52 protein-coding genes (1 of these 52 only partly in view) are annotated in these 57,182 nt (G+C 50.5%); 9 read left to right on the forward strand and 43 right to left on the reverse strand.

Going from position 1 to position 57,182, the window contains the following annotated elements; genetic code table 11:
• Positions 1–135 precede the first annotated feature (135 nt).
• The 8 genes from rny to A8O25_RS05515 form a co-directional block, all read right to left on the reverse strand.
• Positions 136–1,728 (reverse strand): ribonuclease Y, encoded by a 1,593-nt coding sequence (gene rny / locus A8O25_RS05480; protein ID WP_066831886.1) that lies wholly within the window; start codon positions 1,726–1,728, stop codon positions 136–138.
• A 56-nt stretch (positions 1,729–1,784) separates the two neighbouring features.
• Positions 1,785–2,075, reverse strand: coding sequence for a cell division protein ZapA (locus A8O25_RS05485; protein ID WP_066831888.1), 291 nt, complete (start codon positions 2,073–2,075; stop codon positions 1,785–1,787).
• 170 nt (positions 2,076–2,245) lie between these two features.
• On the reverse strand, positions 2,246–2,542 hold the full coding sequence (locus A8O25_RS05490) for a hypothetical protein (protein WP_066831890.1): 297 nt from the start codon (positions 2,540–2,542) through the stop codon (positions 2,246–2,248).
• Between the two features lies 1 nt (position 2,543).
• Positions 2,544–4,418 carry a phenylalanine--tRNA ligase subunit beta gene (gene pheT, locus A8O25_RS05495; protein ID WP_082893470.1) on the reverse strand — a complete coding sequence of 625 codons (1,875 nt, stop codon included), beginning with the start codon at positions 4,416–4,418 and terminating at the stop codon, positions 2,544–2,546.
• Between the two features lie 336 nt (positions 4,419–4,754).
• Entirely contained in the window at positions 4,755–7,421 is a 2,667-nt protein-coding gene (locus A8O25_RS05500; protein WP_082893471.1) for a TonB-dependent receptor, read from the reverse strand.
• 431 nt (positions 7,422–7,852) lie between these two features.
• On the reverse strand, positions 7,853–8,587 hold the full coding sequence (locus tag A8O25_RS05505) for a head GIN domain-containing protein (protein WP_066831900.1): 735 nt from the start codon (positions 8,585–8,587) through the stop codon (positions 7,853–7,855).
• 26 nt (positions 8,588–8,613) lie between these two features.
• Entirely contained in the window at positions 8,614–9,663 is a 1,050-nt protein-coding gene (locus A8O25_RS05510; RefSeq protein ID WP_082893472.1) for a FecR family protein, read from the reverse strand.
• Between the two features lie 92 nt (positions 9,664–9,755).
• A complete protein-coding gene (locus A8O25_RS05515) occupies positions 9,756–10,331 on the reverse strand; it encodes an RNA polymerase sigma-70 factor (RefSeq protein ID WP_066831904.1) in 576 nt (191 codons plus the stop codon).
• A gap of 149 nt (positions 10,332–10,480) precedes the next feature.
• On the opposite strand from A8O25_RS05515, the gene A8O25_RS05520 reads away from it, so the two are divergent.
• The gene (locus A8O25_RS05520) at positions 10,481–11,794 is read left to right on the forward strand and encodes an MFS transporter (protein WP_066831906.1); all 1,314 of its coding nucleotides are present in this window, start codon (positions 10,481–10,483) and stop codon (positions 11,792–11,794) included.
• A 283-nt stretch (positions 11,795–12,077) separates the two neighbouring features.
• Here A8O25_RS05520 and A8O25_RS05525 read toward each other — a convergent pair whose 3' ends face one another.
• The gene (locus A8O25_RS05525) at positions 12,078–13,733 is read right to left on the reverse strand and encodes an amidohydrolase (RefSeq protein WP_066831910.1); all 1,656 of its coding nucleotides are present in this window, start codon (positions 13,731–13,733) and stop codon (positions 12,078–12,080) included.
• Positions 13,726–14,496, reverse strand: a complete 771-nt coding sequence (locus tag A8O25_RS05530) for an AMP nucleosidase (protein ID WP_066831912.1) — start codon at positions 14,494–14,496, stop codon at positions 13,726–13,728. The genes A8O25_RS05525 and A8O25_RS05530 overlap by 8 nt, the downstream gene beginning before the upstream one ends.
• Before the next feature lie 76 nt (positions 14,497–14,572).
• Between A8O25_RS05530 and A8O25_RS05535 the strand changes: the two genes are divergently transcribed.
• A complete protein-coding gene (locus A8O25_RS05535; RefSeq protein WP_066831915.1) occupies positions 14,573–15,040 on the forward strand; it encodes a type I restriction enzyme HsdR N-terminal domain-containing protein in 468 nt (155 codons plus the stop codon).
• 947 nt (positions 15,041–15,987) lie between these two features.
• Here the strand turns inward: A8O25_RS05535 and ald are convergent.
• Together ald and A8O25_RS05545 are read right to left on the reverse strand one after the other, a co-directional pair.
• Positions 15,988–17,103, reverse strand: a complete 1,116-nt coding sequence (ald, locus tag A8O25_RS05540) for an alanine dehydrogenase (protein WP_066831917.1) — start codon at positions 17,101–17,103, stop codon at positions 15,988–15,990.
• 219 nt (positions 17,104–17,322) lie between these two features.
• On the reverse strand, positions 17,323–18,108 hold the full coding sequence (locus tag A8O25_RS05545) for a DUF1573 domain-containing protein (protein ID WP_066831919.1): 786 nt from the start codon (positions 18,106–18,108) through the stop codon (positions 17,323–17,325).
• A 187-nt stretch (positions 18,109–18,295) separates the two neighbouring features.
• Here A8O25_RS05545 and A8O25_RS05550 point away from each other — a divergent pair, with 187 nt between their 5' ends.
• A complete protein-coding gene (locus A8O25_RS05550) occupies positions 18,296–20,707 on the forward strand; it encodes an alpha-ketoacid dehydrogenase subunit alpha/beta (protein ID WP_066831921.1) in 2,412 nt (803 codons plus the stop codon).
• 85 nt (positions 20,708–20,792) lie between these two features.
• Here the strand turns inward: A8O25_RS05550 and A8O25_RS05555 are convergent, their stop codons facing one another.
• Complete coding sequence (locus tag A8O25_RS05555; RefSeq protein ID WP_066831923.1) at positions 20,793–21,386, reverse strand: hypothetical protein; 594 nt, start codon at positions 21,384–21,386, stop codon at positions 20,793–20,795.
• Positions 21,387–21,432: 46 nt separating this feature from the next.
• On the opposite strand from A8O25_RS05555, the gene A8O25_RS05560 reads away from it, so the two are divergent.
• Positions 21,433–22,425, forward strand: coding sequence for an acyl-CoA synthetase family protein (locus A8O25_RS05560; protein WP_066831925.1), 993 nt, complete (start codon positions 21,433–21,435; stop codon positions 22,423–22,425).
• Between the two features lie 95 nt (positions 22,426–22,520).
• On the opposite strand, the gene A8O25_RS05565 is transcribed toward A8O25_RS05560, so the two are convergent.
• The 11 genes from A8O25_RS05565 to parS all read right to left on the reverse strand — a co-directional run bounded on the left by A8O25_RS05565 (position 22,521) and on the right by parS (position 34,058).
• Positions 22,521–23,675, reverse strand: a complete 1,155-nt coding sequence (locus A8O25_RS05565) for a sigma-54-dependent transcriptional regulator (protein ID WP_066831927.1) — start codon at positions 23,673–23,675, stop codon at positions 22,521–22,523.
• A 134-nt stretch (positions 23,676–23,809) separates the two neighbouring features.
• A complete protein-coding gene (locus A8O25_RS05570) occupies positions 23,810–24,559 on the reverse strand; it encodes a copper homeostasis protein CutC (protein WP_066831929.1) in 750 nt (249 codons plus the stop codon).
• A gap of 26 nt (positions 24,560–24,585) precedes the next feature.
• Positions 24,586–25,563, reverse strand: a complete 978-nt coding sequence (locus A8O25_RS05575) for an isoaspartyl peptidase/L-asparaginase family protein (RefSeq protein WP_066831931.1) — start codon at positions 25,561–25,563, stop codon at positions 24,586–24,588.
• A gap of 117 nt (positions 25,564–25,680) precedes the next feature.
• A complete protein-coding gene (locus tag A8O25_RS05580) occupies positions 25,681–26,502 on the reverse strand; it encodes a PhzF family phenazine biosynthesis protein (protein WP_066831933.1) in 822 nt (273 codons plus the stop codon).
• A gap of 79 nt (positions 26,503–26,581) precedes the next feature.
• A complete protein-coding gene (locus tag A8O25_RS05585) occupies positions 26,582–27,412 on the reverse strand; it encodes a glutaminyl-peptide cyclotransferase (protein ID WP_082893474.1) in 831 nt (276 codons plus the stop codon).
• Between the two features lie 774 nt (positions 27,413–28,186).
• Positions 28,187–29,425 (reverse strand): alpha/beta fold hydrolase, encoded by a 1,239-nt coding sequence (locus tag A8O25_RS05590; protein WP_066831935.1) that lies wholly within the window; start codon positions 29,423–29,425, stop codon positions 28,187–28,189.
• 301 nt (positions 29,426–29,726) lie between these two features.
• Positions 29,727–31,376 carry a S41 family peptidase gene (locus A8O25_RS05595; RefSeq protein WP_161947702.1) on the reverse strand — a complete coding sequence of 550 codons (1,650 nt, stop codon included), beginning with the start codon at positions 31,374–31,376 and terminating at the stop codon, positions 29,727–29,729.
• A gap of 149 nt (positions 31,377–31,525) precedes the next feature.
• Positions 31,526–32,080, reverse strand: a complete 555-nt coding sequence (locus tag A8O25_RS05600; protein ID WP_153042604.1) for a Riean_0653 family protein — start codon at positions 32,078–32,080, stop codon at positions 31,526–31,528.
• Positions 32,081–32,172: 92 nt separating this feature from the next.
• On the reverse strand, positions 32,173–32,568 hold the full coding sequence (locus tag A8O25_RS05605; RefSeq protein ID WP_066831942.1) for a hypothetical protein: 396 nt from the start codon (positions 32,566–32,568) through the stop codon (positions 32,173–32,175).
• Positions 32,569–33,171: 603 nt separating this feature from the next.
• Positions 33,172–33,633, reverse strand: a complete 462-nt coding sequence (locus A8O25_RS05610; RefSeq protein ID WP_066831944.1) for an RES family NAD+ phosphorylase — start codon at positions 33,631–33,633, stop codon at positions 33,172–33,174.
• Positions 33,630–34,058, reverse strand: coding sequence for a type II RES/Xre toxin-antitoxin system antitoxin (gene parS, locus A8O25_RS05615; protein WP_066831946.1), 429 nt, complete (start codon positions 34,056–34,058; stop codon positions 33,630–33,632). Before parS ends, A8O25_RS05610 begins: the two co-directional genes overlap by 4 nt.
• A gap of 191 nt (positions 34,059–34,249) precedes the next feature.
• Here parS and A8O25_RS05620 point away from each other — a divergent pair, with 191 nt between their 5' ends.
• Positions 34,250–35,515: a dicarboxylate/amino acid:cation symporter gene (locus A8O25_RS05620; RefSeq protein WP_066831948.1), complete on the forward strand. Its 1,266-nt coding sequence runs from the start codon at positions 34,250–34,252 to the stop codon at positions 35,513–35,515.
• Positions 35,516–35,580: 65 nt separating this feature from the next.
• Here the strand turns inward: A8O25_RS05620 and A8O25_RS05625 are convergent, their stop codons facing one another.
• Positions 35,581–35,946 (reverse strand): winged helix-turn-helix transcriptional regulator, encoded by a 366-nt coding sequence (locus A8O25_RS05625; protein ID WP_066831950.1) that lies wholly within the window; start codon positions 35,944–35,946, stop codon positions 35,581–35,583.
• A gap of 111 nt (positions 35,947–36,057) precedes the next feature.
• Here A8O25_RS05625 and A8O25_RS05630 point away from each other — a divergent pair, with 111 nt between their 5' ends.
• Positions 36,058–36,690, forward strand: coding sequence for an NAD(P)H-dependent oxidoreductase (locus A8O25_RS05630; RefSeq protein WP_066831952.1), 633 nt, complete (start codon positions 36,058–36,060; stop codon positions 36,688–36,690).
• Between the two features lie 197 nt (positions 36,691–36,887).
• Positions 36,888–37,838 (forward strand): aldo/keto reductase, encoded by a 951-nt coding sequence (locus A8O25_RS05635; protein ID WP_066831954.1) that lies wholly within the window; start codon positions 36,888–36,890, stop codon positions 37,836–37,838.
• A gap of 1,506 nt (positions 37,839–39,344) precedes the next feature.
• Here the strand turns inward: A8O25_RS05635 and A8O25_RS23735 are convergent.
• From A8O25_RS23735 to A8O25_RS05670, 8 genes are all read right to left on the reverse strand, one after another.
• Positions 39,345–39,740 carry an FAD-dependent monooxygenase gene (locus tag A8O25_RS23735; protein ID WP_241498942.1) on the reverse strand — a complete coding sequence of 132 codons (396 nt, stop codon included), beginning with the start codon at positions 39,738–39,740 and terminating at the stop codon, positions 39,345–39,347.
• A 36-nt stretch (positions 39,741–39,776) separates the two neighbouring features.
• Positions 39,777–40,481: an FAD-dependent monooxygenase gene (locus tag A8O25_RS23740; RefSeq protein WP_241498943.1), complete on the reverse strand. Its 705-nt coding sequence runs from the start codon at positions 40,479–40,481 to the stop codon at positions 39,777–39,779.
• Positions 40,482–40,606: 125 nt separating this feature from the next.
• Entirely contained in the window at positions 40,607–41,698 is a 1,092-nt protein-coding gene (locus A8O25_RS05645; RefSeq protein ID WP_066831956.1) for a 3-oxoacyl-ACP synthase III family protein, read from the reverse strand.
• Positions 41,699–42,204: 506 nt separating this feature from the next.
• Complete coding sequence (locus A8O25_RS05650; RefSeq protein ID WP_066831957.1) at positions 42,205–43,035, reverse strand: PepSY domain-containing protein; 831 nt, start codon at positions 43,033–43,035, stop codon at positions 42,205–42,207.
• The gene (locus A8O25_RS05655; RefSeq protein ID WP_066831959.1) at positions 43,032–43,502 is read right to left on the reverse strand and encodes a PepSY domain-containing protein; all 471 of its coding nucleotides are present in this window, start codon (positions 43,500–43,502) and stop codon (positions 43,032–43,034) included. The genes A8O25_RS05650 and A8O25_RS05655 overlap by 4 nt, the downstream gene beginning before the upstream one ends.
• Before the next feature lie 464 nt (positions 43,503–43,966).
• Positions 43,967–44,311: an MmcQ/YjbR family DNA-binding protein gene (locus A8O25_RS05660; RefSeq protein WP_066831961.1), complete on the reverse strand. Its 345-nt coding sequence runs from the start codon at positions 44,309–44,311 to the stop codon at positions 43,967–43,969.
• Between the two features lie 372 nt (positions 44,312–44,683).
• On the reverse strand, positions 44,684–45,073 hold the full coding sequence (gene gloA2 / locus A8O25_RS05665) for an SMU1112c/YaeR family gloxylase I-like metalloprotein (RefSeq protein WP_206598657.1): 390 nt from the start codon (positions 45,071–45,073) through the stop codon (positions 44,684–44,686).
• Between the two features lie 15 nt (positions 45,074–45,088).
• On the reverse strand, positions 45,089–45,919 hold the full coding sequence (locus tag A8O25_RS05670) for an ion transporter (RefSeq protein WP_066831963.1): 831 nt from the start codon (positions 45,917–45,919) through the stop codon (positions 45,089–45,091).
• 346 nt (positions 45,920–46,265) lie between these two features.
• Between A8O25_RS05670 and A8O25_RS24070 the strand changes: the two genes are divergently transcribed.
• Entirely contained in the window at positions 46,266–46,871 is a 606-nt protein-coding gene (locus tag A8O25_RS24070) for a glycoside hydrolase family 10-like protein (protein ID WP_066831965.1), read from the forward strand.
• Complete coding sequence (locus A8O25_RS05680) at positions 46,868–48,316, forward strand: family 10 glycosylhydrolase (protein WP_066831967.1); 1,449 nt, start codon at positions 46,868–46,870, stop codon at positions 48,314–48,316. The genes A8O25_RS24070 and A8O25_RS05680 overlap by 4 nt, the downstream gene beginning before the upstream one ends.
• 70 nt (positions 48,317–48,386) lie before the next feature.
• Here the strand turns inward: A8O25_RS05680 and A8O25_RS05685 are convergent, their stop codons facing one another.
• The 10 genes from A8O25_RS05685 to A8O25_RS05730 form a co-directional block, all read right to left on the reverse strand.
• Positions 48,387–49,229, reverse strand: a complete 843-nt coding sequence (locus A8O25_RS05685; protein WP_066831969.1) for a Cof-type HAD-IIB family hydrolase — start codon at positions 49,227–49,229, stop codon at positions 48,387–48,389.
• A 523-nt stretch (positions 49,230–49,752) separates the two neighbouring features.
• Positions 49,753–50,382 carry a class I SAM-dependent methyltransferase gene (locus tag A8O25_RS05690; RefSeq protein WP_066831973.1) on the reverse strand — a complete coding sequence of 210 codons (630 nt, stop codon included), beginning with the start codon at positions 50,380–50,382 and terminating at the stop codon, positions 49,753–49,755.
• A gap of 105 nt (positions 50,383–50,487) precedes the next feature.
• On the reverse strand, positions 50,488–51,216 hold the full coding sequence (locus A8O25_RS05695; protein ID WP_066831975.1) for a hypothetical protein: 729 nt from the start codon (positions 51,214–51,216) through the stop codon (positions 50,488–50,490).
• A 180-nt stretch (positions 51,217–51,396) separates the two neighbouring features.
• Entirely contained in the window at positions 51,397–51,744 is a 348-nt protein-coding gene (locus A8O25_RS05700; RefSeq protein WP_066831977.1) for a nuclear transport factor 2 family protein, read from the reverse strand.
• Between the two features lie 170 nt (positions 51,745–51,914).
• Positions 51,915–52,352, reverse strand: coding sequence for a VOC family protein (locus A8O25_RS05705; protein WP_066831979.1), 438 nt, complete (start codon positions 52,350–52,352; stop codon positions 51,915–51,917).
• Between the two features lie 308 nt (positions 52,353–52,660).
• On the reverse strand, positions 52,661–53,212 hold the full coding sequence (locus A8O25_RS05710) for a dihydrofolate reductase family protein (protein WP_066831983.1): 552 nt from the start codon (positions 53,210–53,212) through the stop codon (positions 52,661–52,663).
• A 936-nt stretch (positions 53,213–54,148) separates the two neighbouring features.
• Entirely contained in the window at positions 54,149–55,954 is a 1,806-nt protein-coding gene (locus A8O25_RS05715; RefSeq protein ID WP_066831985.1) for a chloride channel protein, read from the reverse strand.
• A gap of 215 nt (positions 55,955–56,169) precedes the next feature.
• Positions 56,170–56,484 carry a peptide-methionine (R)-S-oxide reductase gene (locus A8O25_RS05720; RefSeq protein ID WP_066831987.1) on the reverse strand — a complete coding sequence of 105 codons (315 nt, stop codon included), beginning with the start codon at positions 56,482–56,484 and terminating at the stop codon, positions 56,170–56,172.
• Positions 56,477–56,953: an ATP-binding protein gene (locus tag A8O25_RS05725; RefSeq protein WP_066831990.1), complete on the reverse strand. Its 477-nt coding sequence runs from the start codon at positions 56,951–56,953 to the stop codon at positions 56,477–56,479. Before A8O25_RS05725 ends, A8O25_RS05720 begins: the two co-directional genes overlap by 8 nt.
• 30 nt (positions 56,954–56,983) lie before the next feature.
• Positions 56,984–57,182: the 3' portion of a methionine-R-sulfoxide reductase gene (locus tag A8O25_RS05730; protein ID WP_066831992.1), read on the reverse strand. Its footprint extends 188 nt past the window's final position; 199 of the gene's 387 nt are visible here — the last part of the coding sequence; its start codon lies beyond the right edge, outside the window; it ends in the stop codon at positions 56,984–56,986.

Consider the following 57,182-nt stretch of genomic DNA (forward strand, 5'->3'; position numbering starts at 1 on the left):
TCCTTCCATTAAAAAAAAAAACGCCTCCCGTTTTTCAACAGAAGGCGTTTTTTGGCCTGTTTTCCAGAAATCAGCCCCAAAACGCAGCAAGTGGGGCTCCCCTCTCCGTGGGAGAGGGGCTGGGGGTGAGGTCTCCTACTTCGCGTAAGAAACAGAGCGCATTTCCCTGATCACGGTAATCTTGATTTGACCCGGGTACTGCATCTCTTTCTCAATCTTCTGCGAAATGTCAAAAGACAGCTGAGCGGCCCGCTCATCAGTTACATTATCTGCGTCTACCATGACACGCAGTTCGCGGCCGGCCTGAATGGCGTAGCACTGGTTCACGCCGTCAAACGAGTGGGCGGTTTCTTCCAGTTCTTTCAGACGCTTGATGTACGACTCCATAATTTCGCGGCGGGCACCAGGGCGCGAGCCGGAGATGGCGTCACAGGACTGAATGATAGGCGAAATCATGGCCGTCATTTCAATCTCATCATGGTGCGCGCCAATGGCGTTGCACACGTCTGGGTGCTCTTTGTACTTCTGGGCCAGCTGCATACCAATGATGGCGTGCGGCAGTTCCGGCTCCTCAGTAGTTACTTTTCCAATGTCATGGAGCAAACCAGCGCGTTTGGCGTGTTTTACGTTCAAGCCCAATTCTGCGGCCATGGTGGCGCAGAGGTTGGCTACTTCTCTGGAGTGCTGCAGCAGGTTCTGGCCGTAAGATGACCTAAAGCGCATGCGGCCCACCATCTTAATCAGTTCCGGGTGCAGGCCGTGAATGCCCAGGTCAATGGCGGTACGCTCGCCAATCTCCACAATCTCCTCCTCAATGCTTTTACGGGTCTTGGCCACCACTTCCTCAATGCGGGCCGGGTGAATACGGCCATCGGCTACCAGGCGGTGTAAAGAAAGGCGCGCAATCTCGCGGCGTACCGGGTCAAATCCTGAGATGATAATCGCCTCTGGCGTGTCATCTACAATGATCTCTACACCCGTAGCGGCTTCTAGGGCTCTGATGTTACGTCCTTCCCGACCGATGATTTTGCCTTTGATATCATCAGACTCAATATTGAAGATAGAGACGCAGTTCTCAATGGCATGCTCGGCGGCGGTACGCTGAATAGTCTCAATCACTACCTTTTTGGCTTCTTTGGTAGCGGTGAGCTTAGCCTCGGCCACAATGTCTTTGATGTAAGAAGAGGCGCGGGTAGAGGCTTCAGATTTCAGGTTCTCCACCAGCTGCTCGCGGGCTTCATCGGCAGAAAGGTTGGCGATGCGCTCCAGGCGGCTCAGGATTTCGTGGTGGTCCTGCTCCACTTTGGCCAGCTTGTCTTTGTACTGGGCCTCCAGGTCTTCTTTGCGCTTGTTAAAGCCCTCTAGCTGCTGGTTCAGTTTGTTCTGGAGAACGTCTGTGTCCTGCTCTTTTTTCTTGAGGTCTTCCAGCTGCTTGTTAATCTGCTGCTCACGCTGCTTAACCTTGGCCTCGTTCTGGATGATGATGTTCTTCTTGTGGTTGGCCTGCTCCTCGTGCTCGGCTTTCAGCTTCAGGAAATGCTCCTTGGCTTCCAGCATCTTGTCTTTCTTCTGGGTCTCGGCTTTGGCTTCCGCTTCGCGGATAATGAGTCTGGCGCGTTCTTTGGCCTGTTCTTCCTGCTCTTTAAAGAGCTTCATGAGCAGCACGCGGCCGGCGTAGAAGCCTACGCCTACGCCTATGACGGCTGCTAGAATGATATAAATAGTCATGACTACAACATTAAAGGGTTATGTTATAGCAATGACACTGTGCCAATGGGGGCGGCTTAGCCGAGCTGCAGAGAAGAGAGCAGTTGGTTTAAGGACGAGAGTTTCTGTTCCAACGTGTGTTGGGTTTCCAGCGCGGCGTCCTCCGTCTTTATCTTGTCGGCGGCGGTTTCCAGGGCAATCATGGCCAACAGGTCTTGCTTGTCATGAATCCCGAACTGCTCTCTGAACATCTTCAGGCGCTCGTTCAGGTATTTGCCGGCCAGCCGTAGCCGTTCTTCCTCGTCCTCGTTTACCCGCATCGGATATTCGCGGTCGGCTATCTTGATTCGTATAGATAACTCACTCATGTCCAGATGCTCTTAAATGCTGCCGTGGCGCGTTTGTTTGTTAGAAGGTGCAAAGTGCGTAAAAGTAAAGCTAGCCGCATTCTGTTCCTTTAGGTTCTCTCAACTGTATTGTAGCGCGCCGGGGCGCGGCAAGGTGAAATTATCTATAACGCAACCAGGCAAGCCGTTTTCTATTCTCTCAAATAAGCGATGCACTTGTCAATTTCGCGCAGGTACTCGTTTATTTTCAGCTTCAGCTCCGTTGAACTGGCAGTGTCTACTGCTATGGTTTGTACAATTTTAGTAATATTATCTTGATTCTGAAAATTTTTTATCTCCTCTTCGCGTTCCTGAATCACCTGTTGCAACCGCTCAATTTCCTGGTGCGCGGCCCGCAGCCGTTCCTGCCCCGCCTGGTACTGCTGTACCAACTGGTGCACTTTGCCCTCAATACTCTGTATCTGCTGTAGGTAGCTTGGGTTGGCCATCTTACTTCCTGATTACGGCTCCTAACTGGTGCTCAAACTGTTGCATGAGACGGCTCATGGTTGCGTCAATCACTTTATCGGTGAGGGTCTGGTTCTTGTCCTGCAAGGTGAAGCTGATGGCGATGGCTTTTTTGCCGGCCTCAATCTTATCGCCTTCATACACGTCAAACACGTTCACGTCTTGCAAGATTTTCCGCTCTACGCGCTGGGCCACCTGCTTGATTTGGTCAAAGGTCACGGCCTTGTCCAGCACCAAACTCAGGTCACGGCGCACCTCCGGAAACTTAGACAGCTCCTCAAACACCAGTTTGGCTTTGTAGTTGCGCAGCAGGTAATCCCAGTTCAGTTCAGCGTACCAGACTTGCTCTTTCACGTCAATCTGTTTGCACACGTTGTCTTTCAGCAACCCGATATGACCTAATACCACATCGCCTTTCTGATACGTGACGCCGCCGGCTAAATAAGCATGCTCGGTTGGTTTGGTGGTATAGTTCAGCTGACGGCAAAGCGTTAACACCTGCTGCACCTGCCCCGCCAAATCATGGAACGTGGCTTTGGCCGAGGGCTGCTGCCAGTTTTCAGCCGCTTTGTTTCCAGTCTGGAACAGCGCCAGATAGTTATTCTCTTTGTATTTCTCGCCGTCTTTGCGGTACACTTTGCCAATCTCAAACACCTTGAGGTCGCGCTGGCGGCGGTTGATGTTGTGGCGCAGCACTTCCAACCCTGAATACACCAAGGTCAGGCGCATGGCGTCTAAATCTTCTGAATTATAGTTCAGAATGGGCACCAGCTCGGCGGGTGTATTGCCCTCGGTGTCTTGGTAGTAGTTGGAATTGGTGAGCGAGTTGGTAATGATTTCCAGGAAACCATTGGCGGCCAAGGCGTCAGCCACGTGCTTGGTAATCACCTCGGGGTCTGGGTTCGGGAACTGCGCCAGGTAGCTGGCCGCCAAATTCTCGCTCAGCGTGATGTTGTTGTAACCGTAGATGCGCAATACTTCCTCCACCACATCGGCTTCACGGGTCACATCTACTTTGAACGGCGGAATTGTTAATAACAGCTCTTCAGCGGTTTCCTCGGCTATTTCAATGCCTAAGTCCATCAGGATTTCCTTGATTCTAGCTTCGCCGATGTGCTGACCAATCAGTTGGTGCACCTTCGCGTAGCTCACTTTTATTTGCGTAGGCTGCACCGGCGTTGGGTACACATCTACAATCTCCGAAGAGATTTCGCCACCGGCCACTTCTTGAATCAACAAAGCCGCCCGTTTCAAGGCCGTAATCACCATATTAGGGTCCGTGCCGCGCTCAAACCGGAACGATGAATCAGTTTTAATCCCATGTATTTGACTAGTCTTTCTAATGCCAGCAGGGGAGAAGTAAGCGCTCTCTAAGAAGATGTTCTTTGTCTCAGCAGTCACACCCGAGTTCAACCCACCGAACACACCCGCCAGTACCATCGGTTCCTCGGCGTTGCTGATGGTCAGGTCTTCGGTGCGAAGCGTGCGCTCCACGCTATCTAACGTGGTGAACTTGGTTTCTTCAGCCGCATTTTTTACGATGATTTTTCCGCCTTTAATGGTAGCGGCGTCAAAGGCGTGCAGCGGCTGGCCCAGTTCATGCAGCACGTAGTTGGTCACGTCTACCACATTATTAATAGGCGACAGGCCAATAGCTCTTAACCGCTGCTGCAACCACTTAGGCGACTCCTGTACGGTTACGCCAGAAATGGTCACGCCCGCGTAACGGGGACAAGCCTCTAGATTCTCAATCTCCACCGAAATGGGCAGGCTGGTATTGGCCACGTTGAAACCGCTCAGGTCTGGCAGTTGGTACGGGGTTTTGAGCAATGCCTGCAAGTCACGGGCCACGCCCAGATGGGAGGCCGCTGCCTCCTAAACGCGAAATGGAGAAATTACTTTTTTGTTTTTGGCCTGATTTTCTGAAAATTTTAATAAATATTATTTTTTGTTCCTTGTAAATTTAATATACTGTCAAGGTATTTGAGTTATCCTATTTAGGTTTCTTTCGGCACCCTAAGCAGTTTAAGTAAATAGGCTCTTTCTTTGAAACATTCAGGTTTCTTTCGCTAGATTAACTTATTAATCAACTTAAATAATAAAATACATCTTCGTTCTTTCATAATGCTATTATAGAAAGGATAGGGATAAATTATTCTGATCTTTTGCCTCAAATGATCTGGAATTTGTAAACTAAAATTGAATTCTATAGCCTAAGTAGGGATAGATACCTAATTGGTAATAAATCTTGGCTTTGTTTTCCTCTAGATCCCAGCTGTAATACAATTCATTTCTGGTATTAAGAAAGTTATCTGCTGCAGCAAATATCCAATGGGTGGTTTTGCGGGTATTTAATTGATAAGAAAACCGGAGGTCGGCTCTAAAGTAACTTTTCAGTTGAGGAATGAAAGCATTGGCAACATCATAATGGATCTTATCTGTTGGTTCATTACGTGTTCGCTCTTCATCAATGGGTATAAATCTTCTACCGCCTGAGTAGTTGAGCCTGACATCTAGTGAAAGCAGGTGCCTTTGGTCATTGTCTAATGCCATCTCTTTGCCAAAGAGAATATTAGAGACGTAACCCACACTGAATGCGGTGGGTCTTTTCACCTGGTCTGCACCGGTAAACCAAGACTGCATGAGAGACAAATTGGCGAGAGCGTAGAACCCATTCTTTAAAAAGCGTTCGGCGGTGAGTTCCACGCCATAATTTTGGCCGGTTCCTTTGCTTACTACACTGTCTACCGTGACAAAGCTATAGTCAGTGCCCAAGTTGAGCATGGAAAAAGCTTCATCTCCCTCGCGTTCACTTACAGGCACGCGGTAATGCTGTTGATAATAGGCTTCAGCTTTAACTCGCCAATTTGAGCTGATATTGTAATTATAACCGGCCACTAGCTGCCTGCTCCGGGTAAAATCAAGCTTATTGTAAGGCTGGCTAAATTCTGCCTTTTCAGGGGAGAAGAACCTGTATTCATAATAAACCAGGGGCTGTGTCTGGCTGTGTAACCCGGCTGAGAGATAAATGCGTTGGGCATCTGTCAGATAATATTCAGCGGAAAAACGGGGCTCAACAGCTACTCTGTTTCCTATTGAAAAACGCTGGCTGTACAGGCCCGCCTGAATTTCAAGCCTGGGAGTGACGGAGTATTTACTCAGCAGGTAGTACTGAAACAAGTCTGCCCCTCCGTTCGCATCTAAAGGTATTTCATATACATCACGTAGGTCCTGGTAAATAATCTCCTGATTATTATAGTAGTACTGCTGCCAGGTAACTCCGCTTTTAAACAGTAATCTGTTATTAAATTTATGGGTAACATTTAAGCGGGTAACAAACTGCTGTTCATAATTCCTCAGGTAGTAAGAGAGTTTTTTTGTTTGGTTTCTAAAAGTAGCCTTACTGGTTGCCTCTACCTGACTTCCGGAGGTGGATACAATAAACTGAGAAACGGTTTTTTTAGTAATTGGGTAGGTATGGCTTAAGCCAAAAGCATACATTCTGTTTTTAAGGGTAGGTTCTACCCTGTATCTGACCTTCCCCCACGTGGTAGTATCTGTGTCAACGTCAAACACAGTGATATTGCTGGTGCCTCCAATGCCCCAAATTGAGAATTGACCTGCTTTGGGAGTGGGCAATTCAACTTTAAAAGCCCCATCCTGGTATTGAGGCACTCCTTGGTAGCCAATGTCCAGCCCTATTTTTTCTAAGGGTCTAAACGTGAAAAGCCGCATACTTCCAAGAAACGAACCACCCCACTTTTTTACCAGCGGACCTTCTGTGACCACCTCAAGCCCATTTAGTCCTAACTGAAGGGTATTCTCTAACTTCTTACTATTGCCGGTCCGCATTTTGACATCCATCACGGCCCCGATTCTGTTTCCGTATTCGGCCGGAAAAGCCCCGGTTAAAAAGTCGGTATTAGCCAACAGGTTGTTGTTGAGCAGGCTGAAAGCCCCGCCGCTGTTTGGGGTGAAGGTAAAGTGATTAGGGTTAGGGATTTCAACACCTTCCAGTCTCCACAGAACACCTAAAGGGGAATTGCCCCTTACAATTAGATCGTTTCGTTGATCAGAGGCGCTGACCACGCCGGCATAATTGGCAGCCATTCTGCTGGGGTCTTGCCGTGAGCCGGCAAACCTGTTGATTTCTTCAGTCCGTAAGGTGTGCACTGATGAGGAGATGAGCGGGTTTTGGGGCAAGGATTTATCCCGTTCGCCCACAATCAATACTTCGGCTTCTTGTACAAAACTCTCCTGGAGTAAGATAGTAGTTACCGTTTCCTTGCCGGAAACTAGTAGAATATTGCCCATCTCCTTCTCTTCATAGCCTAAATAGGAAACCTTGATGGAGTGTCGGCCTATGGGCAGTTGTTTGAAGTCAAAAGAGCCGTCTGCCCCAGTCTGTACCGCTCTGGCAGGGTCTGCTGAGGTAACCACCACTGTGGCTCCAACCAGAGGAGTATTCAAGGCCCCATCTAATACATAGCCTCTGAATGTCTGCGAAAATGGTTTGGCAAGCGGTGTGCCGGCAGAAACAGTTTCAGCTTTAAGTACAACCTGATCTCCTATCATAACATAAGATAAGCCAGCGCACGCACATAGCGCGTTTATTGCTTTTTCTAATGGAAGAGACGTGGCTTTACATGTAATGGGGGTGGCAAGGGGTAACTGGGTGGTGCTGTAGGAAAAGTTAATGGAATATCTTTCCTCCAAATCCTGCAGTACATTTTTAAGAGGTTGCGCTTTGTAACTAAATGAATAATTCTTCTCTAATGTATTCTGTGCCTGCACTTGTACACCCAAAAATATGAGGAACAAGACACAAAGAAGAGCATTTAGAGACTTGGGCAAAGCCATTTAGTTGGGACGTGATACTTTTCTTGCGATTTAATTCTAAATGCTAAATTCCAGATTTATACTGCTATTAACAAAATATTAATGCGAAATATAATTATTCTAGCCTGTTGCGGGAGTGGCGCCGGTGAGTCAAACCTGGTATAAAAAGTAACGCTCCCTCAGAACCTGTTCAACCTACAGCAGATATGAATTAAGTGAATACTTCAGATAGATGGAACGCCTTTACCGTTTTTGACCTGTTTTCAAAAAAATAAGTCAAAAACGCTTTGAAAGCTTGTTTTAAAGCAAAATTTGATTCCTATGCTGTATCCTACTTGACTAGGCTTTAGGAGGTCTATTTTCTAAAGAGCTCATTTTACATTCAAAGCAGAGTAGGAAGTCAAAATGCACAGTGCCTACCGTGTTGGGCAGGCACTGTGCATTTTGACTTCCTAATTTTGATTGATGAGCTTGCCTGAACCAGAGGTGTAAATTACTATGGAAGGAGGAAGGCCCCTATAGTAGAGGTTCCCGCTGCCGGTGATAGATACATCTAATACCTGTGAAACCCACACCTGCTGATAACCAGATCCTGCTATTACAGTCTTGGCAGTATCTGTCATCATAGAATACCCTTGTATTCTCCCAGAACCACTTAGCAGGGTTTCTATATATCCCACATTCCCCACTAAGACAATGTCGCCAGAGCCTGAGTGAAGCAAATTGAGGCTGTTGGTGCTCCCGGTATAGTAGATGGTACCAGAACCTGACAAGTTTAATCTAAGTTTATTCTTGGAGGGGACCGTCACTATGCGAACCTCACCAGAGCTTTTGAGCTCCACATTCTCAATTTCTGGCATTGAGACATAAAAGGTGGCCTCATTACTAAAATACTCAAGGCACGCATCTGACCTGATGACAAGGGTATTGTTGACAACTTCAGTAATAATTTCTGGAAGCAAATTATGGAAGGTCTCAACTGTAAGGGAATGAACCGGGCCTTCCACCACGTGTACATTTCCCGGAAGACGCATATCTATGCCTGTAAAGGCAGAAACATCACGGGTTACTGCTTTTACATCCCCTTTTCCCTCCAGACAAGGCCCGTCTCCCAGAATATCACAGGCACTCAGAAGCAGGAATACTGCAAGAAAAGCAATTGAGGAGAAAAAGCGCGTAAAAATCATAGAACTGGGCCTCTGCTAAAGCGAGACTATTGACAGCTGTTGCGTAAGATGGTGTACTGGGAAGATGTCTGCTTTGTAATCTCTAACTCATTAGAGGCGGCAAGAACCTGCAGAATTTCAGGTAAGCGGGGTGTTTCAAAGGTGCCTGTAAAGGTGCAAACAGCAGATTTTTTCCCTATTACCTTTATTGAAACGTTAAAGTAGCTTTCTAATTGCAGCGCCACCTCATCAATAGTTGCACCATTGAACGCCAACGTACGCCAGGCAGGAGCATTGGCTGCGGTTTCAACTTTTGTAATGTTTCCGTTAGCCGTTAACGTTCCGGTGAAACCCGGTGTTAAGAAAACTTCTTTGCCAATTTTGGGTGAGGAGAGGGAGACCCTGCCGGTTTCCACGGCTACGGTAACCTTTTGTTCAGAAGAAAGGGCTCTCACATTAAAGGAGGTGCCCAGCACCTTGGTCTGCGCCTCGCCGCTGCGAATGATAAAAGGTTTTTCAGGGTTCTTTTTCACATCAAAGAAGGCTTCTCCGGTCAGCTCTACCCGCCTCTCCCGGCCTTTAAAAGCAGTTTGGTATTTGAGGGTGGAGTTTCCGTTGAGGGTCACCTGGCTGCTATCAGGTAAATAGATCTGTTTTCTTTCTCCTGAAACGGTGGCCACCTGCTCCCACTCAGGGGAGCTGTTGAACTGGAGGTAACCAATCCAGGCAAGACCGGCAGCCAGTACCAAAGCAGCCGCAAATTTGTATACCTGGTTCCATGGGAAGAGGGCGACTAGGAGTGCATCCTTTTCAGGAGCCTCCATCTCTGAAGGCTGGTTGTGGTGAAGGGGAAGGTTTGCCTGGGCACAAACTTTCTCCCAGGCAAGATCTGCGTCAGGGTGAAAGTGTAGGTGTTGATCCGTTCCCGTTTGATCCCAAATTTCAGAGGCTTCCGCCCATAATTCCATATGGGTTTCATCTTCCTTTAACCAGGAAGAAAACTCCACTTGCTCTTGCTCTGTCAATTCTCCTTTCAGGGCTTTGGCTATCAAAACCCACTCAGGATTTTCTTGTTGCACGAGTGTTGTCTGTGTCATGTTGCCTATAAGACAGGTAAAGCGGGCGTTACCCCTATCTTTACTTAAAGAATTTATTAAACTAATGTTTTACTTGCAGTGCAGCTGTGTAACTACAGTAGAATAAAGAAAGTTATGAGAATTAACAAGAGTTTTTCTCTCAAGATTCTGAGAGCTTTCCCCATTTGATTCTCTACCGTTTTAGGGGAAAGATCAAGGCTTTCAGCAATTTCTTTATACGTCAGCTCCTCAAACCGGCTCATCTCAAAGATTAACCGGCACTGTGGTGGAAGAGCCTGCAGAGCTTTCTGCACCCTGGTCTCCATCTCAGTGCCTTCCATGGTTTCCATAGTGGTATTGGCAGAGAAGGAAGATTCAAAAGAGGTGGTGTCTTCTGTAAGAACCAACCGTTTTTGCTTTTCAATATAGTTCAGCGCCTGATTGGTGACAGAGCGTACAAGGTAGGCTTTGTAAGAAGTGCTCACTTCAAGCACCTCCCGGTTTTGCCAGATTTTGCAAAAAACTTCCTGCACAAGATCCTCGGCGGCCTCTGTGTCTTTGGTAAAACGCACAGCTGTACGGCAAAGCAATCCGTAGTACTGCTTGAACAGCGTTTCCATAAACTTGGCTTCGTTGGCTTTGAGCAGGAGATGCAGTTCCTGATCAGAGATAGGTAGGGTTGTACCCATAGGCACAGAGAGTTAAAGTGTTATGCAAAGATAAAAGAACCTAGGGTTCATCCTATTGCCTTGCCTTAAAATCAGCCAGTAATGCCCGTATATTTCGCTTTTTTGCTTAACTAGTCAAATAATAACACTATTAATGCGGCTCTTGCCTTATGGAACACGCCTTTCCCAAAAATGACCCTATTGTCACCCGCGCCTGGTGCTTTTATGATTGGGCTAACTCAGTGTACTCGCTGGTTATCACCACTGCCATTTTCCCAATTTACTATGTGGCCCTGACCAAGCGGCCAGAGGGGGATTTGACCAGATTCTTTGCGTGGGAAGTGTCGGCTTCTGTGTTGTACAGTTACGCCCTGACGGGCGCCTTTCTGATCATAGCATTTCTCAGCCCTTTGCTTACTGCCATTGCTGATTACGGCGGTAACAAAAAGAACTTCATGCGTTTCTTCTGCTACATGGGGTCCCTGGCCTGCATGGGGCTTTTCTTTTTTACGGAGCAAACCTTCTCCCTGTCTGTCCTTCTTTTCATGATAGCGGCCATAGGGTACAGCGGGAGTATTGTGTTTTATAACGCGTACCTTCCTGAAATTGCCACCGAAGACCAATTTGATAAGCTCAGTGCCAGGGGGTTTTCATTGGGCTACATTGGGAGTATGATTCTCCTGATCCTTTCCCTGGCGTTGGTGCTGTTCCCTGATTTGGTTGGTATTGAGGACAAGGGCCTTCCCGCCAGAATCTCCTTTCTGATGACAGGCCTCTGGTGGTTCGGGTTTTCGCAGTATTCGTTTGCCCATCTTCCTGAAAACCCGTACCACCAGAAGGCGAAAGGGGGGTACCTGTTCAACGGTTTCAAGGAGCTGGGTAAGGTTTTCAGGCAGTTGAAGTCCCTGCCTTTGCTTAAGAAGTTCCTCATTGCCTTTTTCTTTTACAACATGGGGGTTCAAACCGTCATGTATGTGGCCTCTCTCTTCGGCTCTAAGGAACTAAGCCTGCCAGATGAGTCATTGATCACCGTTCTCTTGATTATTCAGGCAGTGGCCATTGGAGGGGCCTATTTCTTTGCCTGGCTGTCTGGCCGGATAGGCAACACCAAAGCTTTGGCGGTGGCAGTGGTGGTGTGGGTGGGGATTACCATAGGGGCGTATTTTGTCACCACGGGAACGCAATACTACATGCTGGCCTTTGTGGTGGGTGCGGTGATGGGAGGGGTGCAATCTCTTTCCAGATCTACCTACAGCAAATTGCTGCCGGTTACCAAAGACCATGCTTCCTTCTTCAGTTTCTATGACATCTGTGATAAGGTGGGGCTGGCGCTGGGGAGCCTGGCCTTTGGGCTAACGCAGCAGATCTTTGGATCTATGCGCAACAGTATCCTGACCCTGCTGGTGTTCTTTGTTATTGGGCTGCTGGTGCTGCTCACTATAAAATCAAAGAAGTTGGCGGCTACTGAAGAGCTAGCTGCCTAGCAAATGAGAAGAGAAATTTTTGATCAGGCGAAGGAAATACACTCGCTGTTTTCGGGCTGTTTTTCAAAAAACAGCCCTAAAACAGAAATACACAGCATCTCCTTCGTCTGCTTTTTAGAGGGTAATGATTGCTTGCAGCCGCGTGAAGTTTAAATGGAGGTGGCAGGTAGTAAGGTGTTGATTTAATGTTGGTTGCTGATAAACAAAATCGCCTGGCTAAAGAATTTAGCCAGGGCGATTTTGTTTACTTTTGCCCTGTTTTACGAAAAACAGGCCAGAAACGTTATGGTTTCCCAAACACCTTCTCGCCGCTGAGATAGGTGCTGAGTACCTTCACGTTTCTGATGGCTTGGGGTGGAATGGTCATGATATCCTGATCCAGGATCACAAAATCTGCCACCTTGCCGGCCTCAATACTACCTTTCTGCTTTTCTTCAAAGTTGGCATAAGCAGCCCAGATAGTGGTGCCTTTCAAAGCTTCTTCCCGAGTGAGGGCGTTTTCCATCTGGAAGCCCCCGGCCGGGTAATTCTTGGCGTCTTGCCGTGCTATGGCTGCGTGAAACCCATATAAGGGGTTGATGTGCTCCACCGGAAAATCTGACCCCAGCGGAATCATGTTGTTCTGCTGCAACAGCGCTTTGAAGGCATAGGCATGCTTCACCCGGTCGGTACCCAGGCGTTCTCCGGCCCAGTACATGTCTGAGGTGGCGTGGGTGGGTTGCACCGAAGGGAGAATGCTAAACTTTCCGAACAAGGGTACGTCTGCCGGGTTCACTACCTGGGCATGCTCTATCCGCCAGCGGCGGTCATTTTTGCCTTGCAGCAGGTTGCCATAGATCTGCAGAATCAGGCGGTTGGCAGAGTCTCCTATGGCATGGGTGTTCATCTGGAAATTATGTTGATACAGTTCGGCGGCCAGGTCTTTGTACTCCTGCACTGTTTGCAGTAAAAAGCCAGTTTCCAGCGGACGGTCTGCGTACGGGTGGAGGAGGCAGGCACCTCTTGAGCCCAAAGCACCATCTCCATACACCTTGAAGGAGCGCACGTTCAACCTGTCTGTGGTATAAGGGCCATTCTTGAAATAGTGGCTCTTGTTCTCCAGCGAGGGGCTCAGCATGGCATACACCCGCACCTTCAGTTCCCTTTTCTGCTGCAAAGAATCAATGAGGTCTACGGCCTCTTTAGGCAGACCTGCATCAACCACCGTGGTCAGCCCTACAGAGAACAAGTCCTGTTCAGCCTCTTTGAGTGCCTGGGTTAGTTCAGCAACCGAGGGCGACGGCATTTTGGCATACACCAGTTCAGAGGCGCGGTCAATCAGGATCCCGGTCAGTTTACCGTTGATTACTTCTACCTTTCCGCCTTGCACCTGGGTGTTACCGGTGGTGATCCCTGCCAGGTCTAATGCCTTCTGATTGGCCAGGGAAGCATGACCGTCTACACGCTCAATAATAACTGGTACGTCTGGGAAAAGCCTGTCTAAGGTGTCTTTAGTGGGGAATTGCTTAGTAGACCAATCGTTCTGGTCCCAGCCGCGCCCTGAAATCCATGCCGCCCCGGGGTGCTCCTTGCGGTGGGCCTGCAGCCGCTGCACTACTTCTGCAAATGATTTGGTTCCCACCAGGTCTGCTTCCCGTTGGTTCACGGCATAGCCGTAGAAATGGGCGTGCGCATCTATCAGGCCCGGGTACACCGGTTTTCCGTTGGCGTCTACCTCTTCCTGCGCGCTGTACTTTTCCCTTAGGGCCTCAGATGTTCCCACTTCCATAATCTTGCCGTCTTTCACCGCAAAGGCTTGCGCCTTGGCAAACTGGGAGTTCACCGTGTAGACGTTGGCGTTGTACACCAAAAGATCTGCTTTTTCCCGCTGGGAGCAGGAGGAGAGGAGCGCCAGCCCCAAACAAGCTGACGCGCCAAATTTATACAAAGGTTTAGTCATAGCGCAGGTGCTTCACAGATTCTCCGGAGTCGCGGAGTTCCAGAAGGGAATCAATGCCAATTTGCAGGTGCTTGGTTACGTAATCAGCCGTGACGCGCAAATCGCTGTCGGCGGTTTTTACCCCGTCTGGCGTCATGGGGTTGTCAGAGACCAGTAACAGCGCACCGTGCGGAATGTCATTCATAAAGCCCACCACAAAGATAGTAGCCGTTTCCATGTCTACCCCCAGGGCCCTGATGGAGCGGAGGTAGTCTTTGAAATCTTCGTCATGCTCCCACACCCGCCGGTTGGTGGTGTACACGGTACCCGTCCAGTAGTCCATCTCATGCTTTTTTATCATTGATGAAACCGCACGCTGCAACCTGAAGGAAGGTAACGCGGGAATTTCAGGCGGAAGGTAGTCGTCTGAGGTTCCTTCGCCCCTGATGGCAGCAATGGGAAGGATCAGATCCCCCAATTTTGATTTTTTCAGGCCACCACACTTGCCCAGGAACAGCGCAGCCTTTGGCTTAACGGCAGAGAGTAAATCCATGACGGTGGCCGCCATGGCGCTCCCCATCCCGAAGTTGATGATGGTGATGTTTTCGGCCGTGGCCGTTTGCATGGGCTTGTCTGAGCCTTTGATCTCCACCCCAAACTGGTCTGCGAACATTACCACGTAATTGAGGAAGTTGGTGAGCAGAATGTATTCGCCAAACTCATTCAATGGCCTGCCGGTGTACCGCGGCAGCCAGTTCTCCACAATCTCTTTTTTTGTCTTCATAGTCTATTTTTGTTCTGTTTTAGGAAAAACGGCCCGGAAACGGCTTTTTAGGGATTCAACTTCTTACCTTTGCCGTATGGAGCAGCTTTCTTTGCCAGCGTTTTCTTACAAACTTAAGGAATCTGACGGTAAAACCTTTATCTATGATGCGGTACGCCGCAAGTGGCTGGTCCTGACTCCTGAAGAATGGGTAAGGCAACATCTGCTCCATTTCCTGCATGCCTATCTGCAGTACCCAAAGCCTCTCATGAGCGTGGAGCGCGGCACCCGCTACAACAGACTTCAGAAGCGTACAGATATCTGTGTATACGGCGGAGACGGGAAAGTTTTACTTCTGGTGGAGTGTAAAGCCCCCACCGTGCCTATCTCCACCCAGACGGTGCAGCAGGCGGCGGTGTATAACCAGACCATCAAAGCGCCTTACCTGCTGCTCAGCAACGGGCACCACCACTACTGCTGGCGGGTAGCCGAAGACGGGGTTTCCTTAGAGCCCCTGGCCGAATTACCTCCCTTTGACCAGTTAAAGAAGGACGGGGTACGGTAGTCTCCCTGCGTGGTTGCTTTTTCTGTTTTAGAACTGTTTTTCAGAAAACAGGCCGAAAACAGAAATTTATAAAATAGCTTCCTTCTTCTGCTCTTAGGGTTTTGGCCTATTCTGTAGCAGAACTTTTTAGGTTTTTACCGTGCTCTTCAATCAACCCAATAGTATTCCTGCTTATCATGCAAACAGTAAGGAACCGGTTCAGGTTGTAAAGGGGCCGCAAGCCACCGAAGAACCTTCCGCGCATTAGAGAATAGGAGAGGGGGTAAGGCTACTGCCTCATGACAGGTGCCAGCTGCCGCCATTCTGGGGCCAGGTCCCAGACTTGAACCAGTGCCTTGTATTTAGCTTCTGCTGTTGCTGTGCACTTCTGCTTCTATAGCCACTCACTTACGCTAATGGTCCTCACATCTGCTACTGGTACTCCTGCTTTCACCACTTCTGCCCTTGGCTGATGTGCGCAGCACGGGTTCGCCTCAGGCTAGCGGATCAGCAGTAGTTACCTGCAGAGGCAGACAAAAGAAGTGAAGCTGATCAGTAATTGAACCCAAACCAGTCCTGGGGGTGAGCGCCTCTGTTACTACGGTGCCGAAGGCAACGCCAAAGGCGTAGTTTTAACAGCAGTGCGAGTCGCCAGGACGGGGCCCCGCGGCCGTGAGCGCTTACTGGAAAAGATGAACAATACCGCCAGTGAAGCACTGCAGCAACCAGCCTAGCCAAGGGAACAGCGGACTACGCATTGCAGCAACAACAGCAGCACTGGAACAATGTACCCTATGAGGCAGTACATTAACGCCACAGTCAAGGAAATAAAGGACTATCCTATTACAACAGCAAAGGCACTGCCTCAACCAGCCTGTCAGGGGAAAAACAGACAACACTTGCCAGCAGCATAAATAAAAAAGCCTTCTGAGAAATCAGAAGCTTTTAAAGAAGATGAAAACAAGCTCTTAGGCAAGAACTTCAGCTACATTAGTCAAAGGTAAATTAAACGCCTGGGCAACGCCAGGATACACTACTTTTCCATCTACCACATTCAAGCCAAGTTTCAGCTCATCACGCTCCTGGCAAGCTTGCTTCCAGCCTTTGTTAGCCAGCAACAGGGCGTAAGGCAGGGTAGCGTTGGTTAAGGCAAGGGTAGAGGTGTATGGCACCGCCCCCGGCATGTTGGCCACGCAGTAATGCACTACATCATCAATGATAAAAGTAGGGTTTTCGTGGGTGGTAGGCTTACAGGTTTCAATGCAACCTCCCTGGTCTACGGCCACGTCAACCAATACCGTACCCGGACGCATGTCTTTCAGCATGTCACGGGTAATCAGGTGAGGTGCTTTGGCACCTGGGATCAACACGGCTCCAATGATCAAATCAGAGGTTTTAATAGCCTCTTTGATATTGTAGTGGTTTGACATGACGGTGGTTACGTTGGCTGGCATGATGTCATCTAATTCTCTCAGACGCTTCAAGCTGATGTCCATGATGGTGACATTGGCCCCGAACCCGGCAGCAATTTTAGCCGCCTGCGTACCTACAATACCACCGCCCAATACCAATACATTGGCTGGCTTTACACCGGGTACGCCACCCAGCAGAATGCCGCGACCTTTTAAAGGCTTCTCCAGGTATTTAGCCCCTTCCTGGGGTGCCATACGGCCCGCCACCTCACTCATGGGAATCAGCAAAGGCAGAGAGCGGTCTTTCAACTCTACTGTCTCATAGGCAAGGCAGGTAGCTTTGCGCTCAATCATGGCACGGGTCAACGGCTCATAAGAGGCAAAGTGGAAGTAGGTGAACAGCAGTTGGCCCTCTTTGATCAGCGCATATTCCTGCTCAATTGGTTCTTTTACCTTTACAATCATTTCGGCAATGCCGTACACCTCCTCAATAGTGGGCAGGATAGTGGCACCGGCAGCCGAGTATTCAGCATCAGAAAAACCGCTTCCTTCACCGGCTGTAGCCTGTACATATACGGTGTGGCCGTTTTTTACAAACTCCGCCACGCCACCAGGGGTGAGGGCCACGCGGTTTTCATTGTTCTTTATCTCTTTGGGCAGACCAATAATCATGGTGTTACTTTTTATATAGAGTGGTGAAAAAGTGCGCAAATATACATGAACCCACTGCCAAATTTGCAACAACCGTTCGTTTTTTAATTTGGTGATGGTAAGGTTCGTCAGGAATTGTTTAGCATTTGGAAACGGGCCGGCAATGGCAGCAGTGATTGGGCATAAAAAAAGGCAGTAGCTGCGCCACTGCCATTAGTACAAAATAAAACTATGAAAAAACTATTTGAAAGGCACTGACGCCTTATTAACCTTAACAGAACTTTGTTTTGCGAGATTTTCAACCACATTTGCCTTGAGGGTGATAGTGGCTGCAGAACCGGTGATATCATTAGAGGCTAATGTCACGGTCTCTACTCTGTTCTGTAACACCTGTGGGTTGTAAATAAGTTCCAACTTGGCAGATTGTCCTGGTTTTACAACAGCCGGAGTCAATTTGTGCACTACGCAGTTGCAGCTAGACTGCAGCCCGTTTACTGTCAGGTCCTGCTTTCCGGTATTTTTAATATTGAATTTGGCGGTTACTTTCTGGCCTTTTTCAACTTTGCCAAAATCAAAGGCGGTAGTGGTAAGCTCCAGTTTAGCAGAGTTGGCCACTTCCTGGGCACTTGGGGCAGGGGCGGCGGCCTCTTTGGCGGTCACTGTGCCCTTTATAAATAACATCTGGGTCTCAGGGGTGGCGTTTGACGTGATTGTCAGCGCTTTATTAAAAGCACCCGGACGGCCTGAGGTATTGTAACCTGCTTTCACCACGGCCGTTTTACCAGGAAGAATGGGGTCTTTAGACCACTCTGGAGTGGTGCAGCCGCAAGAAGCCTGCACATTGGAAATCACTACCGGTTGGTTCCCCGTATTTTTCACTTTGAACTCATAGGTGATAACCGGGCCTTCAGCCACTGTGCCAAAGTCATGGGTTTCTTTTTCAAAAGAAAGCACGCCTTGTGCAGATACCATTCCCTGGGTAAGCACAACTAGTGCCAAGGCAAGGAAAAAATAGATTTTTTTCATAATACTGGTTGGGTTTATTCCTTTTTACGGTCCCTTCATGGGCAAAAACAAAATTAGGAAAAAATAGTTCGTATTTCCAGTATTAATGTGGGGACATAGACTAGCCCGGGCTGGTGAATTTGAAATTGGGCTAAAATCTATGTAGTTTTGACTTTAAAAATCCTTTTCGGACCTTATCCTATACCGCATGCAAACCGTTGAACGGACGAATCAGCTTTCGCTCACCAAAGAAGAGATGTTGCAGGACTACCGCATTGCCTGCGAAAGTAGACAGGCTAGCTTGACTGGCCGTAAGGAAGTGTTCATGGGCAAGGCCAAGTTCGGGATCTTTGGAGACGGCAAAGAGGTGGCACAGCTGGCAATGGCCAAGTTTTTCCGCAACGGGGACTTCCGCTCTGGGTACTACCGGGACCAGACGTTTATGCTGGCCATTGGGGAGTTGACAGTTCAGCAGTTTTTTGCGCAGCTGTACGCCCATACAGATGTAGAGCAGGAGCCTTCTACGGCCGGCCGCAGCATGACGGGCCATTTTGGCACCCGCCTCTTAGATGATGAAGGAAAATGGAAGCCGCAAACTTCCGCCAAAAACTCAAGCGCAGATATTTCCCCCACCGGCGCACAAATGCCCCGTCTGCTGGGCTTGGCCTATGCCTCTAAGCTTTACCGCCAGAACCCGGAACTTCACCAGTTCAAAGACTTTTCAATAGACGGGAATGAGATTGCCTTTGGCACCATTGGCAATGCCTCTACCTCTGAGGGGGTTTTTTTTGAAACCATCAATGCCGGCGGGGTGCTGCAGGTGCCCATGCTTGTCTCTGTCTGGGATGACGGGTACGGCATCTCGGTTCCGGCCAAATACCAGACCACCAAGGAAAGTATATCAGAAATCTTAGCCGGTTTTCAACGCAATGCGCCGGGGGAACAAGGGTATGAGATCTTTAAAGTGAAAGGCTGGGATTACTACAGTCTCTGTGAGGTGTATCAGCAGGCTACTCAGGTTTGCCGGGAACAGCACGTGCCGGTGCTTATTCACGTGGAAGAGATGACGCAGCCGCAGGGCCACTCTACCTCCGGCTCTCATGAACGTTACAAAACAAAGGAGCGACTGGCCTGGGAAGAGGAGTATGACTGTATCAAACAGATGCGGCGCTGGCTGATAGAGAACCAGTATGCCACCCATGAGGAGCTGAACCAAATAGAGGCTGAGGCAAAAGAGGCGGTCCGGATAGCCCGCGCCAATGCCTGGAGTTCTTTCAATGCAGGCATTCAAGAAGATCATAGCCAATGCCTTGTGCTGTTGGAGAAGCTGGCCGAGTCTTTGAATGAGAACGCCTCAGAAATTCTCTCTATTAGGGAAGAACTGAACAAAACGCTCAACCCGCTGCGCTCTGATGCCATCAGGGCAGCCCGGAGAGCCTTACGGTTTGTGCGGCGGGAGAAGAGTGCCGCCAAAAGGGACCTGTTGAAATGGTTAGAGACGGTACAGGGGGAGAACGCTGAACGGTATAATTCTTACCTGTACAGTCAATCAGATGAATCTGCCCTGCTGGTAGAGGAGGTGAAGCCCCAATACCTGGAGGATAGTCCCCTGGTAGATGGGAGAGAGGTGCTGCAAGCCTGCTTTGACGCTGCCCTGGCCCGGGAGCCCCGCTTATTTGCCATAGGCGAAGACGTGGGCAAGATTGGGGATGTGAACCAGGCGTTTGCCGGGCTGCAGGAAAAGTACGGCGAGCTACGGGTTACAGATGCCGGTATCAGGGAATGCACTATAGTGGGGCAGGGCATAGGCGCAGCGCTGCGCGGTTTAAAACCCATTGCCGAAATCCAGTACCTGGACTATCTGCTATACGCCATCCAGATCCTGAGTGATGACCTGGCCAGCCTCCAGTACCGTACCAAAGGCGGTCAGAAGGCTCCGGTCATTGTGCGTACCCGCGGTCACCGTTTAGAAGGCGTATGGCATTCAGGCTCCCCCATGGGGATGATCCTGCACAGCCTCAGGGGCATGCACGTGCTGGTGCCCCGCAACATGACGCAGGCAGCCGGGTTCTACAACACCCTGTTGCAGGCAGATGAACCGGCGCTGGTAGTGGAGTGCCTGAATGGCTACCGTTTAAAAGAGAAGCTGCCTGCCAACGTGGGAGAGTTCACGGTTCCGCTGGGGATGCCTGAAATCCTGCGCAAAGGGACAGACATTACCATTGTGACCTATGGCTCTATGTGCCGTATTGTTTTAGATGCGGCCGAACAACTGCAGGCGGTAGGTATCTCTGCTGAGGTGATTGACGTGCAGACGCTGCTTCCATTTGACCTTGAGCACCTGATCAGTGATTCTATCAGGAAAACAAACCGGGTATTGTTCACAGATGAGGATGTCTCTGGCGGTACCACCGGGTTTATGATGCAAAAAGTAATAGATGAGCAGGAGGCCTGGCGCTGGCTGGACGCAAAACCCACGGCGCTTTCTGCCCATGACCACCGCCCTTCCTACTCCACAGATGGCGACTATTTCTCTAAACCAAACGCAGAAGATGTGTTTGAGGTGGTGTATGGCATCATGAGCGAGGCAGACCCTGAAAACTTCCCTAGTATCTACTAACAGAAAAAGTAATCCTGTTTCCACTAAAAGCTGCTTGTAGAGCAGCCCTTTTTAGTGGAAACAGGATTAAGGAGCCTTCTCTCTCCTAATAGTTGATGACTATATCTGACGTAGACACTGTATTGCTCTCATTCAAGGCCCGGTCAACTATGAATACATCAAACCGAATAGTATCACCTCTTTGGATAAACGAGCCGGTTGATTTTTTGTTTATTTCAATGGTGTACCGGATATCTCCTTCTAACGGCTCCTGACGATCTTCAGAATCGATTCTTGGGAAACGACCATTATAGACAAGGGGAGTGTTGGATATCTTAAGAACCTCATATTTACCGTTCACTTTTTTATAAGTGGTTGCAAACCAGTTATAGTGGTATTTCTGATTATCAGCGAATGGCCCTTTAAAATCACCGGGATATTTTTCCCTGTTAGGTGACAATCCCAGATTACCATCTCCATCCTGAAACCTGAGTACCAGTATCAATTTCTCATATACCCCCACTGAAGGGTTATTGGTCACAGTAGATTGCTCCACTTCCCTAAAGGAAAGACTTGGCTCCATAGGAAAGTCCGGGTCTTTCACACAAGAGGAGAGCCCAATGGCAAAAGCCATTGCAAATGGCAGGAAAGTTTTCTGACGTTTCATGGTGTAAGAAATAGCACCTAAGTTACGAATCATAACGCTCAGGTGTTTACTTTGTTGTAGAATTATGCGCTCAGACTACATGTCTTTTATATCTGACTTCAAAAATAGCCTTTCCACTTTAGATGCGCATGCTTTTGAAGAAGCCGCCTTGCTGCTTTTCCGGTTTCAGGCTGGCCAAAACCCCGTCTACAGAGACTATCTTTCTTACCTGAGAACCAATCCGGAAAAAGTAGGGAGCCTGGAGCAGATTCCGTTTCTACCCATAGAGTTCTTCAAAACGCATCAGGTGGTCTCCCATTTTTTTCAGCCAGAAACGATCTTCTTGAGCAGCGGTACCACGCTACAGCAGCGCAGCCAGCATCTGGTGGCTGAAACCGCCTTTTATAAACACCATGCACAGCTTTTGTTTGAAGACAGTTTTGGCCCGCTGGCTGGCTGTGTGGTGCTGGGGCTGCTACCGTCTTACCTGGAACAGGACAACTCGTCATTGGTGATGATGGTAGACCATTTTATTCAGGCCACGGGCCAGCAGGAGGAAGGTTTCTATTTAGACAACCATACCGCTCTGAGAGGGGCGGTGGCCGGAGCCAGAAGGGCAGGGAAGAACGTTTATCTGTTTGGGGTGACCTATGCCCTTTTAGATCTTGCTGACCAACTGGAGCCCGGTGAGTTCTCCAATGTCACTGTGTTTGAGACGGGTGGAATGAAAGGCCGCCGCCGTGAAATGGTACGGGAAGAACTGCACCAACAGTTGACAAGGGCTTATGGGGTGGGGGAGATTCATTCTGAGTACGGCATGACCGAACTGCTCTCCCAGGCCTATTCCAAAGGCCACGGGCTGTTTAATCCCTCCAGAACCTTGAAAGTACTGGTGAGAGATGTCAACGATCCATTTGCGGTGACTTCTGGCCCAGGTTCAGGCGGAATCAATGTGATAGATCTGGCCAACGTTGACTCGTGTGCCTTCATTGAGACCAAAGACCTGGGCAAGCTACATGAGAACGGCACTTTTGAGGTGTTAGGCCGTTTTGATAATTCTGATATCAGAGGCTGTAATCTATTGGTAGGGTAGAGAATCCTGTTTTCGGGCTGTTTTTCAGAAAACAGCCCGAAAACAGGAAAGCCTCCCCTGTAACAAAGGAGGCTGTCCTGTTAAACTAGCAGATATTATTTGGCAAATTGCCTGGCGTCTTCCTCTGTGATGGTGTCATCGCTCATGATCACCAGCCGTTCTACCACGTTTCTCAGTTCCCGCACGTTCCCGCGCCAATCCAGCCCCTGCAGATACGTCAGCGCCTCTGGGGTGATGGTTTTGGGTTTGTTGCCGTAGTCGCGCGCCACGTCCTGAAGAAACTTGTGGACCAGGTCAGGAATATCTTCGCGGCGTTCATTCAAAGGGGGGACATGGATCAGAATCACGCTCAGGCGGTGGTACAGGTCTTCTCTGAAATTTTTAGCCTCAATCTCCTCCAGCAGGTTTTTGTTGGTGGCGGCCACTACGCGCACATCTACTGAGATATCCTTGTCGCCGCCTACGCGCGTAATTTTATGCTCCTGCAACGCCCGCAGCACCTTGGCTTGCGCCGATAGGCTCATGTCGCCAATCTCGTCCAAAAAGAGGGTGCCGCCGTTGGCTTGTTCAAACTTGCCAATGCGCTGTTTTACGGCAGAGGTGAACGAGCCTTTCTCATGGCCAAAAAGCTCACTTTCAATTAATTCACTGGGAATGGCGGCGCAGTTGACTTCTACCATGGGGCCCTGGGCGCGGTTGCTTTGCTCGTGCAGGGCCCGGGCCACCAGTTCCTTGCCGGCCCCGTTGGGTCCGGTTACCAGCACCCGTGCATCAGTGGGGGCTACTTTCTCAATGGTAGACTTCACTTTGCCAAGGGCAGGGGAGGAGCCCACCATTTCGTAGGTCTTTGAAATCTTCTTTTTGAGGGTTTTGGTTTCAGTAACCAGCGTAGCCTTGTCTAAGGCGTTGCGCACAGAAACCAACAGCCGGTTCAGGTCGGGTGGTTTTACCAGAAAATCATAGGCCCCCATTTTGGTAGCCTCCACGGCGGTGTCAATGGTGCCGTGGGCCGAAATCATGATAAAGGGCGTGTCTGGCGCCAGCACGGCGGCTTTCTCCAGCACCTCCATCCCGTCTACCTTGGGCATCTTGATGTCACAGAGAACCACATCGTACTTTGACTTCTGGAGCAAGTCCAGGCCGCGTTCCCCGTCTTCGGCCTCATCAACGGTGTAGCTCTCGTATTCAAGAATTTCTTTCAAGGTGTAGCGAATGCTGCGCTCGTCATCTATGATCAGGATCTTGGGCATGTTCTTCGTTTTTTCTGTAGATATGAACGGTTGAAGTTCGTGAATATTTCCGTGGCATACGCGGGAAAGGCGCATCAGGATGTTTTTTGCTGTTTTTAAAAATACAGGCCAAAAACAGAGATTGCCAAACCACGTCATTCTACCGGCTCCTGACTCTGGGCCAGCCGGAGCAGCGTCTGAATTCTGTGGCCAGAGGCGGCCATAAACGCGTATTCTGTTGGCAACAACGTGCCGCCCATGGGCACCGTCTCCCTTTTAAACTCCATTCCAGACGCCACCAGCTGCCGGGCCGAAGCGTGAAATTCACTGGCACCCGTTGCCTTGATCAGCGCCGTGATATTTTCCTCATTGATTCCGCCGCCAGGCATGATGGCCATTTTTCCCCTGGCCGCCACCCGTAACTGTCTGATCAATTCTGCCCCATCTGCTGCCGTAGGCCGCTGCCCGGAGGTCAGGAGCCGGTCTACCCCTAACTCCAGCAGATCAGCCAGGGCGTGGAGAGGATCAGGGGTAAGGTCAAAGGCGCGGTGAAAGGTCACGCTCATGGGGCGGGCCTTCTGGACCAACGCGTGCGTTCTGGCTTTGTCAATGTGGCCGTCTGGTAACAGAACGCCCGTCACCACCCCGTCTGCCCCCAACTGCCTGGCCACCTCAATGTCCTGCCGCATCACGTCATATTCCAGGTCTGAGTAAAGGAAATCGCCCCGGCGGGGCCGAATGAGAACGTGCAGCGGGATGGTGAGGTGGGCGCGGCAGGCTTTGATCATGCCAGCGCTGGGCGTGGTGCCGCCCTCCACCAGATTATCGCACAGCTCTACCCGGTGTGCTCCGGCGGCCTGCGCGGTGACGGCAGAGGCAACCGAGTCCACGCAGACTTCCAGCATAGGGGGGGGAGTAGGAGGGGCCATGGCTACATCTTGAATTTAGAGTCAATCAGTTGGCTGGTGCGGTGGTCTTTAACAGCATAGTTGAACCCCCGGTGAATACAATAGCCCCCATACTCCCCCTGTTTATTCAGCGCAATGAAACCAACCTGCAGATCTTTCACATTTTTCTGCTTCACCATGATGCGCTCCACCGCCTTCTGACACGCTTTCTCCGGCGACAGTCCCTGTCGCATCAGTTCCACTACCAGGTGGCTGCCTACGGTTCTCACCACCGCTTCGCCCAGGCCGGTGGCAGTGGCGGCCCCAATTTCATTGTCTACATACAGCCCCGCGCCAATGATGGGGGAATCGCCTACGCGGCCGTGCATCTTATAGGCCGCCCCGCTGGTAGTGCAGGCGCCCGCCAGGTCGCCATTGGCATCCAGGGCCAGCAGGCCTATGGTGTCATGGTTTTCAATGTTGATGACCGGCCGGTATTTTGACTCCTTGAGCCAATTTTGCCAGTCTTTCTCTGAGGCTGGAGTTAAGAGATTCTCTTTGGGAAACCCCTTGCTCAAGGCAAACTGCAGCGCCCCTTCGCCCACCAGCATCACGTGCGGGGTGTCTTCCATGACTTTTCTCGCCACTGAGATGGGGTGTTTGATGTGCTGGAGAAATGCCACCGAGCCACAGTTGCTGTCCTTGTCCATGATGCAGGCGTCTAAGGTGACTTTGCCTTCCCGGTCAGGGAAACCGCCGTAGCCCACCGTCCGGACGTTGGGGTCTGCCTCTGGCACGCGCACCCCGGCTTCTACTGCGTCTAACGCTGATCCGTTTAGGGAGAGGATCTGCCAGGCGGCCTCATTGGCGGGCATGCCATGGTCCCAGGTAGAAATGACAATGGGCTTGTTTGCCTTTGGCTTTTCCAGAGCACCTGCCCATATTCTTTGAAAAGGGGAAATGCCCCCCACCAGTGTGGCACTTAGGGCAGATAATCTGAGAAATTTTCTTCTGCTGTTCATTTAGGTGTAGGAGGGAATGCAGTGTTTGTTCGTTTTGGGTCTGTTTTCAGAAAACTAAGCCGAAAACAGAAATAGAGTCTATAAAGAGACAATCTCCATCTTTTTAGAGGTAGAAAGTTATGCCAGGTGCAGCGTGCCTTCTAAGACAATGGTAGCGAAGGCTTTGACTTCCAGGGTGCTATCACGGGTAATGCGTAACTCCATAGAGCCCCCGCGTCTGGAACATTGGTACGCCTTGAGTTCCTTCTTTTGCAAGCGTTGCGACCAGTAAGACGCCAGGGCGCTATGGGCAGAACCGGTGACCGGGTCTTCGTCAATGCCCACCCATGGCCAGAAACATCTGGATTGAAAATCAAAGGGGGTATCTGGGGTCTGTGTGGTAACCGCCAGCCCTTTTACGCCCTCAACGGCCTGCCGGAGCTTAGTGAAATCTGGCCTCAACAGCAGGAGATCCTCCAGGGAGGGCACCTCCAGCAACAGCATGTGCAGCTCCTCCGCCAGAAATACCTGTGGCTGGGCAGGAAGACCCAGGGCCTCCCAAAGGGCAGGCGCGGGTCCATAAGGCTTTGGCAGGTACAGCGGGAACTGGAGAAGCACCGCGCTTTCATGCGGAGCTGCCTGTAGTACCAACCCATGGGCGGTGCGGAATTGAACGTGCGGCCACTTTCGCTTTTCCAGAACCAGTTTGGCTGCGGCCACTGTGGCATGCCCGCAGAAGCCGATTTCTACCGTGGGGGTAAAATACCTGATAGAGTAGGTGTGGCTGTGGGAAACATCTGCCACCAGAAAGGCAGTTTCTGACGCATTCAACTCGGCGGCAATGGCCTGCATAAGGGGAGGCTCCAGCGGTGAGTCAAGTAAACAGACACCTGCCGGGTTTCCTTTGAAAGGCTGACTGGTAAACGCATCAATCAAAAAGGTTTGAATCTGGGTTGCCATAAGGCAAAGCTACAGGATTTACCCACACGGGCAAGTAGGCGGCATGCCAACGGGAGGCTGGGAGAGAAAAAACCTACTGCTACAGTTTAAACCTTAGAATATAGAGGGTTGGCCACATTTTACCCGTCACGTAAACATTGCCGCTTGCTTCTTCAAAGGCAATGCCGTTCAGCTCTAAGGAACCCGCATAGCGTCTTTGGGCGTCCTGGGCCAGTGAAGTGAGGTTGAGCTGCCCCACCACGCTACCCGTTGCAGGGTCTATCTTCAAGATGTTATTGGTGGTGTAGACGTTGGCGTAAAGAAAGCCTTTGATGTATTCCAGCTCGTTTAAATCATCAACCGGACCGTATTGGTCAGAAACTTCTACTGTTTTAACTACTTTAAAAGTGGTAGGGTCCAGATAGGTGAGCTGCTCAGTGCCGTCACTCATGATCAGGTGGGTTCCGTCTGTGGTCATGCCCCAGCCCTCATCACTGGGGAACGAGAACTCGCCCACTTTCTTAAATGAGGCCAGGTCATATACAAAGCCTACCTTGCTCACATAGGTCAGCTGGTAGATTTTATCATTCAAGATCACGATGCCCTCCCCAAAGTACTTTTGCTTATCCAGCTCCGTCTTTACCTGTAGCCGCCCGGTTTCCTGGTCTACCACGCCAATGACCGATCTGGTTTGCGGAAGGTCGGCCGGAGACCCTGTGCTTTCATATAGGGTGCCGTTGTGAAAAAGCAGCCCCTCTGTAAAGGCGGTGGTGTCATGCGGAAGGGTTTTCACCACCCCATAGTTGATTTCGCCGGCAGGGTCTTGTGCGGGGGAGGTGCTGGGGGTTTCAGGTGCTTTCTGGCTCTTGTCACAGCTGGCAATGAGCAGGGTTAGCGCGAGAGCTAACGTAATAGAAAATGGCGCGCGCATAGTATTGCTAGGGTTTTGTCACTTTCTTGAAACGGAAGTGCCTGGTGTAAGGCTGCCAGGTATGGGTGAGGGTGCAATTTAGAAGATAAATTCTTGCCACCCACTTTAGCGGAGTTTTTTTAGCGGTCCCTGTTCGCTCACAATGGTGGCAATACTATCATAAATGAATAAGAGACCCTTTCATGCGGGTTTGTTCTCTGGAGGTCAAAACGAACAGCTGTCTCCTACCTGCCTGATCAGGATTTAGGGGTTTTGTACGGGTTGGAGTTCCCTCTGTTTTTAGCCTGTTATTCTAAAAGTAGGCCAAAAACAGGAAACCGGAGTTCGAGCTAAATCCTTCTTGTCTGTTTTTGAGCTGTTTTCCGGAAAACAGGCCGAAAACGCATTCTAGGAGTAGGTTGGGCTGTACGCATTTTGCGACTTTTCCGGATCAAACATAACGTCCCTTCCGCTTATGAGGCTTCTGCTTCTCCTGCTGAGATCTAGTGTTGCTTCTGCTACGCTTGCTGCTGAATTTACTGGTTGCCTAACCTAAAAGCTACTATTTAAATTTGCCACAATGTGTTTGGCCATGAGATGGCGCAGCTACCTTATAGGTTTTGTTAGCGGACATTGTTTTTTATTATGGGTTAAATTCAGTTCAGCTTCTACGTACTGTAAATTCTAAAGAGAGAGCGCTCTTATTCCAGGTGCTTGAGTTTTGGTGCTACGGCACAAAAGGGAAAGCAATTCTTTCCCTTTTGTGCCGTAGGTTTACGCAGCCCCACTCCAGAATCATTTGGTCTTTTTCAACTGGTTGATTTTCTCTATATTTTTCTGGCTGCTTTTAAGGGTAGAGGAGTCGTTTGCTGTAGCGGCAAGATCAATGGCTTTTAGAAACTGCTGTTCTGCCTGTTTCAGCTTCCCCTGCTTCAGCAAGGCTTCTCCATAGCTGTCAAAGGCGTTGGCCGATTGCGGGTACTGGATTGTGTTATACTTGAAGGTCAGCAGGGCCAGAGCCAGGTTGTTGGGGTTGCTGAGCTGCTGGTAGGCAATGGTGTTGATCATGCGTTCGTTAAAACCTGAATTCTTTAGCGCCTCAAAAACCACTTCTTCTGCCTTTGGCTCTTTTCGTGTTTTCAGGTAAGTGGCCGCCTGCATCATGTTCGCTTCCAAAGTCGTCATTTTCGCTTCGTGCTCCTGTCGCTGCTTTTCCTTGGTGGCCGCCTGCACCACCTGGCTAATGGCATTAACTACTAACTCGGGCTCTTCGCGGTGTATGTTGTGGCCGCTTCTGGCTGTTACAATGTGTGCACCGTTGGTAAACTGACTGAAGAATTCGGTGTGCAGGTTTCGCCATATTGCCACACCTTTCGGCTCGTGCAGAAACAGCTCCGGGTTAGCCCGGTGCTGGACAGAGGTGAGCACCACAACCGGTACCTGTGGCAGCTTTCCGAAGTCAGGCAGCGCGCCTTTGTCAAATATCTGGTTGATCAAATCGTTTTCCTGCCGAAACCTGGCGGGCACAAAGCTGTTTTGCAGTTCAATGTCTTTTAACGCTTTGGCAGGATCTGCCTTTTTCAGCTCCTGCATCATTTTCTCTTGCGCCGGATCAACAAAGACCAGGCCTTTAACCTCATCCGGATGCTGCGCCGCATAAGCGCGGATGATGAAGGCGCCGTATGAGTGGCCCACCAGAATAAAGGGTGGTTGCAGCTTTGCCTGTTCAATGAGGGTGCGCAGATCCTGCAATGCTGCCTCCAAGGTTTGCGGCTTCGGGTTTGGTTCAGACTTACCCGTTCCGGCCCTTGAATACAGCATGACCTGGTTTGATTGCATGACTTCGGAAGCCACGGGCCCCCATACTTTATAATCCGTTCCGAAGCCAGACTCGAAGATAACCGTGTAGGCGCCTGTTCCTGCCTGCACCATTTCAAGCGAATGATCTTGGACGTTTATCATTTTTGTTTGCTGGGCAGTTGCCAGCGCCATGTTCCCTAAGAAAAACAGCAGCAGGAAGGATCTTTTGGTCATGATAGTTATTCTTGTTTAGAAAAGATGGACGTAACCTGGTCTGGCTTAGTGCTACCGCAGAAGGCTACCATCTGGAAGATGCTATCTTGGAGGAAGTGGTTGCCCGGCAGGAAAATTTTTTAGCAGGATGCGGCGTCAAAGGGAAGTGCAAAAGGACCTGTCATTCTCTGAATATCCCAGAAACAAAAAAACAGATCTGAATGTGAGTGATTTATATGTTCAATGACCGCTACCGTACTTATGTAATAGGCGGCGAGGCACTCGGCCGAACATACCGTATACACGTGGTTGGCAACAGTATTTATTGATTTTTAGTCACTAATTCAATAGCCCGTTCAAGTATTTCATCTTTGCCATCAACCGTCCCCTGAAGGGTTGGTTTAATTTCAATATCGATTTTCACACCCTTTCTTTGTATCGGGGCCATGTCTGGGTAGAAGATGGCACTACTCGTAAAGTAGGATTTGTAACCTCCTACAAACTCCTGGGGAACCATCGTTCCGCCTGCTCCTGCGGTTTGGCTGCCTACCGTTTTTACATGGTATCCATTCTGTAGCCACATGGCAGTATATTCGGCCCTGCTTTGCGTGTATTCGTCAACAAGAACTAGAACTTCACCTGTGAACTTGGGATCCCCTTTAGGAACAATAGTATGGTTGGATAAAATATACTTGCCAGGAAACCTAAAATCTGGCTTTAATACTTTATTCGTTTCTGCGTTCCTCACTCCCAGAAAGTCCCTGAAATGGTAACCATAAAATTCTTTAGGGTAACCTCTCAGATCTATAATGATGGCTTTGGCGCTTACCAGGCTATGAAGGGCATCAGCAAGTTCTTTCTCATTGATGATTCCCAGTTTAATATAACCAATGTTATCTTGAAGAACCTCCCACGGTTTTTGATTAGTACCATACTTAAATCGGTCAAACGTGTACCTTGCCAGCTTTCGGTCTTTGGTTTCCCCACCCCTCGTAATTTCAACGTTGACACTGTCCGAAGAGCCATTTAGGATTTTGACAGTAGCATGTTTTAGTTTGGACTGATAGTTCGATCCATTGCAATATTTTAGAATCTGCTTCAATACCTCAGCTACTTCAACACCTTCCACTTTGCTTATGACGTCCCCTACCTTTATGTCATTTAAGTTGGCCAGTGCATTGTCATAAATGCCCGTTATTATAATCTGATCATCAATGATTCTGAACGCCGCTGGTATTTGTTTCAGGCCGAAATGCCCATCCAGCACATCAGTTGTAAAGTAGCCATGACTGTCATCAATCTTTACCACAAGCTCCAGCATGGCCAAGTGGTACGCTAATTCAGAAGCTGGGGAGGAAAATTTAGGAAGCATCTGGGAGAGAACCTCATCCCATTCCGTGTCTAGTTGATACTTGTGGGGATAGAAATACTCGATTATATTCCAGTACCTGAATAAAGACAGGAGACGTAATGGCCTGTCTGTCCAGACGAAGTTGTCATATGGCTTTTCATTCGAGATAACAAGGCTGGAGCTTCGACCCTCGGTAGTTACATAAAAAGGTTTCCCCTGAAACCTATTTTGTTCTATGAACTTAAGTTTTTCCGTGAGCTCTTTGGTGAATACCTTATTGTTTTCAAACCAAGTCAAATCAAAGTTTTTATCGAATTGTGCTGATTGAGGACTTATCTGGCATTTTCTGCACAACTTAATTCCGCCTAGAGACTCGATCCAGGCTGCAAAGATGCCAGACAGCTCCTCTTTGGTGCTGGCCTTTTCTATGGAGGGTAAGATTTCTAGGAACTGATTGTCCCAGTCTAACTTTCCGTTGGCAACATTCGGGTGGTAATACTTCAGAAACCCCCAGATTTTGGCAGTTGCTGTTAGTTTTTCTGTATCAGATAAGTTGTTTTGAGCATTTACAGTTTTATAGCTAATTATGATACTCAGGAGAACTAGAATTATATTTTTCATCTTGATATTGTTGCCAACGGCTCGTAAAACAGCGAGCAAGGCCGTCGGCCGAAGCATGGTGGTTGCACACTGTTGGCAAAAGTATATTTTAAGATTAACCTGAGACTGTTACTTTTATTATTGGTTGTTATGTAGTACTCTCTTCCTTTTTAGTATTTCACATCAAAACGACCATCTGTGACATTAACTGTTTCTCCTGTTCCGGATAGGTTTTCGGCCGTAAAATAAATAGTGCCCGAAACTATCCTTTGCACCGTATCCAATCTCGTAATGTTGACAGCCCTCGTATGCCTGGTATTCGTTAGGAAGTCTTTTTCAGCCCTGAAATCGTTATAATCGTTGTGTCCCCCGTAATTCTTGAATGAAAGATTGCCAGGATAAGAATAGGTGTCAAAATTAAGTTGTTGAATGCCAGTGGTCCTTAAATCCTCCAGGGCGATTTCAATTCTGCTATTATGGTCATCGGTCGTGCGTCTTGCGCCAAGAACGAAGCGTTTAGGACTTTTATTAGCCCCATAATTAACATAGAATTTCTCACCATTCGCAAATAGACTTTTGATTTCCGCAATCCATGGTTTGCCATTTACTTTGCAGGCAATTATGCCCGAACCATTTTGAGTAGGTTTAGGCAACTCCTCTTTTTCACATCCTGTGAGTAACCATGTCAGAAGAAGTAGATTCGATAAATAATAGATATTTTTCATATTCATTTTGTTTTAAATTTTTTTCAACGGACTAGTATAAAAAACGTGCTAGGCCGTCGGCCGAAGTGACGTTTATACAATGTTGGCAAGCGTTATTTTCTTTTATAGAAATATGTATAATCTTGTCCGATATTATATATCAAAAGATATTTATCGTCGACATGTAAAATTTTGAAATTATTTTTTAAAGATTTGGAATTAGATTTTTCTGATTCTTTGATGAGACATTTTCCTTTGTCTATTACGAATTTTCCTTTAGTAACATAATCACCTTGGTCGTTGGTATACTGTCCATCTTTGCTGTAGGTCATAGTAATCAGACCAAACTTAGTTTTTAAAATGTTGTCACCTAACCCTTTTATACTTGATAATTCACCGCTATAACTTTTAATAAATATCCATTCTCCATATACTTTTTGGATATTGCATGGGCTATTCTTATTAAGCAAAGCTGATGTTAAAAAAACTACTAATAGTATCTTAGTCATTTTCTTGAATTTAATGATTGCCAACGGCCTCGTGTAAAAGACGGCGAAGGCCGTCGGCCGAGATGACTTTTACACATTGTTGGGTGACGTTGTTTTTCTTTGCGCCGCCCGCCGATTTTTTATTTTCTGTTATTTGCCTGTTTTTCGGAAAATAGCCAGAAAACAGCTTGCCAAGCGAATCTGCTTTTGCTTCACTTACTTTTTCTGGTCGTCCGTTTTGGCTTCATTTCCGAAAAAGAGGCCGAAAACGCATTTGAGAAGTCGGACTGCGCGCATTCCTGATAAATTCTTTTTGCGCGAACGCAACGACAATTCTTCTTCTGCAACATTTTTCGGTCAAAGTCGGGCGACGTTCCCTAACTTTTATAAAGCTAATCTAACTTTTTAGCTGATTTACTTTTGCAGCGCATGCTGATTCTTTTGTCGGCATTGCTGATTTTTTTGCTTGCCGCCGCTAGAACTCATGTTTACAATGACACCCAACTACTGTATAACCGTCACAATTACATTTATCAGCACTATAACTGCACTGTCTTTTACTTCTTTCCGGCGGAAGCAGTACAGGTATCTCCCTCTAAGTTATAAATTTATTTCTACCAGCCATTATTTCACAAACAGCCGCTCATCAAACGGGAAGGGTTCTGAAGCGACCAGTTGCACCTGTCGGAACTCTGGGTGCCTGGGGTTCAGGAGGTAGTTGTGATCTCCCTGAACCACCGCTGAGGGGACTTTGGCGGCCACAAATTTGCCTTCGCGGGCAAAGGTGTCGCCCAGGAGTTGGGTGGCATTGGGGTGGGGAAAGGTTTTCCAGTCGGGGGGGAGGAGCGTACGCTCAAATTCAAGGAACGGGAGTGCGTCAGGAATTTCCAGGGTAATGAGCCAGTAGTCAGACGGCACAATACCCAGGGGCGTATGCACGGCAATTTCTGTGGTGCAAAGGGCGCGGGACTCGCAGGTGTACAAAAGGGCGGTGCCTTTGCTGTTCCAGCGCCCGCCCGCCAGTTCGGCGCCGCGGCCCGAGAGGTCATTTTTATAAAGGCCCTTGCTGAGCCGGTACACCCTCATGCCAGCACCCCGTGCTCTATGCGCGTCAATTCATCCTTCAGCAGGCTGATCCCGAAGGTGGTGTCCAGCAGGCTCTTCGGGGTGATGCCGCCCAGTGCTACGTTCTTGGCCTCCAGCCAGGCGTTAAAATTGTCTGCGTCACCAAACACCTCAATGCCGCGCTTGTACAGCAGGGTCACCTCCAGGATCTTCTCAGAATGTATGGGGTCAAAGGTTTTCTTCTCTTTCTTGTACCGTTGAATGGTGCGTTCAGACAAATGCAGAAACACAGACCATTCGCTCAGGTTAAAGGGACTTTGGCTTGCAATCTTCACAAACAGCGGGTATTTAATACCCTGCCGCACCGTCTGCACCAGCAGCAGAATGTCACGGTCATCTACTGAGCTGTTTGAAAGGTTTTTCTCAAGGTTAAACGTGTTGGCCATGGCTGTGGGAGTAATGCGTCAAATATAAGAAAGTTGTCATTAAAAGAACGACAAGTGTCATAAAATAGTTTGCGTGCCTTTAAAACTAGACGAGGAAAACAAATTGAATCCCTATATTGGGCGTTCATATTGCAGCCGAGGGCCAACTTTCCCTTCGTGGTTTTCATTACCTTATTCCCAAACGCGTACCAGTGCAGACAAAAAAGAAAAAGCCGCTTTACCAGAGTCTCTATTTCCAAGTAATTACAGCCATTGCCCTTGGGGTGCTGCTAGGCCACTTTGCCCCCGACCTGGGGGTGCAGCTAAAGCCACTGGGTGATGCCTTTATCAAGCTGGTGAAGATGATGATTGGGCCGGTAGTCTTCTGCACCATTGTCACTGGTATTGCCGGCATGCAGGACATGAAACAAATTGGGCGGGTAGGGGCAAAGGCGCTGCTGTATTTTGAAGTCCTGACCACTTTGGCCCTGTTGCTGGGGCTGTTGGTGGTAAACCTGCTGAAGCCCGGGGCGGGCATGCACGTAGATGCCGCCAGCCTTGACACCGGTGCCTTGTCTGCGTTGACCAGCGCTAAAAAAGCAGAAGACGGCGGAACCATCGGGTTCTTCATGCACCTCATACCAGATAACATTATAGACGCCCTGGCCAAGGGTGATCTGCTGCAGATTCTGTTTTTCTCAGTGCTGTTCGGGTTTGGCATGTCAAAGATTGGGCCGCGGGCGCAGCCGGTGTTCACCTTCATTCAGTCCCTTTCCAACATTCTGTTTGCGGTCATCCATATTATTATGAAAGTGGCACCGCTGGGCGCTTTGGGGGCTATGGCCTACACCATTGGCAAGTACGGGCTGGGGTCCCTGCAATCGCTGGGGCTGCTGATGGTTTCTTTTTACCTCACGTGCCTGCTGTTCATTGTACTGGTGCTGGGGGGCGTGTTGAAAGCCATTGGGTTCAACATTTTCAAACTGCTGCGCTACATCAAAGAAGAGCTGCTTATTGTGTTGGGAACGTCCTCCTCAGAGGCGGCACTGCCCAGTTTGATAGAGAAGCTGGAGAATGTGGGCTGTGCCAAACCCGTGGTAGGTCTTGTGGTGCCTACCGGCTACTCTTTCAACCTGGACGGAACCTCTATCTACCTCACCATGGCCGCGGTCTTTGTGGCCCAGGCCACTGACACCCCCCTGGATCTGGGGCAGCAGATTACCCTGCTGCTGGTGCTCATGCTCACGTCTAAAGGGGCGGCGGGTGTGACCGGGAGCGGTTTCATCACCCTGGCGGCCACCTTGCCCGCCGTTGGCGGCATTCCGGTGGCCGGCCTCGCACTTATCCTGGGCATTGACCGTTTTATGAGTGAAGCCCGCGCCCTCACCAACCTCATTGGGAATGCGGTGGCCACCATCTTTGTCTCTAAATGGGAAAAAGAACTGGATATGGCCCGCGCCAAGGAGGAAATTGGATAATCCTGTTTCCGGGCTGTTTTCTGAAAAACACCCGGAAACAGGAAATGGCTCAAAGAAGGAAAGGTTTATGCCTCTTCAGGGTGGTAAATGATCTTGTCGCGGTGCTTCAGGCCCCAGTCGCGCAACTCATTGATGACCGGGCCAAGGCTGTGCCCATATTCCGTGATGGAGTATTCTACCGTCACGGGTGAGGTGTCATGCACGGTGCGTTTCACCAGTTTGTTCATCTCCAGCTCCTTCAGTTCCTTAGAGAGCATTTTGGCCGTAATGCCGGTCACATCACGGTGCAGCTCCTTAAATCTGCGTTTATGCACGCACAGGGCAACAATAATAGGAATCTTCCATTTGCCGCTCAAGATGTCCAGGGCATCTCTAATGGGCAGGATGTGGGTAATACACAGGCCGGTCTGAGGTTTGGCAATTGCTTCCATGGTTCTTCTGATTTCATGTGTGATACCAGTATACAACCGTAAACCAGTATCTATTTGAAACCAAAGGTACGTAAATTTGTTTATACAACTAAAGTATAGACAAAAATTGTAATGGACTTAATTGCTGCACTCAACTGGCGCTACGCCACCAAACGCATGACGGGAGAGACTGTCCCGCAGGAAAAATTAAATAGAATACTGGAAGCCATCCGGCTTTCAGCGTCCTCAATGGGGTTTCAGCCGTATCAGGTGATTGTAGTGCAGGACCCAGACCTGAGAAAGAAAATCCAGGCAGTGGCCAATAACCAGCCTCAAATTGTAGAAGCCTCGCATCTGCTCATCTTCGCGGCGTGGCACCCTTTGACCACCGGCCAGGTAGATGATTATATGCAGGCCATTGCCCGGGAAAGGGGAGTGGGCCTGGAGACCTTAGAGGGCTTTTCCAACAGCCTGAAAGGCCTGCTCAATTCCCGTTCGGCAGAGGAGAATTTCCAGTGGGCGGCCCGCCAATCTTATATTGCCCTGGGAACCGGCCTGGTGGCAGCGGCAACTGAAGCCGTAGATGCCACCCCCATGGAGGGATTTAACCCCGCCGCCCTGGATGAACTGCTGGGGCTGAGGGAGCGCGGCTTGCGCAGTGTAACGCTGTTAACGCTGGGTTACCGTAACGCCGAAGCAGATTTCCTGGCCAATGCCAAAAAGGTGCGCCGCGCCAAAGAAGATTTTTTCATCTCATTGCCGTAAGCAGGTACGGGGCAGGGGAGCCGCAGGTGGGACTTTGACGCTTCAGCAAAGGCACCGGCTTCATTGGGTGAGGGGTTGGCAGACACAGAACAACCACACCTCTTATTTCCTGCCCCTGCCGGTAAAGCAAAATAACTTTCGGGTCATCTAGTTGGCCTTCACTGCGTATTTCTTCGGAAGGAATAAGTAACTGAACTATGGAAAAAAGAAAATTAGGAAACTCAGGGTTAGAAGTGGCCCCCTTGGCCTTTGGGGGAAACGTATTTGGCTGGACCGCCGATGAGAAAACGTCTTTCCAACTGCTGGACGGATTTCTGGAAGCCGGTTTCAACCTGGTAGACACCGCAGACGCTTATTCGGTCTGGGTGCCGGGCAACAAAGGCGGCGAGTCAGAATCCATCATAGGGAAATGGATGAAGGAACGCGGCAACCGCGATCAGGTGGTGGTGGCCACCAAGGTAGGCTGGGAAATCAGCCCAGACAGGAAGGGGCTCCGGAAAGACTACATTTTCAAAGCGGTTGAAGATTCCCTGCGCCGCCTGCAAACCGACTACCTTGACCTCTACCAATCGCATGTAGATGATGCGTCTACCCCGTTAGAGGAAACCCTGCAGGCGTATGACCAGCTCATCAAAGAAGGAAAGGTGCGGGCTATTGGCGCATCCAACATCTCAGCTGAGCGGCTGCGTGAGGCGCTGGAGGTCAGCAGGCAGAACGGACTCCCGCGGTACCAAAGCCTGCAGCCTGAATACAACCTCTACAACCGGGAAGGGTATGAACAGGAGCTGGAAGCGCTCTGTCTGGAGCAAGGCGTGGGCGTCATCAGCTACTATTCTCTGGCCAGTGGCTTCCTGACCGGCAAGTACCGCTCAGAGGCAGACCTGGGCAAAAGCCCCCGCGGCGGCGGAATCAAAAAGTTTCTGAATGAGCGCGGCACCCGCATCCTTTCGGCCCTGGATGCCCTGGCTGAAAAGCACCAGTCCACCCCGGCCCAGATTTCCCTGGCCTGGCTCATGGCCAGACCCAGCATTACCGCCCCCATTGCCAGCGCCACCAGCCTGGCGCAGCTGGATGATCTGGCAAAAGCCGCCCACCTCACCCTGTCTCCCGATGACGTAGAACAGCTCAACCAAGCCAGCGCCTATTAGAAATGCGTCTGGCATTAGCAACTAAGCCAGGAGCCCTATCTATTTATCAAAATAGATAGGGCTTTCTGTTTTTGGCCTGTTTTTCAGAAAACAGCGAAAACAGAAACAGTTGGCCAGCTCATCTGTGCAGATGTTCGCAGCCCCACAGGACACTATGGGGCCTCTGGTGGTTGTTCTGGGTCTTGAGCCAGGAATGTGAATAGAGTAGTTTGGGAAAAGAACTTGCCATGCGGGAGACCCACCCCAACCCCCTCCCAAGTGGGGAGTGATCTGGTATGCATGGGGCAAGTGGCGGTATACCCGTACCTCAGCAATGCGTGAACCAGCAGGTGTCAACATCCCCCTTCGCCCCCTTCAAAGGGGGAGTAACGGAGTGAGTCCTGGGTCTTGAGTCCTGAGTCTTGAGTTCTGAGTTCTGAGCCCTTTCTTTTCATCTTAGGCAGTTCAGCACGAATGAGGCAGCAATGCCTTGCCTGATCTCGCAGCCGTGCCGCGAGGGCAGCCAGAGACCGCCCATCACGCCGCTCTTCCGGATTTGCAATCCGGAAGCAGGTACTGAGGGGATTTGTAATCCCCGTTACGCCGCCTTTGAACAACTATTACTGCGGATTGCAAATCCGCGGGGAGTTTTGATTCGGGATTGCAAATCGCGAACAGCTGAGAAAGTAAAAGCCCTCTGCCTCCAAAGGGGGGAGTGTTCGGGAATGTGTGGGGGCATATGCTATACGCCCCTACAGCAATGCGTGGATCTGCTCATGTCAACCTCCCCTTCGACCCCTTCAAAGGGGGAGTATCAGGCAGCGTTAGAAGGCACGGAAGTAACTTTCGCGCCATAGGTGGCTATAGAGGGCAGAAGTAATGTGAGGCTGCCGCCCCATGGAAGCTGAAAGCTTCCACCATTACAGGTCCAAGTTGGAAACTTGAACCAGAGAAAGCGGCAAACAAGCAGCAATAAGTAAACAAGCAGCAATGAACAATCAACACTTCTGTTAGTGCCACCTCTGTTAATTAGCACTTCTGCTCTGACTGATGTGCGCAGCACGGGCTCAACTCAGGCTAGCGGATTAGCAATAGTTACCTGCAGAGGCAGATCTAATAGCACAAGCATTTACAGGAGAGGAACCCAAACCAGTCCTGGGGGTGAGCGCCTCTGTTAATACGGTGCCGCTCCGGCGGCAACGCCAAAGGCGTAGTTTTAACAGCAGTGCTCACCGCCAGGACGGGGCCCCGCGGCCGTGAGCGCATAGCGGAAAAGATGAAACAGTACAGTGAGTGAGGCATTGCCAACAGCGGTCCAGCCAAGGGAACAGCAGACTACGCATACCCGCCGCAGCCAAGGCAACAACGGACGAGGCATGGGATGGAAAGCCGCCGCAACTGCACATACCATTGAAAGCCGCTGTCATGGGAACAGCAACTACTCAATTGCCACTGCAGCAGCCAAGAGAACAGCAAACTACGCATACCAGACTTTGCAGCCCAAACCATAGAAGCAGTAATCAAACTTTAAAAGTCAACAGCATACACCTTCTCCAACTGCCATTCATTCACCGCCTTCGGCAAATGCCGCAGGGCAAAGTTGCGGAGAGGGATAAAAAGCGGATGGGTAGATTGGGCAACAGACCCTAAAAAGCGGGACTGACGGGCAATCCAGTGGGTGCGGGACAGACGGCGGCGCTCAAACCGCTGGGCGGCGGCGTTGAAATCATAGTCTTTCTGGAGTTCATCGGCAAACACCACGGCATCTTCCACGGCCTGGCAGGCGCCTTGGCCCATATTGGGAGTGGTGGCGTGGGCGGCATCTCCCAGGAGTAAAAGATTGGGGAAGGCAAACCGGGGGAGCGGGGCCAAATCATAAATGTCATGCCACAGCAACTGCTCTGGTTCAGTATGCGCAAACAAGCCGGGAATGGGGGAGTGGTACTCTTTGAAAATACGTTAGAGACCGTCTACCTGCACCGCCTTCATGTGCGGACTGTTCTGTGGCGCGTTGATACAGGCAAACCAGTAAATTTTGTTTTCGGCCAGCGGCGACCAACCCACCCGCCCGGCCTTGCCCCAGGTTTCAGAGGCATAGTTGGCTTCATACCCCGGGTTTTCAATCACCCCCCGCCAGCAGGTATAACCGGCATAGTGCGGGGAGGTGCCAGGGAGCAGCTGCTGCCTGAGGGCAGAGTTGATGCCGTCTGCTACCAACACATGATCAAAGGTGGCTTCTGACTGGTCCTGAAAATGGAGGGTCACCCCAGGGCCAGCGGAAGAGGTGCGCACAGCCCGCTTGTTTGGTTGAAGCCGCTCAGGGGAGAGGTGCTGCAGAAGCACCTGGTGCAGACTGGCCCTATGAATGACAAAGTTGTCTAAGCCATATTTGGCGCTCATGGCGCGGCTGTCTGTGCGGTTGATCAGTTGACCGCTGTGGTCAAAAATATGGAACCCGTCCAAGCAGTTTCCTTTAGAAACCACTTGGTCAGACAGGCCTAATTTCTGAAACCCCTTCATGGCATTGGCGGCCAGAGCCAGACCGGCGCCAACGGGTTCAAATTTAGGGGCGGCATCAAAAACGGTGGCTTCAAGGCCAATCTGCTGCAGGGCAATGGCCGTGGTGAGACCGGAAATTCCGCCGCCAACTATACCAATCTTCATACACTACGGGGCTTTCTGAGTAGAGTGCTAACCTCCACAGAAAACGTAAAAAATGCTATACAAATTGCAAAGAAGGAACACAATAAGAACAGCCCTCCACGTAGTTGGAAGGAGGGCTGTTTCGGTTAGGGCACCAGATAAATCACAGAGTTGGCGTTCATGCCTGCCCCCACAGATGCAAAGGCCAAGGGTGCCCCAGAGACCAATGACTGTGCCTCCAGTTCTCCTTTGAGGAGCAGATCATACAAGATGGGCAGGGTGGCCACCGAGTTGTTCCCCAGGGTGTTGATGGTCATGGGCATGATGCCGGCTGGTATTTCAGCGGCACTCTTACCGTACAGCTTGAAGAGGCGCTCCAGCATAGCCTCATCCATTTTCTCATTGGCCTGGTGAATCAGGAGCTTCTGAAGGTCTTCCAGGTCTACGCCCGCCTTGGTGAGACAGTCTTTCATGAGCTGGGGCACCCGGGTGAGGGCGTATTCATAGATTTTGCGGCCGTCCATCTTAATATACAGATCCTCCTGCAGAAGCGCCGGGTTGTAAGAGGGGGAGGAGTGAAGCCAGAAGGCCTGGGTAACGGTGTCTGAGACGGTGAGGTGGCCCAGGATGCCTACTTTAGACTCTGTCTCAACCGCTTCCAACACCACAGCGCCAGCTCCGTCTGAGTAGATCATGCTGTCGCGGTCATGGGGGTCTGTCACCCTGGACAAAGTTTCTGCACCAATCACCAACACCCGCCGGGCATCACCTGACTGCAAGTAGTAATGCGCTTGAATGAGGCCCTGCAGCCAGCCCGGGCACCCAAACGGAAGGTCGTAGGCCACGGTGTAAGGGTTGGCAATCTGCAGTTTATGTTTGATACGGGAGGCCAGCGGCGGCATCATGTCTACGCGGTGGCTGCCAGCTTTCACATCGCCAAAATTATGGGCGACAATGATGTAGTCCAGGGTTTCCGGTTCAATGTTCGCGTTCTGGATGGCGTCACGGGCAGCCAGATAACCAAGGTCTGAGGTAACCATCTGCTCATCTGCATACCGGCGCTCCCTAATGCCCGTGATCTGGTGAAACTTCCGGATGATGGTCTCATTGTCACTAGGCAACGGCTTCCCAGATGCGTCATAGAATGAATGCTGCAGGAACTCTTCGTTCTTGATGGAGTGGCTGGGAACAAAGCGGCCGGAACCGGTAATCACCGAGGATACAAATTTAGTATGCATGCATCAATATTATTAAAAATGGGAAGAGATCAAAACCCGTGAGGGAGGCAGGCAACTATGATTTCAGAAATTAAACCTTTATTGAATAATAGATTTCTTAAAAAAGATAAAGAAAATCTGGCGAAATGCGAAAAGAATGGCGTGACTTATGAAAAAGAGTGCCCAAAAGGGTAGTACAGCACGTGTTTTTGGCCTCTTTTTAGAAAAACAGCCCGAAAACAGGAAATACAGAGAAGGTGAAAATTTTTCTGGAGACAGCAGGAAAGAATTGCTGCCTTAGTCAAACAGCAGCTTGGCCCCGCCCACAAAGATGAAGATCCAGATGAGGCCCTTGATCAGGAAAAACAGGAAGCCGGCCACCCCTATGCGTTTCAGAAACTTCTTCCAGTCTGCCATGTCACAAATTACTTTTAGGTAATGAACTCCTTTCTCACGAAGAAAGCGTTTTTGGGCTGATTTTCAAAAAATAGCCCCAAAACGCTTTCCCATGGTACTTTAATAAAGCCTTAAGCAGCCGGTTGGGCGGCAACTTTCCGTTTCTTCTTGTCAGATTTCCGGCGATTCTTTGCCAGCCGGTTCACCCAGAGAATTATACCCGTGATAGGGAAGGTGGTACCGGCAACACAGCTGATAAAGGCGATGATCCGGCCCACCAGTCCGCCAATAGAACCTACGTGCACGGGGTAGAAGGTAGCCCGTACTTTCTGGCCCAGGTTTTTATCAGCATACAGCTGCTGGCCCAACTGCTCCCCGTTATAGGGGTTCAGAAACAGCTGGTTGGAGGCGCGCTCATGCACGGCATCTGCCGGCATGGCGGTGACGCTTACGGCATCACCGGCCTCGCGGCCTTTGCTGATGTTGTAGAACTCTGCGTTCGGTTCCCAGGTTTGGGCGGCGGCAATGGCCTGGTCTAAGGTGATGGTGGCTGCGGCTTCCTGGGCCGGGGCGGTAGGGGGCTCAGGCCGGTTATTCTCTGTACCGGTCACCGTGTAAATGGCATCATTAAACCACTCAAACGACCACGCCAGACCGGTAAAGGCGAACAGGAACAGGAACAGGGCCGTGTAGAAACCCACCACAATATGCAGGTCATGGTTGATGCGTTTCCAGCCGCCGTTCCATTTCAGTTTTAAGCGCTGCTTCAGGATTTTCTTGTTTTTAGGCCACCAAAGCACAATACCCGTGATGAGAATGAACAGGAAGAAAACAGTGCTCACCCCCACAATCAACTTTCCGGTGTCTTCTGCCAGCAGCCAGCGGTGCAGCTGGAACATGGTGAAATAAAAAGACTCGCGGTGGTTGTAGGTGCCCAGGAACTGGCCGGTGTACGGGTTCATGAACGCCTGGATGGTGGCTTCACGGCCTCCCCCGCCTTTTCCCCCTTTGCCTCCCTTTCCACCTTCTTTGCCGCCTTTACCAGCGCGCCCGCCTGGGCTTCTTTTGCCTTTTCTGTGTGCTCTCCCCGGGCTTTCTCGCCCCGGCCTCCGCCTTTGACGCCTTTCTCACCCCCTTGCGGTTGAGGGGCATTGGGGTCTTTGTAGTTAAGTTCTACAGAGCGGGTAGGGTCTGAGTAAACCTTCACAGAGGTTACCTGCGCCTTGGGGATTTCCTTTTGCAGATTAGCCACCAGCTGCTCCAGCGGTACCCGTTGCGTGCCTACCTCTACCGTGTACTGGTGGGAGTTGAATGCCATTTTCAGCTCCTTCTCAAACACCAGCACCGCGCCGGTGAAACAGACAATGGCAATGACCAGACCGGCTGCCAGACTCAGGTACAGGTGAATGTTGCGGAAGAAAACCTTCATAGACTATATGCGGGAATAAAGTGTGTGTGGTATGAAACAAACGGGTGCCAACAGGGGTGCTGCAGCCGTGTGAAAATTTAATCTTAGTTAAAGCAACAGAAGCGTTGAACAGGTTAATGAATCACAGCGCCCAGACGGTTGCCCATGGGCTAAAAGAAAGAGCCTGGTGGCAAATACTTCGCCTAAGGGGAAATTTATTTAGATCATTTCTAAACGATTACAAACTAAACTTCTATTTAGACACATTCCAAATTAAACAGATAAAAAATTTTCACCCGTCCTTGGCAGGGGGGAGAGCCACCAAGGTTTGCTCCAGGTCTTGAAGAAAGGCACTCTTTACCTGCTGAATGGATTCCTACTTTGAAGAAATAGCTCAGGTTTCAATAAACGACCTTCGGGTGTTTTAGGGCTGTTTTTGTAAAAACAGCCCTAAAACACCCGAAACTGGAGGAGACTTCAAGAGGCTAAACGCCCGCTGCCACCCGGTCCTTTTTTGACAGTTTGCCTTTCACCAGAGCGTAAGACGTGAGAATCAGCTCCTCTTGCTGTTGCGGGGTTAAGGTGTGCCCTTCCTGTACCAGCACCCACTGGTAACGGGCCAGATAAGGAGCAGGGGTAATGCCGCGCATCGCCGTCAGTTCATGGAATTGGTCAGGTGTGGTTTTGAAGGAAAAAGACAGGGGCGGCTCTAAGCTGGCCACGCAGAATATTTTTCCGCCCACTGAAAAACATAGGTCATGGTCCCACTTGATATCTTCAGTGGCTTTGGGGAAAGAAAGGCAGTAGGCTCTCAGCGCTTCCAGGTGCATGGGAAAGGGTTTGGCAGATGGGGCGCAAAGGTACGTACGTTTTTTGCGTTTGTTTAAGAACAGGCCAAAAACAGAAAGTCATCTTGGGAGTAGGCTGCCTCTTTTTACACCTTATTGAAAAAGACTTTGGCAAAGATCAGCGTTCCTGTTTATCTTCTCATGAAAACGCGGCTTGCAGGGCAGAAGCCTGCCTGGAGAATACCTCACGCCGTACCTTTTCGCCTTTAGCAAAATTTGTCTTTAGTGCTCCAAATGTTCTTAAAAGTACCTGCAGTTACCATTTCATACCGTAGCGCTGCCCAACCCTTTAAAATGTCTGTTCCTGAGACTTATCTCCCATTTTTAGGCAACAAACCCAAGTTTAACCAGGCTTTACTGCTCATAGATTTCCAACGGCAGTCCGTCTGGGTCAGAAAAGAAGAAGAAACGTTTACCGGTGGTGGCGTCTACTCTTATTTCCTGCGTGGCCACATTTTTCTGGTTCAGGGCGGCTTTGGCGGCTTCCACATGGTCGGTTTCAAAGGCCAGGTGGCGCAGACCGGCGGCCTCCGGGAAAGAGGCGCGGGCAGGAGGGTTGGGGAAAGAGAAAAGCTCCAGCACATAGGTTCCGCCCAGGGCGAGGTCCAGCTTGTATGACTGCCGCTCGGCCCGGTACACCTCCCGTATGACCTTCAGCCCCAGCGTCTGGGTATAGAACTCTTTAGAAACGGTGTAGTCTGAGCAGATCACCGCTATATGGTGCACTCTGGTAATGTTCAGCATAGGTAAATAGAGAATTTATGACGGTATTTTGGTGACCTTTTGCCCGCAGCTGCTACAGAAGTTACCCGCCCCGGCTATAGGATAGCCGCAGGCCGGGCAATGGGGGGGAGACGCTGCGCCCTGCTCTGCTTTGTTGCTTTTAGACAGTTCAACCGTGACAATACCGGTGGGCACGGCAATGATGGCGTAGCCAATAATCATGACCAAAGAGGAGAGAATCTGACCCAGCGGGGTACGGGGCGTGATGTCTCCGTACCCTACGGTGGTGATGGTGACAATGGCCCAGTAAATACTCTGCGGAATACTGGTGAACCCGTTTGCTTCGCCCTCAATCACATAGATCAAGGTGCCAATGATCAGGACCAGGCTTAAGACCGCCAGCATGAACACGGTGATCTTGTGCAGGCTGGCCACCAGCGCCTGCCGCAGTACCATGGCATTGGCAATGAAACTGGTTAGTTTCATGATCCGGAACACCCGCAGCAGCCGCAGAATCCTGATGGTCATGAGGTAGTGCAGCCCCGCCATGAAGAACGTCAAATACGTGGGCAGGATGGCAATAAGGTCAATTAAGCCGTAATAGCTGAACATGTAGCGCAACGGCCGCGGGTAACTGTAAATCCGGAGCAGGTATTCTACAGAGAAACAGAGGGTGAAAAACCACTCCGCCGCCAGAAAATAAGCGCCGTACGCCTGCCGGTAAGCTGGAACACTCTCCAGGCACACCGTGATAATAGAGGCTAGAATGAGCCAGAGCAGGATCACATCAAACCTTCTGCCGGCGGGGGTGTCAGTGCCGTGAATGATGATGTATAGGCGTTCTCTGAAGGGAGGTGGTGTTGTCATTGGCAGCAGCCTGTGTTAAATCTATGTTTTTACGGAGCGGGGCCAACAAGAGTGGTGTACCATGTCGGGCTTAGGGTTCCGCTGGTACCTGTTGGCTTTGTGGCGCCTGATTTCCTTGCCCAAGGTACAGAACACCAGAAACTTTCACAGGATATTCTGCCTGCCGCAATGGGAAAGCAGGGAGGGGTGCGTATCTTTACGCCTCATTTTCAAGTAATTCATGGCCTCCCCCGTACCTGAATTACTTTTCTGTCACCGGTTGATCTGTTCTTGTGAAGTATTTTGTTCGTCTTACCTTACTAATTTTTGCCCAGCTGTTCTTGCCTTCACCGGTTTCTCGCAGGCATTGCCTACCCGCGAGTTCAGGGGTGTCTGGGTGGCTACGGTGAGCAATCTGGACTGGCCCGTGCAAGGCGCCTCGGCTGAAAGCCAGAAGAACCACCTGCGGCAGATTTTTGACAAGGTCAAAGAAGCCAACCTGAACGCGGTCTTTTTCCAGGTGCGCACAGAAGGCGATGCTTTTTACAGGTCCCGGCAAGAACCCTGGTCGCGGTACCTCACGGGGTATATGGGCAAAGACCCCGGCTATGACCCTCTGGCGTTTGCCATTGAAGAGGCGCACGCACGGGGGCTGGAACTGCATGCCTGGTTTAACCCGTTCAGGGTGAATGCCGCCTCTTTCCCTGACAAGAAATACGCCCCCACCCATATTACAGTGCTGAAGCCGGAGTGGGTGCTCTCGTTCGCCAACGGTAAGCGCATCCTGAACCCCGGAATACCGGCCGTGCGGGAATACGTGGCCGGGGTCATACAGGAAGTAGCCGCCAATTATGCTGTAGACGGGGTTCATTTTGACGACTATTTTTATCCCTACGCTGAAGGGCCTTTTCTGGGGATCAGCCGGGAGGACGCCCAGACTTTGCCCAGTTTGGGAAGGGGTTTCCCACCGTGAAAGACTGGCGGCGGTTCAATGTGACAGAAACCATCCGGCTGGTGCAGGAGCGGCTGCAGGCAACCCGGCCCGCTGCGCGGTTTGGGATCAGCCCCTTCGGGTTATGGAAAAACGGCACCCCCGTGGGCACCACCGGCATGGATGCCTACAATGTGATAGGCGCAGATGCCCTTGCCTGGCTGGAGAAAGGCTACGTAGACTACCTGACCCCTCAGCTGTACTGGCCAATTGGCGGAAAGCAGGATTACCAGAAGCTTTTGGAGTGGTGGGCAGACCAGACTTCGGCCCATGGCCGGCATTTATATGCCGGGCACTATCCCGGCCGCCTGGGGTTTACCCGGCAGGAGCTGCCTAACCAGATCAAGATTAACAGGGAGAACCGGCACCGCAACTCCATGGGCAGTGTGTTGTTCAGGGTTTCTGACGTGATTCAGGCAGACGGGACGCTCTTCCCCACGCTGAAAGACAGCGCCTTCCGGTTGCCGGCCCTGCCCCCGGCATTGCCCTGGAAGAAAGGCCAAAGTCCGGCGGCCCCCGCTTTTCTCTCTTTCTCTAAGAATGACAGCACCCACAGCTATACCCTCAGCTGGCAGCGCAGTGAAGAGAACAAGGAGGCTTTTAAAAGGTACGCCGTGTATCAGTTAGGGGAGTATCCGGAGCCCATGGCGGCGCTGCCAGACGGGAGCCTGGTGGCGGTGACCACGGGTGAGGCGTTGGAGGTGCCCGCCCCCCAGTTTGAGCAGGGCGGCCCCTATTGGTTGGTCACAGAGGTGGGCCCGTCTAATCTGGAAAGCTCCTGGAGTAACCTGATCTCCCGCCTGGAGACGGCTGAGGCGCCCGTAGTGGCGGTGGCGCCGGAGCCGCTGCCTGACCCCGTGCCAGTGCTGGTGGAGCCGCTCCAGCGGGAGGTGTTTACGGCAAGCCCGGCGTTTCAATTTAAGTGGGAAGCTACCCAGCCCGCCGAAGCCTTTCATTTTCAATGGAGCCGTGATCCAGAGTTTCTGGTGCTACTGGAGGAGCAGACAGAGGTGCCAGACTCTGTCACGGCCAGGTCGTTTGCCAACCTTTCTGCCGGTGCCTCCTACTATTTCAGGGTACGGTCAAAGCAGGGCAACGCGTGGGGCAACTGGTCTCCATCTTACAAAGTCTCTGTGAGCCAGGCTCCCCAACAAACCGTGACGGCCCCCAAAGAGGAACGCCTGAAAGTTTTTCCCACCCTGGCGGGCGGCCCCTTGGTGATGGAGGTTACATTGAACAGGAAGGAAGTGGTGAAGGCCGAACTGCTGTCTTTAGACGGCAAACTGGTGTCAAAGCCCTTCAGGAAGAAAGTTGCGGCGGGCAGACAGCTAGTGCAGATAAAGCGGAAAAAGATTAAGGCGGGGCTGTATCTGCTGGTGGTGAAGATAGGGGAGGAGCAGCTTACCCAGCGGGTGATGCTGCCGTAACGGAAAGTAAAAAGTAGTTTTCTGTTTTGGGGCTGTTTTCAGAAAAACAGCCCCAAAACAGGAAGCCCGGTTAAGCCTTCTGCTTAGAAAGCAGGTACTTCTCAATGGCCAGGGCTACGCCGTCTTCTATGCTGGGCAGGGTTACCTCGCTGGCGGCAGCCTTCACTTCCTGGCGGGCGTTGCCAACGGCTACCCCCAGGCCTACCGCCTGCAGCATATCAATGTCATTGTAATTATCCCCAAACGCCATGACCTCTGTCATTTCAATGTCAAAGCGGTCTTTCAAGAGCAACTCCAGTGCGGTGGCTTTGGAGATGGAGCGCGGGGCAATCTCCAGGTAGGTGCTTTTTGAGCGGTACACGTGAATCTGGTCAGAGAACTGTTTCTCCAGCGCACCGGCCATTTGCGCAATGGGTTCCTCTGAGCCCATGCACATGACTTTGTGCGCCCCGCTCTCGGCAGATTTCCAGCTGGCCAGGATCTCTTCCAGTTTAGAGATGGTGGGGGTGACCTTGGTGTTCCTGATCTCGCGCTCCGTCCACTGGTCTTGCTGCGGCGCGTGCCACTCATCGTTCACGTACAGACTCACGTGAATGTCTGTTCCTTTAGAAAGCTCAAAGATGGTCTGGCAGATGCCGGCTGGGATCTGCACCGTGTCCAGTACGATGGGTTGGGCAGTGCTCCCGTCTTCAAACAGCAGGACGTACCCACCGTTGAAACAGATCATGGGCTGGTTCAGAATGCCCAACTCTTCCTGGAGGTGCCGCATGGCGCTGGGCATGCGGCTGGAGGCCAGAATAAACGGAATCTTGTTGTCTAAGGCCTTTACGGCCGAAATGGTTCTGGAAGACAGTTCCCGGTCACGGTTCAGCAGTGTCCCGTCAATGTCTGTACAAATGGCACGGATGTTCATGCGCCAAAGGTAGGGAATTACCAACAGAACTTGTGTTTTGGAGCTGTTTTCAGGAAAACAGGCCAAAAACAGAAACTATATCTGGAGGGAGTACACCACCTCTGGCCTCCTTCATTTCAAAGTAGAGGTTTTGAAGAGGAGCAGGCCCCAAATAGAATAATGGGTTCGGGCCAGGGCAATTCAATATGAAGCTGGTAAGCGTATTTATGGTCAGGGAAAGGCGCAGGCGTCTGCTTGTTCTTTTAGGGGAGGCAAGTTTCTGTTTCCGGGCTGTTTTTGGGAAAGTAGCCCTAAAACGCAGGCACTAACGTACGCGTGCGCCATGCCAGGGTCAGCCATGATTTATACCCAAAGAAAGGGAAAAGACCCTAAAAAAGCTGCTATGAAACAGGATAGTCTACTAAAGGAGTGGGGGCAGCGTCATACAGATAAAAGTGCCGGCTACTGAATGTTGAAAGATGCTTAGTTCTCAGTTCTGGCAGATTCTCACGGCGCAATCATTTGTAAAGGCTGGCCGTGCTCCCTACTTTTTTCTACAGGTAATCTGCCAGAACTTCTGGGAAGGTTTTCCACCGGTAGGTGTGGCCGGTTCATCTATCTCTACTGCCTCTATCAGCCCATAGCTGCCAAATTCTTTCTCTACCGAAGCCGCATCATAGTAGAATAGCTGCACGCCATGCCTGGTTTCAAACCTGTCTTTGCTTATCTCCACGCCTTCCCCAAAGGTGGGGGTGTTTTTGGAGATGGCCACAAACACCATGTACCCGTCTGGCCTTAGCTGGCGGTAGCAGTCTTGTAGTAGCTTCTGGCGTTGGGTTTCATCCAGTAAATGGATCAGGGCGTGGCAAAAAATACCGTCATAGGTCTGGTGGTCAAAAGGCATGTCGGTGACGCTGCCGTGATACACGTGTATACTGTCTCCGTAGTGTCTTTTGGCAATATCAATGGCTGTTTCTGATATTTCTATTCCGGTAACGGCAAAGCCCCGGTCTGTGAAAACTTTTGCATTCCTACCGTACCCATACCCCGGAATCAAGATATTCTTCAACCCCTGAGACTGAAAAAAGGTAGCGGTAGAAACGGCAGCGTCTGCCGGCTCAAAGCCCCACATGGTTTGTTTATCCTGAAAGCTTGACTCCCAAAACTCTGTCATATGATTCTGTCTCTTTCGTTCGTTTCCTGCTTGAAGGCTGAGGTTTGCAAATTACCGGATCAGCCTTTGGCCGTGGCAGAGATGCAGGATACCTGCTTGCGGCTACTATTTCTCCAAAACCTCTGCCAGCTCAAAGGAGAGCGTCTGGCCTTGGTAGTTCACGTACTCCATTTTCACGAAGCCATACGTGCCATGAAACCAGAAATTGTGTACTGAGTTGCCAAACGGGGCGGTGGAGGTGGTCTCAATTTTCCAGCAGTCAGATAATTCTTTGTACCTGGTTTTCAGGTTTCCCCTTTCTGCCACTTTGTAGAGGCTGTGTACGGTTGTATTCTCCCAATCTCCCCACCCTTGGCCAATGTTCAGGTAATCTGTCCAGGTTTGGCCAAGTTCTAATGGGAGCCTGACGGCCGGGAAAGCGGCTACTTCTGTGAAATGGTATTGGTTGGACCTGAACGGATGCATCCAGACCTCCTCCGCATTTTCTATGATGCCGGTGGTGCCTTCTGTTATGAACTGGCTCTGCGCCGCCAACCCTTTGTTGGGGTAGTGCTTGGTGAGAGAGGCTTCCTCGTCAGGAATTTCAAACTGTAGGGCCACCTCATCCTGCTTGCTCGGCTGCCACTCCCACCGTTGCCCGGTAGCCATCATCCATACCTTCCCCTCAGAGATAAGCTGTCCGGCTTTATCTTTATAGAGGGCCTGGTAAATGTACTGCCTGCAGGGCTTGAAAATAGTGCGGGCTTTGGGTATTTTCTCCACCAATGTGTCTCTGACTGCTTTCCCGGTTTGAGGATCAACAATAGAGACAATTTCACCGTCAAATTCTGGCATAACCCTCTCTGAACAGGGAACCTCTTTAAACGCATGTGAGTCTGGGCTCCTGCAGGCGAAGAGGGTGGCGCAGACTAAAATATAAAAGAGTCCTCTCATAGGGCAAGGCAAAGTGACTACGGGTGGAATAATAGGGAAAAGTAGATTCCCCCGCCGGGGTGGCCCGTGACGGGTACGTTTTTAAGCTGTTTTAATGACGAAAGCTTTCAACTCAGCCATCTTGCCCTCTCTGAACCGCCAAACATCGCAGTAGGAGTAGTCGGTCAGTTGTCCGTCTTCTCCTTCCAGCCTGATCTTGCCAAGGGCCGTCACAAACTCACCACCGGCAATTAAATTCTCTACCATGAACGTGGGCGGCTCCAGATAAGCGGTGGCCATCCATTGCCGAACGGCTTCTTTTCCTTGCAGCGTCTTGTCGCCTACAAATGTCCAGAGGGTGTCTTCGGTGCAGAAAGACAGAAACCCCTCATAATCGCCTGCCGTGATCGCTGCGTTTGCCTTTTCTAAAATGACTGTGTTATCTGGCATGGTGTGCTTCTAATGAGTGTTGGTTACATAAATACTTCATGTTCTGGAACCACTGGGAGCATGTAACGGGGCAGGGAAGAAGGAGCCTTTTTGAAGATCACAAGGGCTGGGTGTTCATAGACCTAAACCCTGCTACCGTACCACTGGAGTACAGCCTTTAACTTTTGATGTTATTCTTGCCTGTTATCTGATGGGGCAAAATCCACTATCCATTCAATTCCGAATTTGTCCCGGAACATTCCAAAATAAGAACCCCACGGACTGTCACACATGGGCACTTCAATAGTGCCGCCTTCAGAAAGGCCGTCGAATAACTGGTCAGCTTCGGCACGGCTTTCTGCGCTTATAGAAATCTTAGACCTGTTTTCCATTTCATTTACGGGTCCCATGCCTTCTGGAATATCATTGCCTATTAATACGTTCTCACCAATTGGCAACACAATATGCATGATCTTATGGGCATCATTTTCGGCTACTGAGAACTCGGGACCAGATAGATCTTTGAGGCGAATTATCTTTGTAAATTCTCCTCCAAAAACGGATCTGTAAAAAGTGAAAGCTTCTTCGGCGTTTCCGTTGAAGTTGATGTGCGGATTGATTTGAGCCATGACGGTTATATTTCTAAATTAGCTAGTTCTCCTGTATGAACCTGTGCGGGTAATTGAAAATTAAAGCCGCTCACATGCTTTGTAAGCAACCGGTTTCAGGCACTTTAAAACTTATAAAAGACTTCTTGCTGGATCTGTTTTATAGTAGCGGAATGGTGCGGTCTGACTTATGTAAAGGGTAAAGTAAGGGAAATTAAACTTGAAGCGGATAATTGAAAAAGAATTTCCTTATGAGAAGGGAATGAGCCGCTCACATGACCTGATTTTACTAATGAAGTAGCAATTTAATCAGGTGCTGCGGTTGTGCTCTATTCTGTTCCTACTCTATATGTGTGCAGAACGGCGCCCCCTGCAAATTCTTTAGTGTGGGTGCGGGTAAAAAGTATTCTGTCCTGGATGTTTTCAAACAAGTGCCTTCCGCCTCCGGCGATGACCGGGTGAATACAAAGCTGGAATTCATCTAGTAACCCCAGTTGGAGCAGCTGCAAGATTAAACTCCGGCTGCCCACCAGAATGTTGCCGCCGGGTTGCTGTTTCAGCGCCAGCACTTCCTCTTTCAGGTCGCGGCGGGCCAGGGTGGCGCTTTGCCAGTCTAGCTGGGTCAGGGTGCGGGAAAAGACAATTTTGGGAATGGCCTCCATGGTCACCGCGAAGTCATCGGTGGCGGGGTTGCCGGTGGGGTTCGCGGCCACAGTTCGCCAATATTCCATGAGGTGGTAGGTGATGCGGCCGTACAGAATGGTGTCTGCGTCTTTCAACAGGTCTGCGTAATGCTGGTGAATCTCGGCATCTGGGTCCACGGCCGTATGGTCAAACACCCCGTCCAAGGTCATGTTGATGGCGGCGATAAGTTTTCTCATGGTGGAGAGGTTTTCATGTAATTGGTCAATTAATCCTGGCTAAGTATTTTTTGTATGAGATTAATTTTGTTTAGCGATATGGCAAGTTGCGGTTTGCTGGTTTTATCATTATCCAATGAAGCTGTTTAGAGTTTTGGTAACTGCCAGGCAAAGGCTACCGGATAAGGTATTTCATATTCCAGTGGTTTCTGTTTTCGCTGTTTTCTGAAAAACAGCCCGAAAACAGAAATTGAATTCTCTGCAAAACATCTTTCTGTCTAAACTCTAAACAGCTTCTAAGTCAAAAAGAGAGGGTTCCTTCACGCAAAGGAACCCTCTCTTTTTTGCTTCAACTGATCTATCCTTCTGCTATGTTTCTCAAGCCACCTACAGCTTGACAAGTGGCAACAAATAATTAGCAATAGATTATCAGCAGCAAACACTTCTGCCCATGACTGATGTGCGCAGCACGGGCTCGTCTCAGGCTAGCGGATCTGCACCAGTTTGCAGAGACAGACAAAGCAAGAGAAGCTGATCAGGAAAGGAACAGAACCCAGTCGTGGGGATGAGCGCCTCTGGTTATCGGTGCTGCTTTAGCAGCAAAACCGAAGGTTTAGAGAAGCAGCAGTGCGAATCGCCACGACGGGCCCCGCGGCCGTGAGCGCTTACCGGAAAAGATGAAACAGAAAAGTGATGTCGCCCCGGAGCAAACGGCAAAGCCAGGGGATCAGCGAACCAAGCATTCCAACAGCAGCAATTCAACAAAACAGCTAGTGAGGCACTGCAGCAAACACCAAAGCCAGGGGAACAGCAAACCACGCATTCCAACAGCACCAATCATGTGATCACCTGACAAAACTACCAGATTACCCAAGCAAACACCTAATCAAAAAGCAACTAAACCTTCAGTGAACCAGCACCACTCCATTAATCAGATGACTCAGAAAAACCTCCCTCTTACTTCTCAGACTGCATCAGCAAAAACCTTCTATACGCCATAAAAACCCCAGATTTTGAGACAAACCCCACATACTGGCCCTGGTCTACCACCGGCAGGTTCCAGGCGCCGGTGTGGTCAAATTTGTGCATTACACTGGGCATCTCCTCGTGCACGTCTACAAACTCGGGCGGGAGCTTCATCAGTTGCCTGGCAGTAAGCTGATCATAGAGTTCCGGTTTGAACATGACCTCCTTCAGGTCATCTAGCAGGATGATCCCTTGCAGGTGTTTGTCTTCCGGTGACACCACCGGAAAAAGGCTTCGCTTGGTATGCGTAACGGCCTCCACAATTTTCCCCAAAGAAGTCTGCGGACTCAGCTCATGGAAATTCCGTTCAATGAGCTGCTCCAGCGAAATGGAGCGCAAGATGTTGAGATCACGGTTTTGGGTGAGGATCTGCCCTTTTTTGGCCAGCTCCCGGGTGTCCATGGGGAACTGCTCAAACCAGCGCACCAGCGCGTAGCTGGTGGCCGCCACCACCATGAGGGGAACAATCAGATCATAGCCGTTGGTAATTTCAGCAATCAGGAACACCCCGGTGAGCGGCGCGTACATCACCCCGGCCAGAATGCCCGCCATGCCTACCACGGTAAAATTATCTTCGGGCAGGCGCACAGAAGAAACCATGTTCACCAGCCGCGAAAAAAAGAACCCCACGTAGCCCCCCACAAACAGGGAAGGCGCAAAATTCGCCCCCGTTTCCGCCCCCGGCCAGGTGACCGAGGTGGCCACCACTTTCACCAGGGCAATGGCTCCCACAAAGAGCAGCACAAACCACTGGTTGTCCTGCATCTGCTCATACAGCTCGGGCTGGAAGAGGGTGTGCAGCTGGCCCTGGGAGAGGGCTTTGATGCTCTCATACCCTTCACCAAACAACGGCGGAAATATAAATATCAATAGCCCCAGGATGGCCCCGCCAATCAGCGCTTTGGTGAATCTGCTTTCTTCGCCCATTCTGTGAAAGAGGCTCTCTATCTTGAGGGTGACCTGGGCATAATACACAGAGACCAGACCGCAGAAGATTCCCAGCAGCAGAAAGTACGGCAGGTTGTGGTAGTCAAACGGCTGCAGTGACCTGAAACTGAACAGCACCTCTTCGCGCATTAGAATGGTAGAGCAGAGCACCCCAGACACAGACGCCAGAATTAGCGGGATGAAAGCCGAAATGGTCACATCTGTAAGCAGAATCTCCAGCGCGAAGAGCAGGCCTGCTACCGGCGCATTGAAGACCGCGGCAATGCCTGCCGCGGCGCCACAGGCTAACAGCACCGTGCGCTCCTTGTAAGAGAAAAAAGGAGCCTTGCCCATATTGGAGCCAATAGCCGCGCCCGTCACTACAATGGGCGACTCCAGCCCCGCAGATCCCCCAAAGCCTACGGTAATGCCGCTGGTGAGCACATGTGAAAACATTTGGCTGCGCCGAAGTTTACTGGACCTCCTGGAAATAGCCACCAGCACCCGTGCCACCCCCCGCTCAAACCTGTTCCGGAAGAAAACCCTGATCACCAGCACCGTGAGCAGAATCCCCATCATGGGTAGCAGCAGGTAGATCTGGTTCTGGAAATAGCTGGGCCTGTTGGTCAACACCAGCTCTCTGATGGCATGGACCAGGTTCTTCAGGATAACCGCCGCCAACCCCGCCGTTATGCCCACCAGCACGCTGAATACCAGCAGCAGCTGCGTACGGGGCAACTTGCGCTGCAACCAGATAACGGCCGCCCTACCGGCTCTGTAAAAGGGGCTTTCAGCTCGTGATTTCCTCATGCACAACTTCTATCTCTTCTGGTGGGAATGCCTGGCAGTCTTCTCAGAACCGCCCTAAACGGCGGCGGCAGCTTTCACTCACTGCCCCTGCACCGGGTAAAATTAACCATTAAAGCCCCCGGATTTCTGTTTTTGGCCTGTTTCCTGAAAAACAGCAAAAACAGAATCGACGACTGTGTTCGGAACTTCCTGGGCCCCTATTTTTTCACAGCAGTTCACCCTTCTTTCTGGCATTGCACAGCATCTGTATTGATGCAGTAGCGCACCCGGCTGGGCGTTCTTTCATCCTGAAAAAGATGCCCCAGATGAAGCCCGCACCGGTGGCAGAGCAGCTGGATCCTTTCGCGGCCATAGGTGGTTAGCAGTTGCTGCTGCACGTTTTCGCCCAGGTGGGCCCAAAAACTGGGGAAGCCTGTTTTAGAGTCAAACTTCTGCTGCGCCGAAAACAACGCCTCTCCGCAGCGGCGGCAGTGGTAGGTGCCCTGCCCGCGCCCCTGCCTCTCCCACTCTATTTTCCGGTTTTCAAACATAGGGCTTCTGGCTGGGGTCTGGGGGTTCTGGCCGGTCCCACTCTTCTACCTCAAACGTAGTACCCGCCAATCTTACCATGAAAATCTGGTCAAAGCCTTCCGTAAAGCTGGGCGGGGTGAGTTTCTTCTGGCAGTCATACAGCCCCACGTCTTTGATGCGCTCCTTCCCTTCCCGCTGCCGGTTTCTGAGCAGCGCATCTGGCAGGCTGGTGTGGAAATAATACGCCACCACCTCATAGCGTTTTTCTTTGGCCAAATCAATGTATTTCTTCCGCTCCTGCGGCAACGGATTGGTGTTGTCTAACACAAACCTGGCGCTGGTCTGCAGGCAGGTTTTCAGGAACTGGCTTTCGCGGTGGCGGGTGCGCATCAGGTCCAGGCTGATGCGCACGTGGGTGTGAAAGAACCGCTGCTGGTAAAACGTAGACTTACCCGCCGCCTGTATCCCTATGAAGATGACCGCCTGCACGTGTTCTCCCTTTCTGTACCGGGAACCGCCTTAAGACTCCTGTGTAGCCGGCACAAACGCCATAGAGATGGAATTCACGCAGTGGCGGGTGTTTTTAGAGGTAAACCTCTCGCCCAGGAACACATGCCCCAAATGGCCCCCACAGTTTGAGCAGACAATCTCGGTGCGCCTACCGTCAGCATCTGGTACGCGGGTGACTGCCCCCGGAATCTCATCATCAAAGCTCGGC

The organism is Rufibacter ruber (assembly GCF_001647275.1).
GTDB classification, from domain to species: domain Bacteria; phylum Bacteroidota; class Bacteroidia; order Cytophagales; family Hymenobacteraceae; genus Nibribacter; species Nibribacter ruber_C.

What these genes read in the sequence shown, in the direction of transcription:
- A8O25_RS05690 (WP_066831973.1), bottom strand. Translation starts at nt 50,382, where the DNA reads ATGACAGAGTTTTGGGAGTCAAGCTTTCAGGATAAACAAACCATGTGG.
- A8O25_RS05510 (WP_082893472.1), bottom strand. Translation starts at nt 9,663, where the DNA reads ATGACACAGACAACACTCGTGCAACAAGAAAATCCTGAGTGGGTTTTG.
- A8O25_RS05635 (WP_066831954.1), top strand. Translation starts at nt 36,888, where the DNA reads ATGGAAAAAAGAAAATTAGGAAACTCAGGGTTAGAAGTGGCCCCCTTG.
- A8O25_RS05485 (WP_066831888.1), bottom strand. Translation starts at nt 2,075, where the DNA reads ATGAGTGAGTTATCTATACGAATCAAGATAGCCGACCGCGAATATCCG.
- gloA2 (WP_206598657.1), bottom strand. Translation starts at nt 45,073, where the DNA reads ATGCTGAACATTACCAGAGTGCACCATATAGCGGTGATCTGCTCAGAC.
- A8O25_RS05580 (WP_066831933.1), bottom strand. Translation starts at nt 26,502, where the DNA reads ATGGCAACCCAGATTCAAACCTTTTTGATTGATGCGTTTACCAGTCAG.
- A8O25_RS05700 (WP_066831977.1), bottom strand. Translation starts at nt 51,744, where the DNA reads ATGCCAGATAACACAGTCATTTTAGAAAAGGCAAACGCAGCGATCACG.
- A8O25_RS05505 (WP_066831900.1), bottom strand. Translation starts at nt 8,587, where the DNA reads ATGATTTTTACGCGCTTTTTCTCCTCAATTGCTTTTCTTGCAGTATTC.
- ald (WP_066831917.1), bottom strand. Translation starts at nt 17,103, where the DNA reads ATGATTATTGGTCTGCCCAAAGAGATAAAGAACAATGAAAACCGCGTG.
- A8O25_RS05575 (WP_066831931.1), bottom strand. Translation starts at nt 25,563, where the DNA reads ATGAACAGCAGAAGAAAATTTCTCAGATTATCTGCCCTAAGTGCCACA.
- A8O25_RS05515 (WP_066831904.1), bottom strand. Translation starts at nt 10,331, where the DNA reads ATGGGTACAACCCTACCTATCTCTGATCAGGAACTGCATCTCCTGCTC.
- rny (WP_066831886.1), bottom strand. Translation starts at nt 1,728, where the DNA reads ATGACTATTTATATCATTCTAGCAGCCGTCATAGGCGTAGGCGTAGGC.
- A8O25_RS05660 (WP_066831961.1), bottom strand. Translation starts at nt 44,311, where the DNA reads ATGCACCTGGAAGCGCTGAGAGCCTACTGCCTTTCTTTCCCCAAAGCC.
- A8O25_RS05705 (WP_066831979.1), bottom strand. Translation starts at nt 52,352, where the DNA reads ATGGCTCAAATCAATCCGCACATCAACTTCAACGGAAACGCCGAAGAA.
- A8O25_RS05695 (WP_066831975.1), bottom strand. Translation starts at nt 51,216, where the DNA reads ATGCCAGAATTTGACGGTGAAATTGTCTCTATTGTTGATCCTCAAACC.
- parS (WP_066831946.1), bottom strand. Translation starts at nt 34,058, where the DNA reads ATGGCCAACACGTTTAACCTTGAGAAAAACCTTTCAAACAGCTCAGTA.
- A8O25_RS23740 (WP_241498943.1), bottom strand. Translation starts at nt 40,481, where the DNA reads ATGAAGATTGGTATAGTTGGCGGCGGAATTTCCGGTCTCACCACGGCC.
- A8O25_RS05650 (WP_066831957.1), bottom strand. Translation starts at nt 43,035, where the DNA reads ATGAACCCGTACACCGGCCAGTTCCTGGGCACCTACAACCACCGCGAG.
- A8O25_RS05625 (WP_066831950.1), bottom strand. Translation starts at nt 35,946, where the DNA reads ATGGAAGCAATTGCCAAACCTCAGACCGGCCTGTGTATTACCCACATC.
- A8O25_RS05720 (WP_066831987.1), bottom strand. Translation starts at nt 56,484, where the DNA reads ATGTTTGAAAACCGGAAAATAGAGTGGGAGAGGCAGGGGCGCGGGCAG.
- A8O25_RS05655 (WP_066831959.1), bottom strand. Translation starts at nt 43,502, where the DNA reads ATGAAGGTTTTCTTCCGCAACATTCACCTGTACCTGAGTCTGGCAGCC.
- A8O25_RS05670 (WP_066831963.1), bottom strand. Translation starts at nt 45,919, where the DNA reads ATGACAACACCACCTCCCTTCAGAGAACGCCTATACATCATCATTCAC.
- A8O25_RS05595 (WP_161947702.1), bottom strand. Translation starts at nt 31,376, where the DNA reads ATGAAAAATATAATTCTAGTTCTCCTGAGTATCATAATTAGCTATAAA.
- A8O25_RS05610 (WP_066831944.1), bottom strand. Translation starts at nt 33,633, where the DNA reads ATGAGGGTGTACCGGCTCAGCAAGGGCCTTTATAAAAATGACCTCTCG.
- A8O25_RS05630 (WP_066831952.1), top strand. Translation starts at nt 36,058, where the DNA reads ATGGACTTAATTGCTGCACTCAACTGGCGCTACGCCACCAAACGCATG.
- A8O25_RS05525 (WP_066831910.1), bottom strand. Translation starts at nt 13,733, where the DNA reads ATGACTAAACCTTTGTATAAATTTGGCGCGTCAGCTTGTTTGGGGCTG.
- A8O25_RS05500 (WP_082893471.1), bottom strand. Translation starts at nt 7,421, where the DNA reads ATGGCTTTGCCCAAGTCTCTAAATGCTCTTCTTTGTGTCTTGTTCCTC.
- A8O25_RS05490 (WP_066831890.1), bottom strand. Translation starts at nt 2,542, where the DNA reads ATGGCCAACCCAAGCTACCTACAGCAGATACAGAGTATTGAGGGCAAA.
- A8O25_RS05560 (WP_066831925.1), top strand. Translation starts at nt 21,433, where the DNA reads ATGTCTTTTATATCTGACTTCAAAAATAGCCTTTCCACTTTAGATGCG.
- A8O25_RS05710 (WP_066831983.1), bottom strand. Translation starts at nt 53,212, where the DNA reads ATGAGAAAACTTATCGCCGCCATCAACATGACCTTGGACGGGGTGTTT.
- A8O25_RS05520 (WP_066831906.1), top strand. Translation starts at nt 10,481, where the DNA reads ATGGAACACGCCTTTCCCAAAAATGACCCTATTGTCACCCGCGCCTGG.
- A8O25_RS05645 (WP_066831956.1), bottom strand. Translation starts at nt 41,698, where the DNA reads ATGCATACTAAATTTGTATCCTCGGTGATTACCGGTTCCGGCCGCTTT.
- A8O25_RS05550 (WP_066831921.1), top strand. Translation starts at nt 18,296, where the DNA reads ATGCAAACCGTTGAACGGACGAATCAGCTTTCGCTCACCAAAGAAGAG.
- A8O25_RS05585 (WP_082893474.1), bottom strand. Translation starts at nt 27,412, where the DNA reads ATGCGCGCGCCATTTTCTATTACGTTAGCTCTCGCGCTAACCCTGCTC.
- A8O25_RS05545 (WP_066831919.1), bottom strand. Translation starts at nt 18,108, where the DNA reads ATGAAAAAAATCTATTTTTTCCTTGCCTTGGCACTAGTTGTGCTTACC.
- A8O25_RS05530 (WP_066831912.1), bottom strand. Translation starts at nt 14,496, where the DNA reads ATGAAGACAAAAAAAGAGATTGTGGAGAACTGGCTGCCGCGGTACACC.
- A8O25_RS05535 (WP_066831915.1), top strand. Translation starts at nt 14,573, where the DNA reads ATGGAGCAGCTTTCTTTGCCAGCGTTTTCTTACAAACTTAAGGAATCT.
- A8O25_RS05565 (WP_066831927.1), bottom strand. Translation starts at nt 23,675, where the DNA reads ATGCCCAAGATCCTGATCATAGATGACGAGCGCAGCATTCGCTACACC.
- A8O25_RS05685 (WP_066831969.1), bottom strand. Translation starts at nt 49,229, where the DNA reads ATGAACATCCGTGCCATTTGTACAGACATTGACGGGACACTGCTGAAC.
- A8O25_RS05600 (WP_153042604.1), bottom strand. Translation starts at nt 32,080, where the DNA reads ATGAAAAATATCTATTATTTATCGAATCTACTTCTTCTGACATGGTTA.
- A8O25_RS05715 (WP_066831985.1), bottom strand. Translation starts at nt 55,954, where the DNA reads ATGAGGAAATCACGAGCTGAAAGCCCCTTTTACAGAGCCGGTAGGGCG.
- A8O25_RS05555 (WP_066831923.1), bottom strand. Translation starts at nt 21,386, where the DNA reads ATGATTCGTAACTTAGGTGCTATTTCTTACACCATGAAACGTCAGAAA.
- A8O25_RS05570 (WP_066831929.1), bottom strand. Translation starts at nt 24,559, where the DNA reads ATGCTGGAAGTCTGCGTGGACTCGGTTGCCTCTGCCGTCACCGCGCAG.
- A8O25_RS05590 (WP_066831935.1), bottom strand. Translation starts at nt 29,425, where the DNA reads ATGACCAAAAGATCCTTCCTGCTGCTGTTTTTCTTAGGGAACATGGCG.
- A8O25_RS05605 (WP_066831942.1), bottom strand. Translation starts at nt 32,568, where the DNA reads ATGACTAAGATACTATTAGTAGTTTTTTTAACATCAGCTTTGCTTAAT.